Origin of the sequence: Streptomyces sp. NPDC003720, assembly GCF_042875075.1 — a bacterium.
Lineage (GTDB): Bacteria > Actinomycetota > Actinomycetes > Streptomycetales > Streptomycetaceae > Streptomyces.
In genome coordinates this window covers 109,700-164,596 of record NZ_JBIANZ010000007.1, presented here as the reverse complement: position 1 = coordinate 164,596, position 54,897 = coordinate 109,700, and the positions used below count along the sequence as shown (strand labels likewise).

The following is a 54,897-nucleotide window of genomic DNA, read 5'->3' as shown; positions in this document are numbered from 1 at the left end:
GTCTCGGCGAGACGGGCGTCGTAGGCCTCCTGCTTCCACTGCGAGAAGCGGAAGATGACCGGGAAGTCCGGGGAGACGGCGGCGCGGACGGCCGCCACGATCTGCGCGGCGAAGGTGGTGCGGGCGACCGGGTCGCCGCCGTAGGCGTCGGTGCGGCGGTTGGTGCCCTCCCACAGGAACTGGTCGAGCAGGTAGCCGTGGGCGCCGTGGATCTCCACACCGTCGAAGCCGATGCGCTCGGCGTCGGCCGCTGCCTGGGCGAAGGCGTCGATGACGGCGTCGATGTCGTCCTGGGTCATGGGCGTGGCGTCGTCGGTGCCGTCCACGCGCAGCCCGGAGGGGCCGTGGGAGGGGGCCTCCGGGTTGGGCTTCTGGCCCTGCTTGCGCACCGTGCCGATGTGCCAGAGCTGCGGCACGATGGTGCCGCCGGCCTCGTGCACCGCCTCGGCGACCTTCGCCCAGCCCGCGAGCGCCTCCTCGCCGTGGAACCGGGGCACACGGCTGCTGCCGCCGGCCGACTCGTGGCCGACGTAGGTGCCCTCGGTGACGATCAGGCCGACACCGGCGGCGGCGCGCCGGGCGTAGTACGAGACCACGTCCTCGCCGGGGACGCCGCCCGGGGAGAACATCCGGGTCATCGGCGCCATCACGATGCGGTTCGGGACGGTGAGGCCGCCCAGGGTGATCGGGCGGGAGAGGATCTGGGCCGCGCGGGACGCGGGGGGCGGCGTGACGGTCACGGTGGGGGCTCCTCGGTGACGACTCGGTAGACCGATTGGTATGTGCGCACGCATTGTTGCAGCTCCTTAAGCAACCACCCAGAGGCTCCCGCACATTCCTTTCGCGGCCGTTCAGGAGTGTGATCCCGGACACGCCCGAGGGCGGCACCCCCTGCCTGAGACAGGGAGTGCCGCCCTCGGAAAGGACAGGCCGATCCGCGCGGGATCAGAAGTCCATGTCACCGCCCGGCATGCCGCCCGGAGCGGCCGCGGCGGCCTTCTCCGGCTTGTCGGCGATGACGGCCTCGGTGGTGAGGAACAGCGCGGCGATGGAGGCGGCGTTCTGCAGCGCGGAACGGGTCACCTTCGCCGGGTCGATGATGCCCTCGGCGACCAGGTCGACGTACTCGCCGGTCGCGGCGTTCAGGCCGTGGCCCGGGGTCAGGTTGCGCACCTTCTCCACCACGACACCGCCCTCGAGGCCGGCGTTGACGGCGATCTGCTTCAGCGGGGCCTCGAGCGCGAGCTTCACGGCCTGGGCGCCGGTCGCCTCGTCACCCTCGAGCTCCAGCTTCTCGAAGACCTGGGAGGCCTGCAGCAGGGCCACGCCACCACCGGCGACGATGCCCTCCTCGACGGCGGCCTTCGCGTTGCGGACGGCGTCCTCGATGCGGTGCTTGCGCTCCTTGAGCTCCACCTCGGTGGCGGCGCCGGCCTTGATGACCGCGACACCGCCGGCGAGCTTCGCCAGGCGCTCCTGCAGCTTCTCGCGGTCGTAGTCCGAGTCGCTGTTCTCGATCTCGGCGCGGATCTGGTTCACCCGGCCGTTGACCTGGTCCGAGGAACCGGCGCCGTCGACGATGGTGGTCTCGTCCTTGGTGATGACGACCTTGCGGGCGCGGCCCAGGAGGTCCAGGGTCGCGTTCTCCAGCTTGAGGCCGACCTCCTCGGAGATGACCTCGCCGCCCGTGAGGATGGCGATGTCGCCGAGCATGGCCTTGCGGCGGTCGCCGAAGCCCGGGGCCTTGACGGCGACGGACTTGAAGGTGCCGCGGATCTTGTTGACCACCAGGGTCGACAGGGCCTCGCCCTCGACGTCCTCGGCGATGATCAGCAGCGGCTTGCCCGACTGCATGACCTTCTCCAGCAGCGGGAGCAGGTCCTTGACGGAGCCGATCTTGGAGTTGGCGATGAGGATGTACGGGTCCTCGAGCGACGCCTCCATGCGCTCCATGTCGGTCGCGAAGTAGGCGGAGATGTAGCCCTTGTCGAAGCGCATGCCCTCGGTGAGCTCGAGCTCGAGGCCGAAGGTGTTGCTCTCCTCGACGGTGATGACGCCTTCCTTGCCGACCTTGTCCATCGCCTCGGCGATGAGCTCGCCGATCTGGGTGTCGGCGGCGGAGATGGACGCGGTGGAGGCGATCTGCTCCTTGGTCTCGACGTCCTTCGCCTGCTCCAGCAGGGCGGCGGAGACGGCCTCGACGGCCTTCTCGATACCGCGCTTCAGGGCCATCGGGTTGGCGCCGGCGGCGACGTTGCGCAGGCCTTCCTTGACCAGGGCCTGGGCGAGCACGGTCGCGGTGGTCGTACCGTCACCGGCGACGTCGTCCGTCTTCTTGGCGACTTCCTTGACCAGCTCGGCGCCGATCTTCTCGTACGGGTCCTCGAGCTCGATCTCCTTGGCGATGGAGACACCATCGTTGGTGATCGTGGGGGCGCCCCACTTCTTCTCGAGGACGACGTTGCGGCCCTTGGGGCCGAGCGTCACCTTGACGGCGTCCGCGAGCTGGTTCATGCCGCGCTCGAGGCCGCGCCGCGCCTCCTCGTCGAACGCGATGATCTTGGCCATGTGAAGTGGTCCCTCCAGGACTGGGGGTGATTCCTTCGGACCGCGCCCGCGCCCGCGACGGACGGCTCGCCGGCCTCGCGGTTCCTTGCCCCACTTGGCCTGCGGGCCTCACCGACCCGGTCCTCGTTGTCACTCTCACCTTCAGAGTGCTAACGCAATGATTAGCACTCGGCATGGCCGAGTGCAAGCGCCTCCCGGGGTACGGGGCGCCCAGTCAGCCGCCCGCGAACGCACGGGCCCGCGCCCCCGCGCGGGAGCCGGGCACGGCGAAGGGCCCGCACCCTGTGCGAGGTGCGGGCCCTTCGTGCAAGAAACGTTCAGGCGCTGAGGCGAACCATGTCGGCCTGCGGGCCCTTCTGGCCCTGCGAGATCTCGAACTCCACCCGCTGGCCCTCTTCCAGGGTGCGGTAGCCGTCCATCTGAATGGCGCTGTAGTGGACGAATACGTCCGCACCACCGTCGACCGCGATGAAGCCGTACCCCTTCTCCGCGTTGAACCACTTGACGGTGCCCTGAGCCATGCCTAACTCCCCTATTACTGGCCCTTGCACAGATCCGCACTTCGCGGACCCGGGTCAGACCTCACCCCCCATTGGCCGGGGGCGTGCGCCGGAACGCGTCGACCGCCGCTGAATGTATCTGCCCAACTGCCGTCTGCAACAGGTCAATCGGACGAGAAATATGGACGCGAACGGTCCGGAATGTAGCGTGAATTCGCCCGAATTCAGGGCAAGTCGGGCCCCATAAAATGCGCAAAAGCCGCAGAAAGCACCCGCACTTTGGCTGTTTCTTGTCGGGTGCACCGCGGTGAATCCAAGGCTCCTGACCCACGGTCCGGGAGCGGGTTCCCCAACTCTACCGCGCTCAATCACTCAGAATGGCCCCCTCCGCTTCTCTCGCGGAGGAGGCCATTCAATGAACAATGGGTAACCGGCGTTACCGAAGGTAATGATCGGTCATTCTGTCAGCCGCCGGCGACGGCCGGAATGATGGAGACGCCGGCGCCGTCCGGGGTCGCGGTCTCCAGCCCCTGCTCGAAGCGGACGTCGTCGTCGTTGACGTACACGTTGACGAAACGGCGCAGCTTGCCCTGGTCGTCCAGCACCCGCGCGGCGATCCCGGTGTGGTTCTTCTCCAGGTTCTCGATGACCTCGGCGAGGTTCGCGCCCTCGGCGGGGACCTCGGCCTGCCCGCCGGTGTAGGTGCGCAGGATGGTGGGGATGCGAACGGTCACGCTCATGCGAGGCCAGCCTCTCGGAAGGAGTCCAGGTTCGGGCGGATGGTGGCGGTGAGGCCGGTACCGGCCACCGCGTCGAGGGTCTTGAGGCCGTCGCCGGTGTTGAGGACGACCGTGGTCTTCGCCGGGTCCAGCACGCCCTCCTTGAGCAGCTTGCGGGTGACGCCGACGGTCACGCCGCCCGCCGTCTCCGCGAAGATGCCCTCGGTCCGGGCCAGCAGCTTGATCGCGTCCACGACCTCCTCGTCCGTCACGTCCTCGACCGCGCCGCCGGTGCGGCGGGCGATGTCCAGGACGTACGGCCCGTCGGCCGGGTTGCCGATGGCGAGGGACTTGGCGATGGTGTTCGGCTTCTGCGGCCGTACGACGTCGTGGCCCGCCTTGTACGCGGTCGACACCGGCGAGCAGCCCTCGGCCTGGGCGCCGAAGATCTTGTACGGCCGGTCCTCGACCAGACCCAGCTTGATCAGCTCCTGCAGGCCCTTGTCGATCTTCGTGAGCTGGGAGCCGGAGGCGATCGGGACCACGATCTGGTCCGGCAGCCGCCAGCCGAGCTGCTCGCAGATCTCGTACGCCAGCGTCTTGGAGCCCTCGGCGTAGTACGGCCGCAGGTTGACGTTGACGAAGCCCCAGCCCTCGCCGGCCGGGTCGCCGATCAGCTCGGAGCAGAACCGGTTCACGTCGTCGTAGTTGCCCTCGATGCCGACGAGTTCGCCGCCGTAGACCGCGGCCATGACGACCTTGCCCTGCTCCAGGTCGTGCGGGATGAACACGCAGGAGCGGAAGCCGGCCCGGGCGGCGGCGGCGCCGACGGCGCCGGCGAGGTTCCCGGTGGAGGAGCACGACAGGGTGGTGAAGCCGAAGGCGCGCGCGGCCTCCAGGGCCTGGGCGACGACGCGGTCCTTGAAGGAGTGCGTCGGGTTGCCGGAGTCGTCCTTCACGTACAGCCCGCCGGTGACGCCCAGCTCGGCGGCCAGGTTGTCGGCCTTGACGAGCTTGGTCCAGCCGGGGTTGATGTTCGGCTTGTCGGCCACGTCGGCGGGGACGGGCAGCAGGGGCGCGTAGCGCCAGATGTTCGCGGGGCCCGCCTCGATGCGCCGGCGCAGTTCCTCGGTGTCGTAGGCCGAGAAGTCGTAGGCGATCTCCAGCGGGCCGAAACACTCCTCGCACGCGAAGACCGGTCCGAGGGGTACCCGGTGGCCGCATTCGCGACAGCTCAGGGCAGCGGCGGGGCCGAGATCGACGGCGGGATTGCTGGTGCTTGCAACTGTCTGCACAGCCATGGAGGCGAGGCCCTTTCTCCTCATCTTCCTCACGACGCATCTCGCCGCGAGACGGATTTGGCACCTTCCCTGGCCGGGAGCCTCGCGCGAAACGAGTGCGGCTCAGGGGGGTTGCCGGGGCTTCATCGGGCCGTGTCCCTCTGCCCCTCTGGATGAGCGGTATTCGGTTGTGAACGCCGGGCGACCCCGACATGCGATGGTCATCGGCGTTGTTCAAGACTGTAACCGACGGCCGGGACAGTTGAGATAGTCGTCCGAACCGCGAGATGCATCACCCCCCTCAACAGGCGTGATCACGACAGTGAGGAGCCGCAGACCGTGCTGGAAGAAGTCGAGCGCTGGCTGGCCACCCGCTCCTGGTCCGTGGCCGACCGCCCGCTGCACGGAGTCCTGGCCGCCAAACAGCGCTCCGGCCAGTCCGTCTCCGTCGTCCTGCCCGCGCTGAACGAGGAGGAGACGGTCGGCGACATCGTCGCCGTCATCCGCCGCGACCTCGTGCGGCAGGCTCCGCTGGTCGACGAGATAGTCGTGGTCGACTCCGGGTCCACCGACCGCACCGCCGAGGTCGCCGCCGCGGCCGGCGCCCGGGTGGTGCACCGCGACAGCGTCCTGCCGCGCATACCGGCCCTCCCCGGCAAGGGTGAGGTGCTGTGGCGCTCGCTGCTGGCGACGAGCGGGGACATCGTCTGCTTCGTCGACGCCGACCTGCGGGAGTTCTCCTCCGACTTCGTCCTCGGCATCGTCGGCCCGCTGCTCACCGACCCGGACGTCGACCTGGTCAAGGCGATGTACGACCGTCCGCTGGGCGGCGCCGCCGGACAGGGCGGCCGGGTCACCGAGCTGATGGCCCGCCCCCTGCTGAACATGCACTGGCCGCAGCTCGCCGGCTTCGTGCAGCCGCTGGGCGGGGAGTACGCGGCCCGCCGCTCGCTGCTGGAGCAGCTCCCGTTCCCGGTGGGCTACGGCGTGGAGCTCGGCATGCTGGTGGACGCCCTGCACCTGGTGGGCCTGGACGCGCTGGCCCAGGTGGACGTGGGGGTGCGCAGGCACCGGCACCAGGACGGGCAGGCGCTCGGCCGGATGGCCGCGGCGATCTACCGCACCGCGCAGCTCCGGCTGGCCCGCGGCCACCTCGTACGGCCCGCGCTCACCCAGTTCGAGCGCGGCGAGGACGGGTTCGAGCCGCGCACCTACCCGGTGGACACCGAGGAGCGGCCGCCGATGGTGGAGATCGCGGAGTACGCGCACCGCAGGGTGGCCTGAGCGGCGCGGTGAACGCGGAAGAACGGCCGTATACAGCCGCCTTCCGGGGCGGAGCGCACGTTTGAGCGTTTCCGGGCCGGGCTAGGTTGAGAATCATGGCTTCCACGCAGGGTGCTGAGGTACTGGTCGCGTCCAACCGCGGCCCGGTTTCGTACGAGGCGCTCGAGGACGGTTCGCTGCGCGCCAGACGGGGCGGCGGCGGACTGGTCTCGGGTCTTTCGGCCATCGGGCCGGACGCCAACGCGGTGTGGGTCTGCGCCGCGCTCGGCGACGGCGACCGGGAGGCGGCACGGCGGGCGGGCGGCGGCCTGCTGCCGTCCGAGGACACCGGCGGGCAGCACGTGCGGATGCTGGACATCGACGCGGCCGTGCACCACGACGCCTACAACGGCATCGCCAACTCGGTGCTCTGGTTCGTCCACCACATGCTGTACCAGACCCCGCTGGAGCCGGTCCTCGACGCGGAGTTCCGCCGCCAGTGGGCCTCGTACCAGGCGTACAACCGGGCGTTCGCCGAGGCGCTGGCGCAGGAGGCGGCCGAGGGTGCCGCGGTGCTCATCCAGGACTACCACCTGGCCCTCGCCCCCCGGATGCTCCGGCAGCTCCGTCCGGACCTGCGCATCGGCCACTTCTCGCACACCCCGTGGGCCCCGCCGGACTACTTCCGGCTGCTGCCCGACGACATCGCCGCCGAGCTGCTGACCGGCATCCTCGGCGCGGACCGGGCCGCGTTCCTGACCGAGCGCTGGGCGGACGCGTTCAAGGACTGCTGCCACGCGGTGCTCGGCCCCGGCATCCCGTCCGGGACCCGGATCGGGGTGCACGGGCTCGGCGCGGACGCCGACTTCCTGCGCGAGCGGGCGCACCGGCCGGACGTGGACGAGCGGATGGCGGCCCTGCGCGAGGAGATCGGCGAGGGGCGCCGCACCATCGTCCGGGTGGACCGCACCGAGCTGTCCAAGAACATCGTGCGCGGACTGCTGGCGTACCGGCAGCTGCTGGACGCCCGTCCGGAGTGGCGCGAGCGGGTCGTGCACATCGCGTTCGCCTACCCCTCGCGCCAGGACCTCGCGGTCTACCGCGACTACACGGCCGAGGTGCGGCGGGTCGCGGACGAGATCAACTCCGACTACGGGACGCCCGGCTGGACGCCGGTGGTGCTGCACGTCAAGGACGACTTCGCCCGCTCCCTGGCCGCGTACCGGCTCGCGGACGTGGCCCTGGTGAACCCGATCCGGGACGGCATGAACCTGGTCGCCAAAGAGGTGCCCGTCGTCTCCGACGAGGGGTGCGCGCTGGTGCTGTCGCGGGAGGCGGGCGCGTACGAGGAGCTGGGCGACGACGCGATCGTGGTCAACCCGTACGACGTCGTCGGGACGGCGGACGCGCTGCACGCCGCGCTGAGCCTGCCCCAGGGCGAGCGGGCCGAGCGCTCCAAGCGGCTGGCCGCCGCGGCCACCGCGCTGCCGCCGGCGCAGTGGTTCCTGGACCAGCTCGGCGCGCTGACCGGCTGAGGGCCGGCGGACCGGCGGGCCGGGTCAACCGAGCCGCTCCGCCAGCGCGCGCAGCAGCGCGACGACGCCCTCCGGGCCGTCGACCACCAGGTCCGCCCGTTCGGCGAGTTCGGTGACCTCGGCGCTGCCGCTGCAGACCAGCAGGCCGGGGACGCCCTCGGCGCGGAGCTCCTCGACGGCCGCGAAGGCGGGCAGGTCGCCGAGGTCGTCGCCCGCGTAGAGGACGGATCCGGCGGCGGTGCGGCGGACGTGGTCGAGGAGGGCGACGCCCTTGTCCATGCCGGGCGGCCGCAGTTCCAGGACCAGCCGGCCCGGTTCGACGATCAGGCCGTGCCGGGCGGCGAGCTCGGCGAGGGGTGCGCGCAGGGCCTCGAAGGCGGCCTGGGGGTCGTCGGCGCGGCGGGTGTGCACGGCGACGGCCCGGCCCTTGTCCTCGGTCCAGGTGCCGTGCCCGGCGCCGGAGCGCTCCAGCAGCCCGGGCAGTTCGGCGCGGACCGCGGCCACACCGGGGTGCGGCGGGGGCGCGGTGACCTCGCCGGTCGCGGCGTCCCAGCGTTCAGCGCCGTAGTGGCCGAGGACGGTGAGGTGTTCCAGGCCGGGCACGTCCGCGAAGCCGCCGTAGCGCACCGCGACCTCGGCGGGCCGGCCGGTGACCACGGCGACGGAGGCCACCTCGGGGGCGAGCGCGGCGAGCGCCGGGACGGCTTCGGGGTGGGCGCGGGCCTGCTCGGGGTCGGCGACGATCGGTGCGAGGGTGCCGTCGAAGTCGAGCCCGATCACCGCCGCGCGGGGCTTGGCCAGCAGCGTGTGCAGCCCGTCGCGGCCCGCCTGGGTCGCCGGGGTCGGCAGGAGGTCCATACAGGGACAGTATCCGGCGCGGGCCCGGGTCACTCCTGGAGTGTTTCCCCCGCACGCGCCGCGGCTTCAGCGCTCCGCGCGGCGGGCCTCCCGCACCCGGCGCAGGCGGTTGACCGTGACCGGGTCCGCGGCGAGCGCCCGGGCGTCGTCCAGGAGGGCGTTGAGGAGCTGGTAGTAGCGCACCGGGGCGAGGCCCAGCTCCTCGCGGATGGCCCGTTCCTTCGCGCCGGGGCCGGCGAAGCCCCGGCGCTCCAGCGCGAGGATGGCCTGTTCGCGGCTGCCCAGTTCCTCCATGGGGCAACCGTAGCGCCGGGCGCCGACAGCCGGTCTCAGTTCACGTCGGCGCTGTCCGCCGCCGACGCCGTGGACTGCAGCCGGGCCAGCACGTCGGTGGGGTTGCCGCCGGGAGCGACCGCCTGGCCGATGTTCTTCTTCACGGCCGCGCTGACCGAGGCCCACGAGGTCTTGCCGACCGGGTAGAGCTGGGAGACCGGGAGCTGGTCGAGGAAGGGGCGCAGGGCCTTGTCGCCGGGCGCTTCCGAGTCGGCCATGGCGCTGGACGCCGAGTCGGTGACCGGCAGCAGCCCGTACTCGCGGGAGAAGGCGAGGACGTTCTTCTTCTCGTAGACGAAGTCGAGGAACGCGCCGATCTCGCGGGCGTGCCCGTTCTGCCTGAAGCCCATCATCCAGTCGGCGACGCCCATGGAGGCCTTGGCCCGGCCGGTGCGGCCCGGCATCGGCACGGTGCCGAACTTCACGCCCTTCTTCTCGGCCTGCTGGATCAGCGTGGGGTGGCCGTTGAGCATGCCGACCTGGCCGTCGGCGAAGGCGGCGAAGGCGTCCGCGCGGTTGAGCCTGCCGGGGGCGACCGGGCCGGTCAGGCCCTTGCCGACCAGGTCGTCCTTGAGCCAGTTGAAGGTCTCCACGTTCTTCGCGGAGTCGATGCTGTAGGCGCCGATGTCGTCGGTGTAGGCGTCGCCGCCGCCCAGCAGCCACTGCATGGTCTCGGCCTGGGCCTCCTCGGGGCCGAGCGGCAGCGCGTAGGGGTACTTCACGCCCTTGTCCTTGAGCGCGCGGGCGTCGGCCGCCAGCTCGTCCCAGGTGGTGGGCGGGGTGATGCCGGCCTGGTCGAACAGGGTCTTGTTGTAGAAGAGCACCCGGGTGGAGGCCGCGAACGGGATGCCGTACTGCACGTGCTTCCACTGGCCGGCGTCGGAGAGCGCGGCGAGGAGGTCGGCCTGGGTGCGGATGGAGAGCAGGTCGGAGGCCTGGTAGAGCTTGCCCGCGGCCGCGTAGTCGGCGTAGGCGCCGATCTGGGCCAGGTCGGGGGCGTTCCCGGCGTCGACCATCTCCTTGACCTTGCGGTCGACGTCGTTCCAGGAGTAGACGCTGACCTCGACCTTCACCCCGTGCTCGGCCTCGTACTCCTTGGCCAGCGCGTCCCAGTACTTCTTGGAGCCGTTCGCCGCCGAGTCGCCGTAGTCGGCGGCGACGAGTCTGAGGGTCACGTCGGAGTCCGTGCTCCCGCAGCCGCCGAGAACCGCCGTCATGCCCAGTGCGGACACCACCGCGATCGTTCCTGCCGTACGCCGACGCACCCTCAAAGCCCCAACCCTGCTGTCTGACCGTTCAATATGTGGACACATAAGGTCTACACCACGTGAGTGGACTAGACCTCTTGTGGGTCAGGGGGCCACACTGTCCCCCGTGAGACATGTCATCGCCCTGGACGTGGGCGGTACCGGGATGAAGGCCGCCCTCGTCGGAGACGACGGCGAGCTGCTGCACCGCGCCCGCCGGGCGACCGGTCGCGAGCGCGGACCGGACGCGGTGGTCGGGACGATCCTCGGCTTCGCCGCCGAACTGCGCGCGTACGGCCTCGAGACCTACGGCGAGCCGGCCGCCGCGGCCGGCATCGCGGTCCCCGGCATCGTCGACGACGAGCGCGGGATCGCCGTGTACGCCGCCAACCTCGGCTGGCGGGACGTCCCGCTGCGCGCGCTGCTCGCCGAGCGGCTCGGCGTCCCGGTGGCGCTCGGCCACGACGTGCGCACCGGCGGCCTCGCCGAGGGGCGGATCGGCGCGGGCAAGGGCGCCGACCGGTTCCTGTTCGTGCCGCTGGGCACCGGGATCGCCGGCGCGATCGGCGTGGACGGCCGGGTGGAGGCGGGCGCGCACGGGTTCGCCGGCGAGATCGGGCACATCGTCGTACGGCCCGGCGGCGCCGCGTGCCCCTGCGGGCAGCACGGCTGCCTGGAGCGGTACGCCTCCGCGTCCGCCGTCAGCGAGGCGTGGGCCGCGGCCTGCGGCGACCCGGAGGCGGACGCCGCCGACTGCGCCAAGGCCGTCGCGTCCGGTGACCCGAACGCCGTCCGGGTGTGGCAGGAGGCGGTGGACGCGCTCGCCGACGGGCTGGTCACCGCGCTCACCCTGCTGGACCCGCGCACGCTGATCATCGGTGGCGGCCTGGCCGAGGCGGGGGAAGTGTTGTTCCAGCCGCTGCGGGACGCCGTCCGGCGCCGGGTCACCTTCCAGAAACTGCCGTCCATCGTCCCCGCCGCCCTCGGCGACACCGCCGGCTGCCTGGGCGCGGGGCTTCTCGCCCGGGATCTCCTCGACTCCACCGACCCCACGACCGACCCCTCGGAGGTAACCGCCTGATGGCTCCCAGCTTGGTTCTCGCAGGTGCTCGGGTGGTGCTGCCCACCGGGGTGGTGGACGACGGGCGCGTGACCGTGGAGGGCACGAGGATCACCGCGGCCGGCGCGCCGGACCCCGGAGGCGCCGCGGCCCCGGCCGGCGCCGAGGTGATCGACGTGAGCGGTCACTGGCTGGTCCCGGGCTTCGTGGACCTCCACAACCACGGCGGCGGCGGGGCGTCCTTCTCCGGCACGGCCGAGGAGATCCTCACCGCCGTCCGCACCCACCGGCTGCACGGCACCACCACGCTGGTCGCCTCCACCGTCACCGACGAGATGGACCTGCTGGTCAGGCAGGCCGGGCTGCTGAGCGAGCTGGCCGAGCAGGGCGACATCGCGGGCATCCACTTCGAGGGGCCGTTCATCTCGCCGTGCCGCAAGGGCGCGCACTCCGAGGAGCTGCTGCGCGACCCGGAGCCGGCCGAGGTGCGCAAGCTGATCGACGCCGGGCGCGGCCGGGCGAGGATGGTCACGCTCGCCACCGAACTGCCGGGCGGTATCGACTCGGTGCGGCTGCTCGCCGAGCACGGGGTGATCGCGGCGGTCGGGCACACGGACGCCACCTACGAGCAGACCGTCGCGGCCGTCGACGCGGGCGCCACCGTCGCCACCCACCTCTTCAACGCCATGCCCGCCCTGGGCCACCGCGCCCCCGGCCCGATCGCCGCCCTGCTGCAGGACGAGCGGGTCACGGTCGAGCTGATCAACGACGGCACCCATCTGCACCCCGCCGCGCTGGAGCTGGCCTTCCGTCACGCGGGCGCCGACCGGGTCGCGTTCATCACCGACGCCATGGACGCGGCCGGCACCGGCGACGGCCGCTACATGCTCGGCCCGCTGGAGGTCGAGGTCAGCGACGGCGTGGCCCGGCTGGTGCACGGCGGTTCGATCGCCGGCTCCACGCTGACCCTGGACCGCGCGTTCAAGCGGGCGGTCACGGTCGACGGGCTGGCGGTGACGGACGCCGTCACCGCGCTGTCCGTCAACCCGGCCCGTCTGCTCGGCCTGTCCGACCGCATCGGCTCCCTGGAGCCCGGCAAGGACGCCGACCTGGTGCTGCTGGACGCGGGCTTCGACCTCAAGGGCGTGCTGCGCCAGGGGGAATGGGTCGTCGCGCCCCGACTGCCCTGATCCGTCCCGGCGCCGAGAGACGGTGACCGGCCCGCGCACTGGGCCGGCCGCCGTCTCTTTGGCATGATCAGGTCCCCGCAGACCGATGACGCGACGGACTTCGAGGGAGGTCGGACCTGGTGATCCTCACGGTCACGCTCAACACCGCTCTCGACATCACCTATTACGTACGGTCGTTGCGGCCGCACGCCTCGCACCGGGTCTCCCAGGTCCTCGAACGGCCGGGCGGCAAGGGCGTGAACGTGGCCAGGGTGCTGGCCGCCCTCGGCCACGAGGTGACGGCCACCGGCTTCGCGGGCGGCGCCACCGGCCGGGTACTGCGCGAACACCTCGCGGCCGCGCCCGGGGTGACGGACGCGCTGGTGCCCGTCGCCGGGGCCACCCGGCGCACGGTCGCCGTCGTGGACGAGCGGACCGGCGACACCACCCAGCTCAACGAACCGGGCCCGCAGATAGCGCCGGCCGAGTGGGGCGCCTTCCAGGACCGGTACGCGGAACTGCTCGGCCGGGCCTCGGCGGTGGCGCTGTCCGGCAGCCTCCCGCCCGGCGTGCCCGTCGGCGCGTACGCGGGACTGATACGCGCGGCCCGCGCCCACGGTGTGCCCGTGCTGCTGGACGCCGGCGGGGAGCCGCTGCGCCGCGGGGTGGCGGCCCGCCCCGACATCATCAAGCCGAACTCCGAGGAACTGGCCGAACTCACCGGCTCCCACGAGCCGCTGCGCGCCACCCAGAACGCCCGCCGCCGCGGCGCCCACGCGGTGGTCGCCTCCCTGGGCCCGGACGGCCTGCTCGCGGCCACCCCCGAGGGCCGCTGGCGCGCCACCCCGCCCGCGCGCATCCACGGCAACCCGACGGGCGCGGGCGACTCGGCGGTGGCGGCCCTGCTGTCGGGGCTCGTGGAACGACTCCCCTGGCCGGACCGCCTGGCCCGAGCGGCGGCCCTGTCGGCGGCGACGGTACGAGCGCCCGGCGCGGGCGAGTTCGACCCCGGGACCTACGAGGAACTGCTCGCACGGGTCGCGGTGTCCGGGGTGGTCAGCGCGGCGTGACGTGACGCGAAGCCATCCGGCGCGCCTCAGTTCCGTCCCACCTTGCCCTTCTTCAGCCGAAGCTGGTCCAGGAGGACGTTGCACTTGTCGCCGGGCGCGCAGGAGAGCGAGAGGGTGTTGGACCCCTTGTTCAGGTTCGGGTAGGCGAAGCTCTCCGTCCAGGCGAGCTTCGGATCGGTCTGGTGCGTGAAGTTGGCGAAGTTGAATCCGCTGCCGTACTTCTGACCGTTGACGGTGAGGGTCATCGACTGGTCCTCACCGGCGTTGTTGTACCGCGCGAGGAGGGTGTACGCGCCCTCCTCGGGAATGTCCACGGTCCAGGTCACCGAGGCGCCCACTGTGCTCAGGCCGCCCACGTAGGTGCCACCGGCCGCCTGCGCGCCCGGTACGTCCGTCGCCTTGGTCGCACCGCCGGCCAGCTGGAGGGCGCTCGCGTCCGACTTCGGCAGCTCGCCGGCCGGGGCCGAGGCGCTGTTCGACGGGCTCGGCTCGCCGGTCTGGGACTGGGTCGGGGAGGCGTCCGCCTGGTTGCCGGACTTGTCGTCGTCCGTGTTGCCGTTGATCATCGCCACACCGATGCCGATGACGACCGCCGCGACCACCGCGATCGCGCCGATCAGCAGACCCTTGGTGTTGGGGCCGCGGCGCCCGCCGCCGGCGGGCGGCATGGACTGCCTGCTCGTCGGCGCGCCGCCGGGCAGCGTCTCCGGGGCCTGGTAGTGCGTGTTCGGCTGGCCGTAGGCGCCCTGCTGCGGGACCGTGGGCTGCTGCTGGCCGTAGGCGGCCTGCGGCTGGCCGTACTGGCGCTCGCCGACCGCGCGCACTCTGCTGACCGAGTTCGGATAGCCGTAGCCACCCGACGGCGGCTGGGCGCCTCGGGCCTGACCGTCGGCGTACAGGTAGCCGAACGGGTCGTCGTCCTCGGGCGTGCTCGCGCCGTTGTCGCCGGGCGTCATCCCTTGGTACTCCTCAACAGGTGCGGGTGGATGCGATACGGGTGTGGAATGGCGAGCCTACCCGCTCCGACTGGGCCAAACGGGTGACCCGGATCGCATCAGCTCACTGACCTGCGATTCATCCGGCGCGCCGGTGCTGTTTGGGACGAGATCTTTTCTCGACGTACATCCGTTCGTCAGCGGACTTCAACACTTCGTCCGCCGTCATGCCGCAGTGTGCCCAGCCGATGCCGAAGCTGGCGCCCACCCGGACGGCCCGGCCCTCGGCGCGGATGGGCTGGATGATCTCGTTGCGCAGGCGTACCGCGAGGTCCTGGGCGTCGGCCTTGCCGAGGCCGTCGGCGAGGATCACGAACTCGTCGCCGCCGAGCCGGGCGACGGTGTCGCCGTCGCGCACCCCGCGGGTCAGCCGCCGGGCGACCTCGATCAGCACCGCGTCGCCCGCGTTGTGGCCGAACCTGTCGTTGATCGACTTGAAGCCGTCCAGGTCGCAGAAGAGGACGGCGAGGCCCTTGGCGCCGTCGTCGTGGCCGTCCTCGGGGGCGACGGTGTGGACGTGGTGGTCGTAGCCGTCGAAGGCCTCGGCGCCCTGCGCGAAGTCGAAGCCGTGCCCGGGCTGGGCGTCGAAGGCGGGGTGGCCGTAGGCCGCGTCCAGCGACTCCAGGGCGCCGGCGTGGGACGGACGGTGGCACAGGCGGGCGGACAGCCGGGAGCGCAGCTCGGCGGAGTTCGGCAGGCCGGTGAGGGAGTCGTGGGAGGCGCGGTGGGCGAGCTGCAGCTCGCGGCGCTTGCGCTCCTCGATGTCCTCGACGTGGGTCAGCAGGAAGCGGGGCCCGTCGGCGGCGTCGGCGACGACGCTGTTGCGCAGGCTCACCCAGACGTAGCTGCCGTCGCGGCGGCCCAGGCGGAGTTCGGCCCGGCCGCCCTCGGCGGAGGTCCTCAGCAGCGTGCCGATGTCCTCGGGGTGGACCAGGTCGGAGAAGGAGTAGCGGCGCATCGCGGAGGCGGGGCGGCCGAGCAGCCGGCACAGGGCGTCGTTGGTGCGCAGGATGCGGCCGTGCTGGTCGCCGCCCATCTCGGCGATCGCCATGCCGGAGGGCGCGTACTCGAAGGCCTGCCGGAAGCTCTCCTCGCTGGCCCGGAGCGCCTGCTGCTCGCGCTCGAGCCGGACCAGGGCGCGCTGCATGTTGGACCGCAGACGCGCGTTGCTGATCGCGATGGCGGCCTGGAAGGCGTACATCTGCAGGGCCTCGCGACCCCAGGCGCCGGGGTGGCGGCCGTTGCGCGGCCGGTCGACGGATATGACGCCGAGCAGCTCGCCGGAGGAGCCGCCGCCCTGCGCCCCGGGCGTGTACATCGGGGCGAAGAGGCGGTCGGAGGGATGCCACTCGTCCTCGAAGCGCGGGGCGGGGCCGTCGGTGTACCACTGCGGGACGTCGTCGTCGTCCAGCACCCAGCCCTCGGTGTGGGGTATGAACACGAGGTCGCCCCACTGCTCGCCCATGCTCAGCCGCCGGTCCCAGGCGTCGCGGGAGCCGACCCGGCCGGTGATCAGGGCCTCGGCGGCGGCGTTGCCCGAGAAGGCGGCGATGACGAGGTCGCCGTCGGGGCGCACGAGGTTGACGCACGCCAGCTCGTACCCGAGGGCGCTGACCGCGCCGTCGGCGACCGTCTGCAGTGTGTCCGCCAGGCTGCGTGCCGTGTTCATGTCGGCCATGACCTGGTGCAGCTGCCGCAGGGACGCAAGGCGGACATACGGTTCCGACTCGGTCTCCATGCTCGCCCTCCCCCCAGACCTCGCAGCGAATCAAGGGCTGTGTCCGGCGCTTCCTTACAGTGCTTCCCGTCGTCTCTCAGTGGTCTTCAGCCACTGAATCACAGCGCGCTGCCCACTCGGTACACAGGGTCAACAATATCTGTCCCTTGTGACTCAAGTCACAGGGGAACGTGAACAATTGAGTGGAGTTTCTGCGTTTTCCCTGTGCGTTTACTGAACGCAAGCTTTGTCGTTGTGCGCACATGATGCACGAACCGTCACCTCGTGGTCCCCCGGTCCTAGGACCCGGCTAGGGCCAGGGCCCGATGCGGCCCGTCCGGGGCGGAGATTAGCGTTCATGGCGTGCTGAACACCTCCTCCTCCACCGCCGCAGCAGTCAACGGGCATGCTGAGGGGGTGAGCAACGACGAGTTCCGGGCCGCCATGTCCCGGCTGGCCGCGGGCGTGGTCCTGGTGACCGCGCAGGAACCGCCGCTGGACCCCGACGACCCGGCCGCGCCCGGCGGCGAGGACGTCGGCATGACCGCCACCGCCTTCATGTCCGTCTCGCTGGACCCGCCGCTGGTGATGGTCAGTCTGCGCGAGGGCTCGCGCATGGACGAACTGCTCGCCGAACAGCCGCTGTGGGGGGTGTCGGTGCTCGCCGACGGCCAGCGCCACATCGCCGGGCGGTTCGCCATGAAGGGCCGCATCAGCGACCGGCTGCTCTTCCAGGACCTGCCGCGCGAGCGCGGGGAGGTCTCCGGCGCCCCGCTGGTCGACGGCGCGCTGGCCACCCTGGAGTGCCGCACCGAGCAGCGGGTGCCGGCCGGCGACCACACCCTCGTCATCGGCCGGGTGCTGACCGCACGGGCGCCGGACGCGCAGGGCGGCCCGCTGATGTACTTCCGCGGCCGCTACCGCCATCTGGGCTGACGGCCGACCCGGCCGGGGGGTGTCAGCCCCAGTCCCGCCCGGAGCGGCCGCGCTTGCGTTCCGAGCGCTGCTTCTTCTCGCGCAGCCGGCGCTCGTTGATGCCCCTCGGGATGCGGGTGGGGCGGCGGGGTTTCGGCGGGGGCGCGGTGGCCTCGGCGAGGAGGGCGGCGAGGCGCACGGCGGCGGCCTCGCGGTTGCGCCACTGGGAGCGGTGCTCGGAGGACCGCACGACGACCACGCCGTCCACCAGCCGCCCGGCCAGCCGGGCGAGCGCCCGCTCCTTCCACACCGGCGGCAGCGCCTCGGTGCGCGCCAGGTCGAAGCGCAGCTCGACCTGCGAGTCACTGGTGTTGACGTGCTGCCCGCCCGGCCCGGAGGACCTCGAGAAACGCCACATCAGCTCGGCCTCGGGCAGCGAGACCGAACCGCGGATGACATGGGGACCGGACATGCCTCCCATGTTCCCGGCACCGCCCGTCCCACGTCACGCGGTTTTCACCGGGAGACGGCCACATGGGTAAAAAAGGTAAAGGGATCCGGAACCACCGGGACCCCCCTCGACGTTGTCCCCGGTGACGGTAGCTTCGTCGGCACAGATGCGCACGAATAACTAGGGAAGGGACTCCCAATCATGGCTGTAAGCCTGTCCAAGGGTGGCAACGTCTCGCTCACCAAGGAGGCTCCGGGCCTGACCGCCGTCACCGTGGGCCTCGGCTGGGACGTCCGCACCACCACCGGCACGGACTTCGACCTGGACGCCTCCGCCATCGCGGTCAACGGGCAGGGCAAGGTCTACTCCGACGCCCACTTCGTCTTCTTCAACAACAAGCAGACGCCGGACAACTCCATCGTCCACACCGGTGACAACCGCACCGGCGAGGGCGCCGGCGACGACGAGGCGATCAACGTCAACCTGGCCGCGCTCCCGGCCGACATCGACAAGATCGTCTTCCCGGTCTCCATCTACGACGCCGACAACCGCGGCCAGAACTTCGGCCAGGTCCGCAACGCCTACATCCGCATCGTCAACCAGGCCGGCGGCGCCGAGATCGCCCGCTACGACCTCTCCGAGGACGCCGCCACCGAGACCGCCATGGTCTTCGGCGAGCTGTACCGCAACGGCGCGGAGTGGAAGTTCCGCGCGGTGGGCCAGGGCTACGCCTCGGGCCTGGTGGGCATCGCCCAGGACTTCGGCGTGAACGTCTGACGCACGCCCCGTCGGGCGGACAGGCCCGGCCCGCGGGCCGGGGCCTGTCCGCCCCGGCCCGCGCCCGCGCCCGCCCGTGATTTCCGGCGGAGCCGCCAGGGCCCCGCGATACGTTGCCCGGGTGATCCTCGAACCCCTCGCCCGCACCGCCGGTCATGACCTCCCGGGCCCGCTGCTCACCGAGCTGACCGCGCTCTACGCCTCCAACCGCGCCTTCCACGCGCTCAGCGGCGACTTCCCCGACCCGGACGACGTCCGCAGCGAACAGGTGGCGGCGGCGCTGGCCGACGAACTGGCCCAGCCGGACGCCGAGGTCCTGCTGGCCCGGTCCGAGGGGCGTCTGGTCGCGGTCGTGATCACCCTCGCCCGCCACCCCGACCCGGCCGACCCCGATCCGTGGATCGGGCTGCTGATGGTGGACGCGACCGAACAGGGCAAGGGGTACGGCCGCCGGGTCGCCGCGGCGGTCGAGGAGCGCTTCCGGGCCGCCGGCCGCCGGGCCGTGCGCCTGGCCGTCCTGGAGAACAACCCCGGGGCGCTGGCCTTCTGGACGGCCCTCGGCTACGAGGTCGTGGACCACCGCCGCGACCACGCCCTCGGCCGCCCCTGCGCCGTGCTGCGCAAGGTGCTGCGGACACCCCGTCAGGCCGCCCGGGTCGCCGTCGTGGATCCCGACGGCGCGGTACTGCTCTTCCGCTACGACAACGTCGAGGTCGGCGTCCACTGGGCGCTGCCCGGCGGCTGGCTTGAGCCGGGCGAGACCCCGCGCGAGGGCGCCCTGCGGGAACTGGCCGAGGAGACCGGCTGGACCGACCTGCAGCCGGGCCCGCTGCTGTGCACCTGGGAACACGACTTCACGCACACGGGCGTCCCCGTCCACCAGCACGAGCACGTCTACGTCACCCACGGCCCGCACCGCGAACCGGCCGGCCCCCATCTGGCCGCCGCGCACGCCGCCGACGGCATCCTCACCTGGCGCTGGTGGAGCAGGGAGGAACTGGCCCGGGAGCCGGAGCCGGTCTGGCCGCCCGGCCTCGCCCGGCTGCTGGACGAATGGGAGGGCTGAAAACCCGTCACACCGGCCGGCCCGCGAGGTGTGACGCCGGAGCCCTCAATTGCACTTACAGAATGCTGAGTTGAACTCTCCGCGCACGTCCGGATAACGGTTTTCGAGGCACGGCATTCGGAAACGAACACGTGAAATCTTGTCGGCGCTCTGTCAAACAGTGGCTGCCCAGTGTCACTCTCTCCGCGCCCGCCGCAGTTGTACGTCCCCTGTGCCCCAACTGTGTCTCCGGCCCCACCGGAGGCCAGCCATAAGGAGATCGAGTGACTCAGCACCCCAGCGCCTCCCGCAGGACCGCCATGCGCACCGCCGCGCTGGCCGGCTCGGCGGCGATGGTCGTCCTCGCCCTGCAGAACGGTTCCGCCACCGCCGCCCCCACGCACACCCCCGGCGCCACGGCAGCCCCGCTCAGCGCCCCGGCCCGCGCCGCCGCCATCGAGACGGCCCAGCGGCACGCCGGCGCCACGGCCCGCGAACTCGGTCTCGGCGCCAAGGAGAAGCTGGTCGTCCGGGACGTGATCAAGGACGCCGACGGCACCGTGCACACCCGTTACGAGCGGACGTACGCGGGTCTTCCCGTGCTCGGCGGCGACCTGGTCACCCACGTGACGAAGAGCGGCTCCCTCGAGGGCGTCAGCAAGGCGGCCAAGGCCCGCATATCCGTGCCGACCACCACGGCCGCCGTCTCCGCCGCGAGCGCGAAGAAGACCGCCCTCAAGGCCGCGGACACCGCGAAGGCCGCCGCTTCGACCTCCCGCAAGGTGGTCTGGGCCGCCGGCGCCAAGCCGGTCCTCGCCTACGAGTCGGTCGTCAAGGGCGTCCAGCACGACGGCACCCCGAGCGAGCTGCACGTCGTCACCGACGCGCGGACCGGCAAGAAGATCTACTCCTACGAGGCGATCGAGACGGGCACGGGCACCAGCCAGTACAGCGGCACCGTCACCATCGGCACCACCGCCTCCGCCTCCGGCGGCTACGACCTGATCGACGGCGGCCGCGGCGGCCACAAGACGTACGACCTGAACGGCGGCACCACCGGCACCGGCGCCCTCTTCCACGACGCCGACGACGTCTGGGGCAACGGCACGGTCTCCAACCGCCAGACCGCCGCCGTGGACGCCGCCTACGGCGCCGCCGCCACCTGGGACTTCTACAAGTCCGCCTTCAACCGCAACGGCATCGCGGGCGACGGCAAGGCCGCCTACTCCCGCGTCCACTACGGCAACGCCTACGTCAACGCCTTCTGGGACGACAGCTGCTTCTGCATGACGTACGGCGACGGCTCCGGCAACGCCGACCCGCTGACCTCGCTCGACGTGGCGGGCCACGAGATGAGCCACGGTCTGACCGCGGCCACGGCGAAGCTCAACTACCGGGGCGAGTCCGGCGGCCTGAACGAGGCCACCAGCGACATCTTCGGCACCGCGGTGGAGTTCTCCGCGAACAACTCCTCCGACCCCGGTGACTACCTCATCGGCGAGAAGATCGACATCAACGGCAACGGCACCCCGCTGCGCTACATGGACAAGCCCAGCAAGGACGGCGGCTCCGCCGACTACTGGTCGAAGTCCGTCGGCCGCCTGGACGTGCACTACTCGTCCGGTGTCGCCAACCACTTCTTCTACCTGCTGTCCGAGGGCAGCGGCGCGAAGACGGTCAACGGGGTGTCCTACAACTCCCCGACGTACGACGGCTCCACGGTCACCGGCATCGGCCGGGACAAGGCGATCCAGATCTGGTACAAGGCCCTGAGCACGTACTTCACCTCGACCACCAACTACGCGGGCGCCCGCACCGGCACCCTGCAGGCGGCGGCCGCCCTGTACGGCTCGGGCAGCGCGGAGTACAACGCGGTGGCGGCGGCCTGGAAGGCGGTCAACGTCAACTAGCACCGCGCAGCGGGGCAAGGGCAGCCGGGCCGTCCGTCACGGGCGGTCCGGCCTGCCGTCTCCGTAGAGCCAGTCCCTCCAGATCCCGCCGAAGTCCTTGCCCGGGGCCCGCTTCTCCACGAACGCGGTGAACTGGGCTGTGTCGGCGGTGCCGTGGCGGTGGGCTGCGGCCCAGCCACTGAGGAGGTCGCGGAACGCGCCGTCGCCGACCTTCTGGCGGATCTTCTGCAGCACCATCGCGCCGCGCTCGTAGACCGGGGTGTCGGAGATGTGCGCGGCGCCGGCCGGCCTGGCCGGCGGGAAGTCCCAGACGGCGTCGTCGTCGCCGTCGTACAGGTCGGTGAAGGTCTGCTGGGCGCTCTTGCCGCCGTGGTCCTCCTGGTACAGCCACTCCGCGTATGTCGCGAAGCCCTCGTTGAGCCACATGTCCTGCCAGCTCAGCGGGGTGGCCGAGTCGCCGTACCACTGGTGGGCGAGTTCGTGGACGAGCGTGCCGGTGTCGGGGGCGCCGGGGAAGACGGGGCGGGTCTGCGTCTCCAGGGCGTACTCGGCGTCCCCCGGGCGGTCGACGATCACGCCGGCGGAGGAGAAGGGGTAGGGACCGAAGGCGCGCTCCTCCCAGCCGAGGATCTCCGGGATCTTCGCCAGGACGTCCTTGCTCGCCTTCGCCTGCCGGGGATCGACGGCGTTGAGGACGGGCAGGCCGTGCGGCCCGGTGCCGCGGCCGATGTCGTAGTGCCCGACGGCGACGGTGGCCAGGTAGCTCGCCATCGGCTCGGCGGCGTGCCAGGAGTACGTCGTCCGGCCGCCCTTTCCGGTCCGTCCGGTCAGCTCACCGTTGGAGACGACCTGCAGGCCCTCGGGGACGGTCACCGTGATGTCGTACGTCGCCTTGTCCGAGGGATGGTGGTTGCCCGGGAACCACGCCATCGAGCCGACCGGCTCGCCGAGCCCGAGCGCGCCGTCGGCCGTGGGCAGCCAGCCCTCCTCGGAGCCGTCCGGGTCGGTGAGGGTCCGCGGGGTTCCGGAGTAGCGGACGGCGGCGGTGAAGGTCTCGCCCTCGCGGAGGTCGTCGTGGGGGCGGACGGTGAGTTCCTGGCCGGCCCGGTTCCAGCGGGCGTCCTCGCCCCCGACGGTGACCGCGGCGACGTCCAGTCCGTCGAGGTCGAGGTCGAAGGCGGTCAGGTCCTGGGTGGCGCGGGCGGTGATCACGGCCCGGCCGGTGAGCCGGCGGGTGTCCGGGGTGTAGTCGAGGGTCAGGGCGTAGTGGGTGACGTCGTAGCCGCCGTTGCCCGCCTTCGGGAAGTAGGGGTCGTGCACGCCCGAGCCGCCCGGGGTGCCGCGGACGCCGGCGTCGCACGCGGTGCCGGTGAGCGCGAGCGCGAGGAGGGCGGCGGCGGCCGGGACAAGGCGTGCGGCTCCGGACATGTCACCGATGCTACGGCGCGGCGCGGCACCGGATCGGGGCGCCGTGGCGGGGCGTGACACCATCTCCTGCGTGCTCGACATCGGCTACGCCCTCTCCAACCGCTTCCCGGACCCGCCGCAGACCGACTACCGCCGTGCGGACGTCCACGCGCTGCGGCACGACCTGTTCTGCGGGGACGTCTATCTCGCGGACACGAAATCGGACCGGGAGCTGTCCACGGCCTGGGGATGGGTGCCGGTGCTGGACTTCGCGTGGGCGCTGTGCGACATCGTGGAGCGGCTGGACCGGGACCCGATGGGCTCGCGTGCCTCCCGGCCGCAGCAGGCGGAACTGGACTTCACCGAGTCCACCGACCGGATGCTCTTCGAGCGCCGCTTCGGCTGGGTGGACATCGAGGCCGACTGGATGCCGGCCGAGGAGGCCCCGCTGTCCTTCTCCCACTCGGAACTGCGCCGGGAGGCCCGCGACTTCCTGCACGACCTGATCGCCGACCTGAGCGACCTCCACGAGGACCTGTCGGAGAACCCGGCGATCTGGACCCTGCAGGCCCGCTTCCCCCGCGTGGCCTGAGCCCTCAGTCCTCCACCCTGATCCCCAGCTCGCCCGCCAGCACCGGAGCCAGGTCCAGCAGCTGCCCGGTGCTGATCACCGCCCCCGCCAGCCGGTCCAGGCCCCGGACGATCTCCAGCGGGGCGGCCCCGCGCAGATCGACGTCCCTGAGGGTCGCGCCGCCGAAGTCGGCCTCCTTCAGGGCGCAGCCGGTGAACTCCACCCGCTCCAGACGGGCGCCGGCGAAGTCCGGCTCGACCAGGACGCAGGAGTCGAAGACCACGTCCCTGAGCCGGGCCTCGCGCAGGTTGAGGAAGTCGATCTTGCCGCCGCGGATGACGACCCGCTCCAGCACGGCGCCGTGCAACTGGGTGCCGCCCAGCCGCGGGTCCAGCAGCTCCACGTCCCGGAACGTGGCCTCGGCGAGGTCGGTGCCGACGCCCCGCAGGCCGCGCAGGACCGAGTCCAGCACGCGCGCGCGGCGCAGCACCGCCTCGTCCACCGCGCACTCCGTCAGCGCGCAGTCCATGAAGCGGGCGCCGGCGCCGTCCTGCCCGGCCAGGTCCGCCGCGCGGAACTCGAGACCGTCGTAGTCGCCGTCCGGCTCCAGGCCGCCGCCGGTCCAGGGCTCCAGGGGCGGCAGCCGCACCTCCGGCCGCCGCGCGCCCTTCACCCGTGTCCCGTCCGCGCCCGCCGCTCTCCTCGCCATGCCCCCATGCTGCACTGGACCACTGACAGTCGGGCCGGCCTGCGGGAACCGGCCCGCGTGCGCGAGAGCTCCGGCGCACGCGGATGCGACAAGCACCGATTCGTGGTGTTCTGACCAGATGGATAGCGGCCGAAAGGGTGAGGCCCCGCGTTCGTCCGCCGACGCCGGACGAACCGACCCCCACCGCTGGTGGGGCCTGGTCGTCATCGCCCTCGCCCAGCTGATGGTGGTCCTGGACGCGACGATCGTGAACATCGCGCTGCCCTCCGCCCAGCACGACCTGCACATGTCCGACGCCAACCGGCAGTGGGTGATCACCGCCTACACGCTGGCCTTCGGCGGGCTCCTGCTGCTGGGCGGCCGGGTCTCCGACCTCGTGGGCCGAAAACGCACCTTCGTCGTCGGCCTCATCGGCTTCGCGGCCGCCTCCGCGCTCGGCGGCGCCGCCACCAGCTCCGGGATGCTGTTCGGCGCCCGCGCCCTCCAGGGCGTCTTCGCCGCCCTGCTCGCGCCCTCCGCGCTGAGCCTGCTGACCACGACGTTCACCGACCCGCGCGAGCGCGGCAGGGCCTTCGGCATCTACGGCGCGCTGGCCGGCAGCGGCTCGGCCATCGGGTTCATCGTCGGCGGCCTGCTCACCGAGTACCTGAACTGGCGCTGGTGCCTGTACGTCAACGTGCCCATCGCCGTCGTCGCGGTGCTCGGCGCGCTCGCCCTGCTGCGCGACCACCCGGGCCACCGCGAGTCCCGGCTCGACGTGCCCGGCGTGCTGCTCGGCTGCGGCGGGCTCGTCGCGATCGTCTACGGCTTCGCCGAGGCCGAGCCGCGCGGCTGGAGCGACCCGCTGGTGATCGCCCTGTTCGCGTTCGGCGCGGTGCTGCTCGTGGCGTTCGTGCGGTGGCAGACCCGGGCGCCGAGCCCGCTGCTCCCGCTGCACATCGTCCGGGACCGCAACCGCGCGGGCTGCTTCCTGACCATGATGCTCGCGGTGATCGGCATGTTCGGGCTGTTCCTGTTCATGACCTACTACCTGCAGGTCATCCTCGGCTACTCGCCGGTCCGGGCCGGCCTCGCCTTCCTGCCGCTGACCGCGGCGATCATCATCGGCTCCACCCAGATATCGGCCCGGCTGCTGCAGCGGGTCGCCCCGCGCCTGCTCATGGTCCCCGGCATGCTGCTGGCCGCGTCCGGGCTGCTGCTCCTGACCCGGATGACCGTCGGCTCCTCCTACACGGGCGAAATCCTGCCCGCGCTGATCCTGATGGGCCTCGGCATGGGCCTGACCTTCATGCCGGTGTTCGCCACCGCCACCGCCGGCGTGGCCCCGCGCGACGCCGGCGTCACCTCGGCGACCGTCAACACCTCCCAGCAGGTGGGCGGCTCGATCGGCACGGCCCTGCTCAACACCGTCGCCACCACCAGCAGCGCCGCCTACATCAGCGCCCACCTGCGCGGTCCGGCCTCGAAGGCCGCGGTCGTCCCGGCGGGCGTGGTGCACGGCTACACGGTCGCGATCGCGTGGGCGGCGGGCGTGATGCTGCTGGCCGGCCTGGTGGCGGGCCTGATGGTGACCGCCCGGGCCCCGGGACGCGGGGCCCCGGCCGAGACGGCGGTGCCGGAGTCAGTCGGCTGAGCGGCCCAGCCCGGCCAGCGCCCCGTCGGTGAGCCGGTACACCGTCCACTCGTCCTGCGGGCGCGCGCCGAGGGCCTCGTAGAAGCCGATCGCGGGCCGGTTCCAGTTCAGCACCGACCACTCCAGGCGCTCGTAACCGCGCCGCACGCAGATGCGCGCCAGCTCGGTCAGCAGCGCCCGGCCGTGCCCGCCGCCCCGGGCGGAGGGGCGGACGTAGAGGTCCTCCAGGTAGATGCCGTGCACACCGCGCCAGGTGGAGAAGTTCAGGAACCACAGCGCGAATCCGACGCTCTCCCCGGTCTCCTCGTCCACGGCCATGTGCGCGTACGCCGCCGGCCGCTCCCCGAACAGCGCCTCGCGCAACTGCTCCTCGGTCGCCCGCGCCTCCTGCGGGGCCTTCTCGTACTCGGCCAGCTCGCGGATCAGGGCGTGGATGACGGGGACGTCGGCGGGGGTAGCGGAGCGAATCATGAGGGTGAGGCTAACCGGGCGCGTCCGGCCCGGTCACCCCGGTCAGCTCCGGCCCGCCACCCGGTCGGCCACCCTGGCCAGCCGGGAGGACCCGGCGCCCGGGCGGAGCAGCTCCCGGCGGTCGGCGGCCCGGTAGGTGGCGTACATGCCGTGCACACCGAGCCAGCGGAAGGGTTCCGGCTCCCACTTGCGGACCTTGTGGTTCACCCAGGGCAGGTCGGTCAGTTCGGTCCGGCCGGCCTGGCCCGAGTCCTGCTGCACGAGGTCGCGCAGGGTGCGGGCGGCCAGGTTGGCGGTGGCGATGCCCGAGCCGACGTAGCCGCCCGCCCAGCCGAGTCCGGTGGCCCGGTCGAGGGTGACCGTGGCGCACCAGTCGCGCGGGACGCCGAGCACCCCGGACCAGGCGTGCTCGACCCGCACCCCCGCGAGGGCCGGGAAGAAGCGGGTCAGGATCTCCCGCAGGGCCTCTACCGTCTCGCTCTGGGTGCGGCCGTCGTTGTCGGTGCGCGAGCCGAAGCGGTAGGGCACCCCGCGCCCGCCCAGCGCGATCCGGCCGTCGGCGGTGCGTTGCGCGTACATGTAGGCGTGCGCCATGTCGCCCAGCGTCTCCCGGCCGTCCCAGCCGATCGCCGCCCACTGCTCGTCGCCGAGCGGCTCGGTGGCGATCATCGAGGAGTTCATCGGCAGCCAGGTCCGCCGCTGGCCCCGGAGCGAGGCGGTGAAGCCCTCCGTGCAGCGCAGCACGTAGGGCGCGCGGACCGTGCCGTACGGGGTGACGGCGTGCTTGGGCCGGATCTCGGTGACCGGCGTCGACTCGTGGATGACCACGCCCAGCGCCTCCGCGGCCGCCGCGAGCCCCTTGACCAGCTTCACCGGGTGCAGCCGGGCGCCGTGCGGGGTCCAGCTGGAGCCCACCGCGCCGGCCACCCTGATCCGCTCGGCGGTCTGCCGGGCCCCGTACAGCTCGCGGTCCTTCTCGCCGTACGACAGCTCGTGCTCGTGGAACGCCCGCAGCCGGGCCAACTGGGCCGGTGTGGTCGCCACTTCCAGCACCCCGCCCTTGTGCACACCGGCGTCGATGCCCTCCGCCTCGGTGACGGCGACCACCTCGGCCACGGTGTCGTTCATCGCCCGCTGCAGGCGTACGGCGGCCTCGTGGCCGTGCAGCTTCGCGTACCGGTCGCGGCCCGCGATCCCGTTGTAGAGCCAGCCGCCGTTGCGGCCGGAGGCGCCGTATCCGCAGAACTTCTGCTCCAGGACGGTGATCCGCAGGAAGGGGGCGGCCTTCTTCAGGTAGTACGCGGTCCACAGCCCCGTGTAGCCGCCGCCGACGATGACGACGTCCGCCGAGGCGTCCCCGGACAGCGGCTCGCGCGCGGCCGGGAGGCCGTCGTCCGCGTACCAGAAGGAGATCCCACCGTTGACGACACTGGTTGCCGAGCTGCTCATGGCCGGGACGTTAACCCCTGGGAGCGGCCAGTGTCTCCTTCGGATTCCATGCTTTTCCGCGGCCTCTGACCAGCGGACGGCAGGCGAGACCGACCAGGACGGCCAGGAAGTGCCCGAAGTCGGTGAAGGTACGGCCGGCGGCCAGCGGCACTGCGTAGAAGGCGAGCAGACAGGCGAGGTACAGGTACCGCCAGGGCTTCGCGATCCGGTAGGTGAGCACGGCCATCACCCCGGCCAGCGCGTAACTCACGCCGATGTCGAGCGAGTTGACGGCGGACGGCGGGGCATGGCCGGCGTGGATCGCCTGGAGCAGGGCCAGCTCGCTGATCAGCGTGGCGAGCACGTGCGCGGCGACGCACACCGCGAGCCAGCGCAGGGTGCCGAGCCAGCGCTCGGCCTGGGCGTGGAAGACGGTGTACAGCACGGCGTACGGCAGCCAGCGCCCGCTGTCGATCCACATCGCGCTGGTGATGAGCACCCGCACCGGGTTCCGCGACAGCTCGTGGATGTTGGTCGAGCGCTGCCGCAGGAAGTCCTGCTCGAACGCCGGTGACATGTGGTGCAGGGCGACGGTGGTGAAGAACAGGATCGTCAGCCAGACGTAGGTGCCCGGGGCGCTGAGCACGTAGGCCGCGGCCGCCCGGAGCCCTCGCCGTGCGCGGATGACCCGGTTCACAACCGACAGTATGGTCGCCGCGGGGTCCGGGGCGCCCGGCGACTCCGGCCCGGGGCCGTCCCCGCCGCTTCGCGCGCTGCGCCGTCCGGGTGAAGCCGGGGCGGTGCCCGGCGGGGCCGAACGGGTCACCGCCGGCCCCGGCACACCGGTCGGCGCGCCCGCTTCCGGCCCGCCGTCCGCGCCGCCCCTGACACGCCGCCGGATGGCCCATACGGCCATAGCAGGATAAAACAGCCATACCGTACGCGATATGAAGAGATGTCACATCGCATATCTCGCGTGCACCGCCGCCCTCGTCGGCACCGCCCTCGGCGCCGCTCCCGCGGTGGCCGCCCACTCGACGCTGGTGGTCCGCCCCGGCGAGTCGATCCAGAAGGCGGTCGACGCCGCCAAGGCCGGCGACACCGTCCTCGTGCTCGCCGGCACCTACCACGAGAGCGTGACGATCCGCACCCCCTACGTGACCCTGCGGGGCGTGGGTTCCGGGACGGTCATCGAGCCCGCCGCCAAGAAGGCCAAGAAGAAGCCCGCCGGGGCGAGCGCCGGAAAGGCCGCCGAGAAGGTCTCGAAGAAGGCCTCCAAGAAGCCCAAGAAGGTCGCGAAGAGCTGCGCCGAGGGCGGCAACGGCATCTGTGTGCTCGGCACCAAGACCAAGGACGTCAAGGGCGTCACCGTCGCCGACCTCAAGGTGACCAAGTTCAGCCGCACCGGGGTCTTCGGCATGGCGACCGACGGCCTGACCGTGCGCGGGGTGAACGCCGCGAACAACGGCGTGTGGGGCATCGCCGAGGAGCGGTCGGTGCGCAGCCTGCTGCGGGACAACTACGCGCACGGCAACGGCGACGCCGGCGTGTTCCTCGCCAACACCATCCAGGAGGAGGCGGGCGCCTACGACGCCAAGCAGACCCTGGTGGCGCACAACCGGCTGGAGGGCAACCGGATCGGCGTCACCGTGCGCCGGCTGCGGAACCTGAGCGTCGCCCGGAACTACGTCTCCGGCAACTGCGCCGGGGTGTTCGTGGTCGGTGACGAGAACAAGCCCAAGGCCGGACACCTGGACGTCACCGCCAACCAGGTGGTCGCGAACAACAAGTCCTGCGCGAAGACCGAGCGGCTGCCCGCCCTGAAGGGCTCCGGCATCGTCCTGACCGGCACCGAGCAGACCCGGGTGTCGCGCAACTGGGTCGCCGGCAACTCCGGCAAGTCCCCGCTGTCCGGCGGCATCGTGCTGTTCAAGAGCTTCGTGGGCGTGGCCGGCACGAACAACCGCGTCGACGGCAACGTCCTCTCGGAGAACTCCCCCGCCGACCTGGTGAGCACCGAGACCGGCAAAACCAACTCCTTCGAGCGCAACTCCTGCCGGGCTTCGAAGCCCGCGGGCCTGTGCTGACCGCACGGGCGCTGCCACTGCTGGACCGACGAAGGCCAAGGAAAGAGAGAGGGCGGCAGATGACGTCCGCTGAAACAGCACCACCGCCTCCCATGCGGCTGCGCGAACTCGTGTTCGGCGCGGCCTGTGCCGCCGCCGTCCGGGCCGCCGCCCGGCTGGGCGTCGCCGACGCCCTCGACGACACCCCGATGACCGCGGAGGACCTCGCCGCCGCGGTCAAGACCGAACCGAAGCCCCTGCGCCGGCTGCTGCGGGCGCTGTCCTGCTACGACGTCTTCGAGGAGCGGCAGGACGGCACGTTCGCGCACACCGGGATGTCCCGGCTGCTGCGCGACGACGACCCCAACAGCCTGCGCGCCATCGCCCTGTGGTGCACCGAGCCGTGGACCTGGGACGCCTGGCCCAGGCTCGACGAGGCGGTGCGCACCGGCGACAACGTCGTGGAGGGCCTGTACGGCAAGGAGTTCTTCACCTACCTCAACGAGGACGCCCCGGAGTCAGCGGACGTCTTCAACCGCGCCATGACCCGCTCCAGCGAGCAGTCCGCGCGCGAGGTCGCCGCCCTGCTCGACCTGTCCGGGGCCAAGTCGGTCGCGGACATCGGCGGCGGCCAGGGCCACGTGGTGGCCTGCCTGCTGGACAAGTACCCGTCTATGCGCGGCAGCCTGCTCGACCTGCCCCGGGTGGTGGAGAACGCCCTGCCACGGCTGCGCGAGGGCGGCGACCTCGCCGACCGCGCGCGGATCGTGCCCGGTGACGTCCGGGACGCGATCCCGGTCCAGGCCGACGTCTACATCATCAAGAACATCCTGGAGTGGGACGACGAGAGCACGTCCCGCACGCTGCGCAACGTCGTCGAGGCGGGCGGCCCGGGCACCCGCGTCGTCGTCATCGAGAACCTGGTCGACGACACCCCCTCGATGCGCTTCAGCACCGCCATGGACCTGCTGCTCCTCCTCAACGTCGGCGGGGCCAAGCACACCACCGACTCCATGGTGGGCCGGCTGACCGCGGCGGGCCTGAAGGTGGGCGACATCCGTCCGGTCAACCCCTACCTGCACGCGTTCGACTGCCACGTGCCCGCGTGACGCGGACACGACGGCACAGGCCACCGGCCGCCGGGCCCGCGACGCTGCGGGCCCGGCGGCCGGTGGCCGTCCGGGGGTGCCGTACGGCTCAGTCGCGCTCCCAGACGTAGAAGCGCTGTGCCATCGCGTCCTTCGGGGACCGCCAGGTCTCCGGGTCGTACGCGCTGACGTACGCCGTCAGGCGCTCGCTGATGTCACGGAACTCGGGGTGGCCGGTCACCTTGGCGATGGCGGGCCCGGGGTCCCGCTCGGACTCGACGAGGTGCATGTACACGTCGCCGAACTGGAAGAGGCTGCGCCGCACCACACCGACGAGGTGGGGCAGCTCCCCCCGGTCGGACTCCTCGAACACCTTGGCGATGTCCGGGGCGGAGCCCGGGGCCATGCGCGCGACGATCAGTGCCTGGTGCATGGGCTCGGTCCTTCCTCCGGCTAGTCGGCGAGGGCCGGCGCGGGACGCCGTCCGGCGGCCGCCTTCTCGATCTTCTCCCGGATGAGGGCCATCTGGACCTTGGAGTTCTTGTTGATGTTGTCGGTCATCCAGTCGTCGTCGACCGGGGCGTCCGGCTTCATCGCGAAGTCCTGCGTCCAGACCATCCGGGTGCCCGCCGGGACCTCCTCGTACTGCCAGAGGATGTCCATGTGGGCGAACGGGCCGGTCTCGACCCGGCGGGCCTTCACCGTGCGGGCCTTGCGGTCCGGCTCGCGCTCGGAGACCCAGCTCCAGACGGTGCCGTTGTCGTCCGGGTGCATGGTCAGCCGGAACGTCGTCCTGCGCCCCTCCTGGGAGAGGATCTCGACGGACGCGTACTCGCTGAAGAGCTGCGGCCACTTCTCCAGGTCGTTGGTCATGTCCCAGACCAGGTCGAACGGCGCGGCGATGGTGATCTCGTTCTGCGTGTGTCCTGCCATCTCAGGCTCCTGCCATCAGGGTGCTGTTGACGAGGTTGAGGAACTGCTGGGGTGTCTTGCAGCGCTCCGCGTCGACCGGCATCGGGGTGCCGTGCGTGTTCTCCAGCTCGCCGACGATGCCGAGCAGGCCGAGCGAGTCGATGCCGAGGACGTCGAAGCCCGTGTCCGGCGTGTCCTGGAGCTGCTGCGGGCTGACGGTGACCCCGGCAGCCTTCTTCATCAGCGCGGCGAGTTCTTCCACGGTGATCTGAGGCATTGCTCTCCTCCTTTGCTGTCCTCACTGCGCGGCGCCGTGCCGGAGCACGAGCGCCGAGTTCGACCCCATGAGTCCGCGGCTGAGCACCAGCGCCGTGCGCACTTCGGCGACGCGGGCGCGGCCGGTCACGAGGTCGAGGTCGTGGCAGACGTCGGCGACGTTGGGGGTGGGTGGGATCAGGCCGTGCTCCATCGCGAGCACCGCGGCCGCGGTGTCCAGCACCGGGGCCGCGCAGTAGCCCCGGCCGATGCCGGCCTTCGGCGCGGTGACCGGTACCCGGGTGCCGTGCGCGCCGAGGGCGTCGGCGAGCGCGAGGGCCTCCGCCCGGTCCGCCTCCGGCACCCCGAGGGCGTCGGCGAAGACGACGTCGACCTCCTCGGGAGCGCAGCCGGCCTCGTCCAGCGCCTGCCTGACGGCCTGCGCCAGACCGTCCCGGGACCGGTCCCAGCGGGAGGCGCCGGTGAAGGTCGCCGCGTGGCCCGCGACGTAGGCCCGCACGTCCGCGCCGCGCTCGCGGGCCGACGTCTCCGCCTCCACCACGAGCATGGCGCCGCCCTCGGCCGGCACGAAGCCGCACGCGGCGTCCGTGAACGGGCGGTAGGCGCGGGACGGGTCGGTCTCGGTGCTCAGCTCCTCGTAACCGAGCTGGCAGACCACCGAGTACGGCGCCAGCGGCGCCTCGGTGGAACCGGCCACGATCACGTCGGTGCCGCGCCGCACCGCCCGGGCGGCGTGCGCCAGGGCGTCCAGACCGCCCGCCTCGTCGGAGGCGACGACCGAGCAGGGGCCCTTGAACTTCCGGCGGATGGAGATCTGGCCGGTGCTCGCGGCGTAGAACCAGGCGATGGACTGGTACGGGCCGACGAACCGGCTGCCCTTGCCCCAGAGCTGCTGGAGCTCGCGCTGGCCGAACTCGCCGCCGCCGGACCCGGCCGCGGTGACCACCCCGATGGAGTACGGCTCCTGGGAGGTGTCGGCCTGCCCCAGCCGGGCGTCCTCCAGCGCGAAGTCGGCCGCGGCCAGGGCGAAGTGGGTGAACCGGTCGGTCTGGACGAGGAACCGCTCGTCGATGGTCGCGGCCGGTTCGAAGCCGCGGACCTCGCCGGCCACCTTCAGCGGAAGGTGCTCACAGCCCTCGCGGGTGACCCGGTCGAGGACGCTGAGGCCTTCCTGGGTGGCCTTCCAGAACGTGTCGGTGCTGGTTCCGTTGGGCGCGACCACCCCGATGCCGGTGACGGCCGCGCGCCGTTCATGCGGAGCACTCATCCTGTCCTCACTCCCTGGAACGGGTCAGGACCACCGCGGACTGGAAGCCGCCGAACCCGCTGCCCACGGACAGGACGCTGTTCAGCTTCCGGTCGCGGGCGACGCGTGGGACGTAGTCCAGGTCGCACTCGGGGTCGGGGATCTCGTAGTTCGCGGTCGGGGGGACGACCTGCTTGGCGAGGGCCAGCACGCACGCGACCACCTCGATCGCCCCGATCGCCCCGAGGGAGTGCCCCACCATCGACTTGATGGAGCTCATGGGGGTGTCGTAGGCGTGGTGGCCGAGCGCCCGCTTCACGGCCGCCGTCTCGTGGCGGTCGTTCTGCCGGGTGCCGGAGCCGTGGGCGTTGACGTAGTCGATCGCCGTGGGGTCCAGCCGGGCGTGGCCGAGGGCCATGTCGATCGCCCGGGCCATCTCCAGGCCCTCGCTGGTCAGGCCGGTCATGTGGTAGGCGTTGCCGAAGGTGGCGTAGCCGCCGAGCTCGCAGTAGACGTGCGCGCCGCGGGCCCGGGCGTGCTCCAGCTCCTCCAGGACGAGCACCGCGCCGCCCTCGCCCATGACGAACCCGTCACGGTTGTTGTCGAAGGGCCGGGAGGCGTGCGCGGGGTCGTCGTTGTTCGGGGAGGTGGCCTTGATCGCGTCGAAGCAGGCCATGGTGATCGGGGAGATCGGCGAGTCCGACGCCCCGGCTATGCAGATGTCGGCCCGGCCCTCCTCGACCGTGTGGAAGGCGTATCCGACGGCGTCCAGACCCGAGGTGCAGCCGGTGGAGACGGTCTGCACCGGACCCTGGGCGCCGAACCGTTCCGCCACCGCCGAGGCGACCGTGCTCGGCGAGAACGCCCGGTGCAGGTGCGGCTCCGCCTCCCGGTGGTCCACGTCCCAGCGCTCACCGCGGTGGCTGACCAGGACGTAGTCGTGCTCCAGCCGGGTCGTGCCGCCGACCGCGGTGCCCACCGAGACGCCCACCCGCCACGGGTCCTCGGCGGACAGGTCGAGACCGGAGTCCCGGACCGCCTCCTGCCCGGCGACCAGGGCGAACTGGATGTACCGGTCCGCACGCGCGGCCTCGTCCTCGCCCAGGCCGTGCGCCGCCGGGTCGAAGTCGCACTCGGCCGCTATCCGTGACCGCAGCCCCGAGGGATCGAAGAAGGTGATGCCCCGCGTCGCGGTCCGGCCGTTGGCAAGCAGATCCCAGAAAGCAGGTACGCCGATACCACCCGGAGCCACGATGCCTATGCCAGTGACCGCCACGCGCCGGGTCATGACCGGACCTGACCCCGGTCGTGGCCGGCACCCGCCGCGGCCGGCTCCGTGATCACCGCGGCGGCCCCGATGATCTCCGTCTCCTCGGTGTCGACATGGCCGAGCTGCGGACGCGGCGCCAGCGGACCCAGGTGGAAGACGATCCGCGCCTCGACCTTCCCGACGTTGCGGAACCGGTGCCGCATGTGCGCCGGGATCATCAGGCCCTGCTCGGGCCGCAGCGTGTGCGGCTCGTCGTCCAGGTCCACCTCGAGCTGACCGCAGACGACGTAGACGAACTCCTCGGAGTACGGGTGGTAGTGCTCACCGATGCGGTCACCGGGCTGCACGATGGCCACGCCCATGAAGCCGCTGGTGGAGCCGACCGTGGCAGGGGTGAGCATGGCGCGCAGGTCGCCACCTCGCCGGACGTTGGGCTCGACCTCGCTGAGGTCCACGATTTTCGGACGGGGTTTGATGGACAACGTTTCCTCCGGTGTCTGGGCCGCGTACGGCGCTGGGTGCTGGTGGGAGCCGCCGCAGGATCAGGCTTCGGGCGAACGGCGGTCGGTGATCAGGTCCATGCGCGCGGCGTCGGCGTCCAGCAGCGCACGCGCCTCGGCCGCCACCCGCGCCGGCAGCGGCACCGCATCGGCGCCCTGGTCGGGACGGACGTCGACCAGCCGCACCACGACGTCGTCCCGCTGGAACACCGTGCTGCGCAGCACCGGGCTCGACGGGTCGTCGGCGGACTCCGAGTCGGCCTTGGCGAGCAGCTCCGCCAGGTGCATCCCCCGGCCCGGCCGGGCCGCGTAGTACAGGGCCTGGCGCAGCCCCTCCTGCTGGTCACCCGCGCTCACGTGGTGCACGGCGGGCAGCGCCGCACGGGTGAAGAACATCCGGGCCGACTCTTGGTCGTCGAGGTCCCGGTCCTGCTCCAGATACGGGTTGATCGCCTCCTCCACGGCCCGCACCTCGGGCTGCCGGGCCACGTGCCGCAGCGCCGCGAGCAGGTCGCCCCGCACCTCGATGGCCCGCACCACCCGGTTGCCGTGCATGAACAGCGAGGTCCGGCACAGCCGCGTGGTGTCGTCCACCCGGGCCTCGGGCGAGGCGTAGTCCGAGAGGATCTCCGCGACCTTCTTCTCGCTGCCGGGCTTCACGGTGAAGGTCAGCGCGTGGCGGATCACACCGTCGCCGATGCGCGGGTGGGCCTGCAGCCGGCGCTGCCCCTGCTCGGCCTGCGACGCGGCGCCGCCGGTCTCGCGCACCACGTGGAACCGCAGCGACCGGGTGTCGCGGACGCAGCTGTGCAGCGGCTCCACCATCCGCACGTGCTCCTCGCTGTTCACCCAGGTGAGGAACGGCGGCGCACTCTCCCACTCGCTCGTGATGAGCCACTGGGACGGGTTCTCGATCGACTGGCAGAGCTGGTCGCTCACATGGCCCGGCACCGAGGCGACCTGGTTGCACAGCTGCTCGTAGGCCTCCAGGAACTGCTGCTGCGCTCCGTCGTGGACATCGACCAGCAGCACCACCCGGAGCCGCGAGCCGTCGAAGACGGACTGCGAGACACGCTTCGACACCTCACGGGCCGGCGTTGCTGAAGGACGTTCAGACGTCGTGGTCATCCTGTACACATCTCCTTCGCGGGGCAGAGTCGACGCCGCGCGACTGACGCGACGGCAGCGTTCCTTGATCCTGTGCCGGACCCCTCACGCCCGCGACTCGTATGAACCACGTGGGTGATTGGGCACGCGGAGCCACCGCCACCGGGCAAGAACACACACAGGCCCCCCATCTCGCGCCCCCCTTGCCTCTGGAGGCTTCGATGCATCAGAAAGCCGACCACCGGGTCCCCGTCCTCATCGTGGGCGGCTCCCTGGTGGGCCTGTCCACGTCCGTCTTCCTGGGCCGTCTCGGTGTCCGGCACATGCTCGTCGAGCGGCACTCCGGCACCTCCATCCACCCGCGCGGACGCGGCAACAACGTCCGCACCATGGAGCTCTTCCGGGTGGCCGGCATCGAACCGGACATCAAGGCGGCGGCCTCACTCCTCGCCGACAACCACGGCATCCTGCAGACGCCCACCCTCGTGGGCGACGCGGGCGAATGGCTCTTCAAGCACATCGACCCCGGCGGCGGACTCGCCAGGTTCAGCCCCACCGGCTGGTGCCTGTGCAGCCAGAACGACCTCGAACCCGTCCTCGTCGACAGTGCCCGCGAACTCGGCGGCGACCTGCGCTACTTCCACCAGATGGAGTCCTTCGAACAGGACGCCGACGGGGTGACGGCCGTGGTCCTCGACCGCGGCACCGGGGAGCGCTACACCGTCCGGGCCGACTACCTGGTCGCCGCCGACGGCCCCCGCAGCCCCGTCCGCGGCGCCCTCGGCATCGGCCAGAGCGGCCCCGGCGACCTCTTCGCCAACGTCAGCGCCACCTTCCGCTCCACCCGGCTGGCCGACACCGTCGGCGACCGCCGCTTCATCTGCTGCTACCTCACCGACCCCGAGGCCGACGGCGCCCTGCTCCCCGTCGACAACAAGGAGCACTGGGTCTTCCACGCCCCCTGGCACCCCGAGCGCGGCGAGACCCTGGAGGAGTTCACCGAGGAACGGCTCCAGCACCACATCCGGCGGGCCGTCGGCGTCCCCGACCTCGACGTCCAGATCACCGGAAAGGCGTCCTGGCGCGCCGCCGAACGGGTGGCCGACCGCTACTCCAGCGGCCGCGTCTTCCTCGCCGGCGACTCCGCCCACGAGATGTCGCCCACCGGCGCCTTCGGCTCCAACACCGGCATCCAGGACGCCCACAACCTCGCCTGGAAGCTCGCCGCCGTCCTCGACGGCTGGGCGGGCCCCGCCCTCCTCGCCACCTACGACACCGAGCGCCGCCCGGTCGCGACCGCCACCAGCGCCCGCGCCTCCGCCCGCTCCGTCGAGCACAGCCACCCGGGCTTCGCCCCCGCCCCCGGCGTCGGCGGCGGCAAGCGCGGCGGCATCCTCAACGTCGTCCTCGGCTACCACTACCCGGACGGCGCCGTCCTCGGCGCCGACCCCGGCCGGCCGGTCGTCTCCGACGCCCTCGACCTCACCGGCCGGCCCGGCACCCGCGCCCCGCACCTCTGGCTGCGCCAGGCCAACCGCCGGCTGTCCACCCTGGACCTCTACGAGCGCTCCCTGGTCCTCCTCAGCGACGCTCCCGACGACGCGGGCTGGCACACGGCCGCGCGCGCGATCGCCGCGGCGGACGGCGTACGCCTGGACGCCTACCGCATCGGCCCGGGCGCGGACGCGGACCTGACCTACGAGGACGACGCCGCCGACTGGGCCGAGCTGCACGGCGTCACCGCCGACGGCGCGGTCCTCGTCCGCCCGGACGGCTTCGTGGCGTGGCGCGCGACGGGCGCCGTACCGGACCCGGAGGGCGTGCTGCGCGAGGTCCTCGCAGCGGTGCTGCGCACCGGCTGACCCGGGACGACGACAGGGCCACCCGCACCGGTGCGGGTGGCCCTGTCTCGCGGAGCCCCCTGTCGGATTCGAACCGACGACCTTCGCTTTACAAGAGCGGCGCTCTGACCAGCTGAGCTAAGGAGGCCTGCACGCGCGCGCGTGGCGCGGGCGTGCCAGCAGTGTACCCACGTCCGGGCCGGGCCCCGGAGGGAAAATCCGCGAAGTTCACAGGGGCGGGGTACTGACAGACCGCGTGCCGCCGGGTAGCGTCCTGAGCCGGTTCACTTCGGTGGACTACACCAACCACCTTCCTACAACGGATCGTCCGGCACGTTCCTGCCGGTAGAAGGGGGCCCATTCACCATGGCCACTGTCACATTCGACAAGGCGACCCGGATCTACCCGGGTTCCACCAAGCCCGCCGTCGACGGTCTCGACATCGCGATCGAGGACGGCGAGTTCCTCGTCCTGGTCGGCCCGTCGGGCTGCGGCAAGTCCACCTCCCTGCGCATGCTCGCGGGCCTGGAGGACGTCAACGGCGGCGCGATCCGCATCGGTGACCGCGACGTCACGCACCTGCCGCCCAAGGACCGGGACATCGCCATGGTGTTCCAGAACTACGCCCTCTACCCGCACATGACGGTCGCCGACAACATGGGCTTCGCGCTCAAGATCGCCGGCGTCAACAAGGCGGAGATCCGGCAGAAGGTCGAGGAGGCCGCGAAGATCCTCGACCTCACGGAGTACCTGGACCGCAAGCCGAAGGCGCTCTCCGGCGGCCAGCGCCAGCGTGTCGCCATGGGCCGCGCCATCGTGCGCGAGCCCCAGGTCTTCCTCATGGACGAGCCGCTGTCCAACCTGGACGCCAAGCTCCGCGTGTCCACCCGTACGCAGATCGCCTCGCTGCAGCGCCGCCTCGGCATCACCACCGTCTACGTCACCCACGACCAGGTCGAGGCCATGACGATGGGCGACCGGGTGGCCGTGCTCAAGGACGGTCTGCTCCAGCAGGTCGACTCGCCGCGCAACATGTACGACAAGCCCGCGAACCTGTTCGTCGCCGGCTTCATCGGCTCCCCGGCCATGAACCTGGTCGAGGTGCCGATCACCGACGGCGGTGTGAAGTTCGGCAACAGCGTGGTGCCGGTGAACCGGGACGCGCTGAAGGCCGCCGCCGACAAGGGCGACCGCACGGTCACCGTCGGCGTCCGGCCCGAGCACTTCGACGTGGTCGAGCTGGGCGGCGGCGCCGCCGCCACCTCGCTGTCCAAGGACACCGAGGACGCCCCGGCCGGTCTCGCCGTCTCCGTGAACGTCGTCGAGGAGCTGGGCGCCGACGGCTACGTCTACGGCACCGCCGAGGTCAGCGGCGAGGTCAAGGACCTGGTGGTCCGGGTCAACGGCCGCCAGGTCCCGGAGAAGGGCGCCACGCTGCACGTCGTGCCGCGTCCGGGCGAGACCCACGTGTTCTCGACCTCCACGGGCGAGCGTCTCTCCGACTGAGCCCCGACGGACCGAGGAACCCCGGGTGAATCCGGGATGAACCGGTCACGTTGACGCCAGAGGCCCCGCGAACCGCCGCGGGGCCTCTCCGTTTGTGTCGACATACCCCGGCAGAGCGATCATTTCGGGCGATGGGCGTCAACCCCTTACCCAGAAAGTAGCGGCACTTCATCCCCCATAGGGGTGACTAAATGTCGCCAAATCATTACCGGGCGCTACCCTCACACGCGTGAAGCACTCCACCATCCCTCAGACGCGACGCGGCCACCGGGGCGGCCCTGCCCGCCGTATCGGCCGCACTCTCGCCCTCGTCCTGCCCGTCGTCCTGGTGCTCTCCGGAACCCTCGCGGTCACCCGGGTCAACTGGACGGGGAGCTCCTCCAGCTCGGTGCTCATGGCCTCGGACGTCTCCTCGGCGTCCGTCTCCTCCAAGGCCGTCTCCCGCGCCCCGCAGGACCTGCTCCGTGACCGGCTGATGACCGAGCTGCAGGACAAGAACCCGGGCGTGGTCCTGACCCACCTCCAGCAGGCGGTGAACGGGCACCCGTCACTGGCCAGGCACTGCGGCTCCATCGCCCGCGCCCTCGGCAAGGCCGCCGTGCGCATCTACGGCCCCACGCGCGCCCAGTCGTACGCCCGCCCGGTCTGCGACACGTCCTTCGCCTCCGGGGTGCTGACCGCGCGAGGCTGAGCCGCCGGGGCGCCACGTACAGTTCGGGCATGACCCATCCGAACGCGGCGTCGCGCCCCACTCAAGCCGTCGTCCTGGCCGGTGGCCAGGGCTCACGGCTGCGTCCCTACACCGACGACCGGCCCAAGCCGATGGTCGAGATCCCGGGCACGGGAACTCCGATCATCGGCCATCAGCTTGCCTGGCTCGCCGAGGAGGGCGTGACGGACGTGGTGGTCTCCTGCGGCCACCTCGCCGAGGTCCTGCAGAAGTGGCTGGACTCGGCCGATCTGCCGGTGTCCGTCACCACCGTCGTCGAGACGGAGCCACTCGGCCGCGGCGGCGGCCTGAAGTACGCCGCCGCGCGTCTGCCCCACCCCGACCGGCCCTGGTACGCCACCAACGGCGACATCTGGACCCGCTTCTCCCTGCGGGACATGGCCGACTTCCACACCGAGCGGGACGCCGTCGCCACGCTCGCTCTGGCCCGGCCGCGGCTGCCCTGGGGCGCGGTGCGGACCGACGGCTTCGGGCACATCACCGACTTCATCGAGGCCCCGCCGTCGACGTTCGAGATCAACGCGGGTGTCTACGTGTTCTCGCCCGAGTTCGCCGGCCTGCTGCCCGAGCGGGGCGACCACGAGCGGACGACGTTCCCCCGGCTGGCCCGGGAACGCCGACTGGCGGGCTTCACGATCCCGCAGGGCGCCTACTGGCGGGCCATCGACACCGCCAAGGACCTCGCCGAGGCGGCCAAGGAACTGGCGGCTCTGGGGCGGTAGACCCGGCCCGAGCCGAGCGAAGGGCCCGTACCGCGCCGGTACGGGCCCTTCGGTGTTCGTCGCGACGGGCGCGCTAGCCCAGCAGGCCGCCCACCAGGCCCGGCTGGCCGGAGGAGGTGCTGCCGCCCGAACCGGTGCCGCCGGTCGAGCCGCCGCCGCCCGTCGAGCCGCCGCCGGTGCTGGTCGGGCCCGCCGTGGTGCTCGGGGCTCCGCCGCCGGTCGGGGAGGTCGGGCGGGGCGGGATCCGGCCGGTGGTGCCCTGGGTCTGGCTGGGCGTCGTCGTGGTGGTGCCGGCGCTGCTGCGGCTCGCGCCGGGCGTGCTCGCCGCACCGGACGGGCCGGTGGTGGCGCCCCCGCTGGGCGCCCTGGAGGCCGGCGGGGACGACCGCCGGTCCTGGCCGGGCTTGTGCGGGAGCGGGGAGCCGGGCACGTTGTTGCGCGGGGCCTCGCCGGGGCCCGGGACGACCACCCGGCTGGAGTCGCGCACCGCACCGCCCAGCAGGGAGCCGACGAGCAGGGTGAGACCGACGGTGACGGCGGTGACGAGGGCGCCGCGGCGCAGGACGTAGCGGCGCAGCTCCCAGATGTCGGAGCGGGGCCCGAGCCTGCGCCAGGCGCTGCCGGCCAGCCGGCCGTCGACCGAGTACACCGGGGCGCCGGCGATGACCAGCGGGGACCAGGCGGCGAGGTAGATGATGTCGGGCGCGTCGTAGGCCGGGACCGTCTTCCAGCTCACGGTGACGATCAGCGCGGCGGAGAGCAGGGCGCCCACGACGGCCGCGACCCGCTGCCAGCAGCCGGCGATGGTCAGGACGCCGACGACCACCTGCAGGAAGGCGATGACCAGCCCGGAGCCGATGGGGTGGTGCAGGGCGAACTGGCGCAGCGGCTCGGCGACTTCCCACGGGTGCAGGGTGTTGAGCCAGGTGACCATGGAGCCGCGCTTGCCGCCGTCGAAGTAGACGGGGTCGCACAGCTTGCCCATGCCGGCGTAGATGGAGATGAAGCCGAGGAAGATGCGCAGCGGGAGCAGGACGACGCCGAGGTTCATCCGGCGGCCCGGGTAGTAGGCGTGCCGGGCCGGGTCGTCGCTGTGCCGCCTGCCGCGGCGGGGGCGGTCGCCGGCCGTCTCCGCCGAGTCCTCGTAGTCTTCGAACTCGTCGTCGCAGTCCGGCTGTTCGTAGCCGGAGTCGCCGTACGCCGACTCGGCGTAGCCCGGTTCGTCGTAGACGCTGCCGCCGCCGCGCAGGGGCGGCAGCAGCCGGGTGCCGTCGTCGGAGGAGGTGCGCTGGTGGCCGACGACGGGGGTCTCCACGGTCCCGTCGAGGTCGCCGTAGCCGTCCGGGTACCCGCCGCCGACACGCGGGATGACCTGGGTGGCGCCGGCCAGGCCGGGCTCCTCGGTGTGGCGGACGCTGCTGCCCCGCACGGCCTGGAGCAGCCGGTGGGCGCCGGTGTCGTCGGGGGCGGACCTGCCGCTCCACACGACGGGCCGGCGGCGCCCGGCCGCCCCGGCCCGGCCCGCCGCGCCCACGGACGGCATGCGGGCGGTGTCCTGGGCGGCACTCAGGTGGCGGGCGATCCGCGGGGACTGGCTGCGCCTCGACGACGCGCCCAGCTGCACGCGGAAACTGGCGTGGGTGACGATGACCTGCGCCGGATCGCTCGGCACCTTCACCATGCTCAGCGCGGGAGCGTCGTCGTACCCCGACGAGCGGTCCCCCGTGGGTGTGCGGGGTGTTCTGGTGTCCACACTCATCTAACCGAGTGACGTGGAGTTAGGACACTGCCACGACGGGGCGGATGTGTCCGGACTCCGTCAAAGGTGTCCCGAACACCCCATGGACACCTGAATTCCCCCGTGCGAGTGAAGCCGCGGACGGGTGTTCAGGCCCGTCCGCGTGACGTCGCGTCAGCTACGGCGGCTCGCCGCCTCGTACAGCACGATGCCCGCCGCCACACCGGCGTTCAGCGACTCCGCGCCACCCGGCATCGGGATGCGGACCCGGTAGTCGCAGGTCTCGCCGACCAGGCGGGACAGGCCCTTGCCCTCGGAGCCGACCACGATGACCACCGGACCGCCCAGCGCCTCCAGGTCGCCGAGCTCCACCTCGCCGTCGGCCGCGAGGCCGACGACCGTGATGCCGGCCTTCTTGCAGGCCTCCAGGGTGCGGGTGAGGTTGGTGGCGCGGGCGACCGGGGTGCGGGCCGCCGTGCCGGCCGAGGTCTTCCAGGCGCCGGCGGTCATGCCGGCCGAGCGGCGCTCGGGGACGACCACGCCGTGCCCGCCGAAGGCGGAGACGGAGCGGACCACGGCGCCGAGGTTGCGCGGGTCGGTGACGCCGTCGAGGGCGACGATCAGCGGGTCCTCGCCCGCGTCGTAGGCCGCCGCCGTGAGGTCCTCGGGGTGCGCGTACTCGTACGGCGGGACCTGCAGGACCAGGCCCTGGTGGTTCAGGCCGTTGGTCATCCGGTCCAGCTCCGGGCGCGGGGCCTCCATGAGGTTGATCCCGCCGCGCTCGCCGGCGAGCTGGAGGGCCTCGCGCACCCGCTCGTCGTTGTCGATGAACTGCTGCACGTAGAGCGTGGACGCGGGCACGCCCTCGCGCAGCGCCTCGACGACCGGGTTGCGGCCGACGACCAGCTCGGAGGCGGACTTGCCGCCGCGGCCCCGGGCCACGGGGCGGCGCACGGCCTGCTTCGCCTTCGCGTTGGCGACGCGGTTCTTCTTGTGGCCCTTGCGCATCTCGGCGGGCGGGGTCGGGCCCCGGCCTTCGAGGCCCTTGCGCCGCTGGCCGCCACTGCCGACCTGCGCGCCCTTCTTGCCGGACATGCGGCGGTTGTTCGCGGCCATGACCTACCTGTTCTCTGACGGAAGTGTTCGTACGTCTATGCAGTGTGCCGCCCGGAGGGCCGGACGGCACAATCGATCACCGGATCGCCCGCCGCTTCAGCGCGGGCCGAGGCTCCAGCGCGGACCCTGCGGGCTGTCCTCGATGACCAGTCCGGCCTGCCCCAGCTGGTCGCGGATGGCGTCGGCGGTGGCCCAGTCCTTGCGCGCGCGGGCGGACTCGCGCTGCCCGAGGACGAGCCGGACGAGGCTGTCGACGACGCCGTGCAGGTCGTCGCCCCGGTCGCCCTCGCCGGCCCACCGGGGGTCCAGCGGGTCGAGGCCGAGGACGCCGAGCATGGCCCGCACCTCGGCGAGCCGGGCGACGGCGGCCTCCTTGTCGTCGGCGGCCAGCGCGCTGTTGCCCTGCCGGACGGTGGTGTGCACCACGGCGAGGGCCTGCGGGACGCCGAGGTCGTCGTCCATGGCGTCGGCGAACGCGGGCGGGACCTCGGCGGCGGGCTCGACCACTCCCCCGGCCAGTTCCACCACGCGCTGCACGAAGCCCTCGATGCGCGCGTACGCCGACTCGGCCTCGCGCAGCGCCTCCTCGCTGTACTCGATCATCGACCGGTAGTGCGGGGTGCCGAGGTAGTAGCGCAGGACGACCGGGCGCCACTGCTTGACCATCTCGGAGACCAGGACGCTGTTGCCGAGCGACTTGGACATCTTGTCGCCGGCCATGGTGACCCAGGCGTTGTGCACCCAGTACCGGGCGAAGTCGTCGCCGTAGGCCTTGGCCTGGGCGATCTCGTTCTCGTGGTGCGGGAAGATCAGGTCCAGGCCGCCGCCGTGGATGTCGAAGGCGCTGCCCAGGTACTTGTGGGCCATGGCGGAGCACTCCAGGTGCCAGCCGGGCCGGCCCGGGCCCCACGGGGTGGGCCAGGTGGGCTCGCCCGGCTTGGCCGCCTTCCACATGGCGAAGTCACGCGGGTCCCGCTTACCGGTCTCGCCCTCGCCGGACGGCTGGAGCAGGTTGTCCAGCTCCTGCCGGGACAGCTCCAGGTAGCGCGGGAAGGACCGCACGTCGAAGTAGACGTTGCCGTCGGCCGCGTAGGCGTGCCCGCGCTCGATGAGGCCCTGCATCATCTCGACCATCTCGGTGACGTGGCCGGTGGCGCGGGGCTCGTAGGTGGGCGGGAGGCAGCCGAGGGCGGTGTAGCCGTCGTTGAACGCGCGCTCGTTCTCGTAGCCGATCGACCACCAGGGCCGGTTCTGCTCCGCTGCCTTGGCGATGATCTTGTCGTCGATGTCGGTGACGTTGCGGATGAACGTCACCTCGTAGCCGCGGTACTCGAACCAGCGGCGCATGATGTCGAAGTTCAGGCCCGAGCGGATGTGCCCGATGTGCGGAGCCGCCTGCACGGTCGCGCCACAGAGGTAGATCGAGACACAACCCGGCTTGAGCGGGGTGAAGTCGCGGATCTGCCGGGCGTTGGTGTCGTACAGGCGAATAGTCACCACTCCAGGGTAGTGGGCCCGGAGCGGTGCCTCGTGCCGGTTGGCTAGAACATGCCCACGACCTTTTCGGGGGTGATCCGGACGACCACCCGGTCGGCGTCGTCGACGGACGCCGGGTTGAACTCGGCGTACCTCTTTCCGGTGTACTTCACCGACAGTTCGTCGATGAGGTCGTCGGCGCCGTCGGTGGTGAACTCCGCGGTGCCCCGGATCTCCCCGTAGACGTAGGGCATCTCGGGGTCCTGGACGACGACGCTCACCCGGGCGTCGCGGTCCATGTTCTTCTTCTTGCGGCGGTCGACGGTGGTGGAGAACAGGATCTGGTCGCCGTCCCGCTTCACCCACACCGGGGACAGCTGCGGGCTGCCGTCGGGCTGGATCGTGCCGACCACGATGAAGACGGGTCCGTCGAGCAGGGACTTGAGCCGGTCGGACAGGGCGGCGGGCATGGGTACCTCCACAATTTCGGGTCTGCGGTGACTTGGCAGGTACCCTCGCACGCCCTCAGCGCACCCGCACCACGAGCGCGGTGGCGACCGCCATCAGTCCCTCGTCGCGTCCGGGGAAACCGAGCCCGTCCGTCGTCGCGCCGGACACCGACACCGGCGCCCCGGCCGCCTCGGAGAGGATCTTCTGCGCCTCGTCGCGCCGCCTGCCGATCTTCGGGCGGGGCCCGACGACCTGGACGGCGACGTTGCCGATGGTGAACCCCGCCTCGCGGACGATCCGGGCGGCCTCGGTGAGCAGGGTGACGCCGGAGGCGCCGGACCACTCGGGACGGCCGGTGCCGAAGTGCTGTCCGAGGTCGCCGAGGCCGGCCGCGGAGAAGAGCGCGTTGCAGGCGGCGTGGGCGACGACGTCGGCGTCGGAGTGCCCGGCCAGGCCCGGCCCCTCCCCCTCCCACTTCAGTCCGGCGCACCACAGCTCGCGGCCGTCCTCGAAGGCGTGGATGTCGGTGCCGATGCCGACCTGGGGCAGCACGGGGGCGTCAGAAGCCATCGTTGAGCCTCCTGCGGGCCAGGACCGCCTCGGCGAGCACGAGGTCGAGCGGGCGGGTGACCTTGAAGGCCTCCTCATGGCCGGGGACGGTGACGACCCGCCGGCCGAGCTGCTCGACCATGCTCGCGTCGTCCGTGACGTCCTCGGTGACCGTCTCGTGGGCGTGGACCAGGGTCTGCCGGTCGAAGCCCTGGGGCGTCTGCACGGCGCGCAGCCGGGACCGCTCGGGCGTGGCCACCACCGGCTCGGGGTCGCCGGGGACGGCCGCGGGCTCGACCTCCTTGACGGTGTCGGCCAGCGGCAGCGCGGGGACGACGGCGGGCGCGCCGTCGCGCACGGCCTCGATGACCGCGTCCACGGTGTCGACCGGCACCAGTGGGCGGGCCGCGTCGTGCACGAGGACGACGCCGTACTCGGGCGGCAGGGCGTCGAGGCCGAGCCGGACCGACTCCTGGCGGCTGTCCCCGCCGGGCACGACGAGGAAGTCGGTGCGGTCGGGCAGGGCGTGCGCGTCGAGCAGCGACTTGGCCTCGGCGGCGCCGTCGGGCGGCGCGACGACGATCACCAGGGAGACGTGGCGGGACGCGGCGAGGGCGCGCACCGCGTGGATCAGCATGGGCGTGCCGTTCAGCGTGCGCAGCGCCTTGGGGGCGCCCGGGCCGAGGCGTACGCCGCGGCCGGCGGCGGGAATCACGGCGGCGACGGGGATCTGCGCGGGTGCGGGGCGCGAATCGTCAGACATCGGTTCCTGTCAGGTTTGTGTGCTCGACCTACGTGGGTATGGCCTGGGGAGTGCCGGGCACGACCGCTCGACCGGACCCTTCCGTGACCCTGGTCGAGCCGTCTGCCCGGGCCCGGCACACCAAGTATCGGGGGACCTCACCCGAGATGAACGGCAGGCGCTCGCGGCGGACGGTATGTCCGGGTACGAACATGCCGCAGCGCCCGGCGACATGGTGAGTGTCATCGGGCACCGCGGCATCTTCACTGTGCTGAGCGAGTCGACGGCGGCGGGTGCCGTCCGTCGCGCGTCAGGAGGCGAGCACCTCGTCGAGCAGGGCCTCGGCCTTGTCCTCGTTGGTGTTCTCCGCGAGGGCGAGCTCGCTCACCAGGATCTGGCGGGCCTTGGCGAGCATGCGCTTCTCGCCGGCGGAGAGTCCGCGCTCGCGCTCGCGACGCCACAGGTCACGCACGACTTCCGCGACCTTGATGACATCGCCGGAGGCGAGCTTCTCCAGGTTTGCCTTGTAGCGACGGGACCAGTTCGTGGGCTCCTCTGCGTACGGCGCGCGCAGTACCTCGAAGACCCGGTCCAGCCCGTCCTGACCGACCACATCACGCACGCCGACGAACTCCGCATTGTCCGCTGGCACACGCACCGTGAGGTCACCCTGGGCGACCTTCAGCACCAAGTAGGTCTTGTCCACGCCTTTGATCTGACGAGTTTCGATGGCCTCGATCAGCGCGGCCCCGTGATGGGGATAGACCACGGTGTCGCCAACCTTGAACGTCATGTGACAGGTACCCCTTCCGTGGCTATCCAGGGTAACACGGATACGGCGTGTTCTGAATGGCGTTTTCGCAGGTCAGGGCATATCTCGGGGCTTGACAACAGCAACAGGAACGTGCTGCGAGGGTGGCGTCCGAGCCGGAAGGCGGCGGGAATTCGCAGGTCGGAGGGGCTCTTCGGGCGAGGCGAAACACGTACGCCACACACGCGCCGAGCCGCCTCCAGAAGGCTGAACGTCCCGATATGTCCGCTCCCAAGCGTACGACTTCCGCTACTCCGTTCGGCGGCGGGGGTCGGGTCCGGGACGATTCCGGAATTGATCACAACGGCCGGGAAGGGCGGTCGGTGATCAATATCCGGGGTGGTCGCGCATTCCTTCACGGAAATTTCGCGCAGCGTGTTGCCGGGATGCGGACCCCGGCGTCACGGGCGCGTTATACGAATGCGGACGGCCCGCTCCGGCAATGTGACCGGCGGGTCGCTTCCGGCCGCGGGGTACCCCCAGCCGGAGGGAAGCGGGGCGCTTGGGGGAGGGTCGGGTGCGATCGCGTGGGAACGGCTCGGTAACCTGAGGCCGCTGACAGACACTTAGGGCGGCTTTATACGGGAGCCGCCCCTGCGTTCAAGGAGATGCCGCCGCCGTGAGCAGCAGCCTTCGACGCGGCGCCCTCGGCGCCGCCGCCATCGCCTTCTCGGTCGCCTCGCTCGCCGCGTGCGGCTCCGGCAACGACGCCCAGACTCTGCAGATCAAGCCGGACAACGCGGCGACCAGCGTCGGGAACATCAAGGTCCAGAACGCCACGGTCATCACGCAGCCCGACCTGACGTCCACCGGTCCCGCCGTCGTGTCCGCGACCATCTTCAACACCGGCAAGACCGCCGAGACGCTGCAGTCGATCGCCGTCCCGGGCACCGGCAAGACCGCCACGCTGCACCCCGCCAAGGGCCAGAGCCTGACCATCCCGCCGCAGGGCTCGCTGATCCTCGGCGGCAAGGACAACGCCTCCGCGGTGCTGGAGAGCAGCCGCGAGGCGGTCCGGGACGGCAACGCCCAGAAGGTCACCTTCACCTTCGACAAGGCCGGTGACGTGAGCCTGCGCGCCTTCGTGGTGCCGGCCACCAGCTACTTCAGCGGCTGGGGCCCGAGCGAGGTCCCGTCGGCCTCCGCCTCCGCGGCTCCGGGCGCGAACGCCTCCGGCAAGGGCAAGGGCAAGAACGACAAGGCGAGCGCCTCGGCGAGCGCCTCGGACGCCGCGTCCGTCTCGGGCGGTGACGCCGCCGGCGGCGACGCCACCGGCGCCACCCCGAGCGACTCCGCGTCGCAGTCGGCCGCCGGCAACTGAGCAGCCGCGACACGAAGGGCGGCACCCCGTACGGGGTGCCGCCCTTCGTCGTGTCCGCGTGTCCGCCCGCCGGCAGCCTCACCGGTCGTCGGGCCTGCCGGTCTACGGCTCGAACTTGTAGCCCAGGCCCCGCACCGTCACCAGGTACCGGGGCGCCCCGGGGTCCGGCTCGATCTTCGCCCGCAGACGCTTGACGTGGACGTCGAGCGTCTTGGTGTCGCCCACGTAGTCGGCGCCCCAGACCCGGTCGATGAGCTGCATGCGGGTCAGGACGCGGCCCGCGTTGCGCAGCAGCATCTCCAGCAGGTCGAACTCCTTCAGCGGGAGGTCGACCTTGGAGCCGGAGACCGTCACCACGTGCCGGTCGACGTCCATGCGGACCGGACCGGCCTCCAGGGCGGCCGGGGTGACCTCCTCCGGCTCGCCGCGGCGGCGCAGCACCGCGCGGATGCGGGCGACCAGCTCGCGGGAGGAGAAGGGCTTGGTGACGTAGTCGTCGGCTCCTATCTCGAGCCCCACGACCTTGTCGATCTCGCTGTCCTTCGCGGTCACCATGATCACGGGGACGTTGGAGCGGCCGCGCAGCTGACGGCACACCTCGGTACCGGGCAGACCCGGCAGCATCAGGTCGAGGAGAACGAGGTCGGCGCCGTTGCGCTCGAACTCGTCGAGTCCGTCGGGGCCGGTGGCCGCGACTGCGACCTCGAAGCCCTCCTTGCGGAGCATGTACGACAGGGCGTCGGAGAAGGACTCCTCGTCCTCGACGACGAGCACTCGGGTCACGGAAGGACCTCCGGGGCGGGAAGCGGTTCGTAAGGAGATGAGTCGGGCGCGCCGCCGGCCTCGTCATCGAGGTCGGGGTGCTGCTGTGCGCGGTCGCGGGCCACGCCCGCCTCCGGCAGCCTGAGGGTGAACGTGGAGCCCTGGTTCTCGGCGCTCCACACCGTGACCTCCCCGCCGTGCGAGGCAACCACGTGCTTGACGATCGCGAGACCCAGACCGGTGCCTCCGGTGGCCCGGGAGCGGGCCGGGTCGACGCGGTAGAAGCGCTCGAAGATGCGCTCCTTGTCCCGGTCGGAGATGCCGATGCCCTGGTCGGTGACGGCCAGTTCGATCAGGTCGCCGCCGGGGGCGCTGACCCGGCGGGCGGCGATGCCGACGCGGGTGCGGGCCGGGGAGTAGTTGACGGCGTTCTCGACCAGGTTGCCGAGCGCGGCGGCGAGCTGGCCGCGGTTGCCCCAGACGTGCAGGTCGGCGCCGTCCTCGCGCCGTCCGCCGCCGGTCTGGTCGGGCCCTTCGGGGGACCACACGTTCGAGGCCATGGTGATCTGCTTGGCGCCTGCCTGGTGGCGGCAGCGGTCGACGGCCTCGGCGACCAGCTCGTCCACCCGGACCGGCTCGGCGTCCTCGAGGGGATCGTCGTTCTGCACCCGGGACAGGTCGATGAGCTCCTGGACCAGGTTGGTCAGCCGGGTCGCCTCGATCTGCATGCGGCCGGCGAAGCGCTGGACGGCCTCGGGGTCGTCGGAGGCGTCCATGACGGCCTCGGAGAGCAGGGAGAGCGCGCCGACGGGCGTCTTCAGCTCATGGCTCACGTTGGCCACGAAGTCGCGCCGCACGGCCTCGATCCTGCGGGCCTCGGTCAGGTCCTCGACCAGCAGCAGGACCAGCCGGGAGCCGAGCGGGGCCACGCGCGCGGAGACGGCGAGCGCCTCGCCGCGTCCGGTGCCGCGCCGGGGCAGGTCCAGTTCGACCTGGCGTATCTCGCCGTCGCGTCTGGTGTCCCGCGCCATCTGCAGCATCGGCTCGACGGAGAGCCTGCCGCCGCGGACCAGCCCGAGGGCGTACGCGGCGGAGCTGGCCTTGACGACGGCGTCGGCCTCGTCGAGGACGACGGCCGAGGAGCGGAGCACGGACAGCACGGTGTCCACGCCGGGCGGGAGTACGGCATCGGTGTGCAAGGAAGTCCTGGTGGGTCGCTTCTGGTCGCGTTCGCTCCAGCGGAACGCCAGCATGGCGATGACACCGGTGAGCACCCCGGCGATCGCTGCCGCTGCGGCGACCGCCGCGTTCACGTCCATGCCACAAGGTTAGGCATGGCGTGCGACGTGACCACAGCCGTCGAGGTGCGACCTCGAACACTCGTCGCCCAGAGTTCACCTTGGAGCCAGGACCGGTTCATTTGGGGTGGCGGAAACGGACGCGTACGGGGCAGAACGTGGGAGCGTGGGGTTCATACCGCCGGTCACGCCACGGGGCGCCTGGTGTCACGGCCCCCGGGAACCCCGAAGGAAGAACGTACGAGAGGGAATCTCTGATGCGGGACGCGTACCACGAGGAACTTGACTCGATCGGCGACAGCCTGGTGGAGATGGCCCGGCTGGTCGGGTCGGCGATCGGGCGCGCCACGACCGCCATCCTCGACACCGACCTGAAGCTGGCCGAGAACGTCATCGAGGCCGACAAGAAGGTCGACGAGCTCCAGCACGACCTGGAGGCCCGGGCGATAGCCCTGCTCGCCCGCCAGCAGCCGGTCGCGACGGATCTGCGGATCGTCGTCACCTCGCTGCGCATGTCGGCCGACCTGGAGCGCTCCGGCGACCTCGCCCAGCACGTGGCGAAGCTGGCCCGGCTGCGCTTCCCCGAGCGCGCGGTGCCGTACGACCTGCACGCCACGATCCTGGAGATGGGCCAGCTCGCCCAGCGCCTGATGGCGAAGGCGGCCGAGGTGCTCATCACCAAGGACGTCGACCTCGCGATGCAGCTCGAGCAGGACGACGACGAGATGGACCTGCTGCACCGCACCCTCTTCCAGCACCTGATCGACGACCGCTGGAAGCACGGCATCGAGACCGCCGTCGACGTCACCCTGCTGGGCCGGTACTACGAGCGCTACGCCGACCACGCGGTGGCCGTCGCCAAGCGGGTCGTCTACCTGGTGACGGGCGAGCACGCGGACGACCTGCAGCAGGACATCCAGCCGGTGACCAAGGTCGAGGGGGCGTAGCGCCTCCCGCCGGATCGAGCCGGTCTCCCGGCCGGATCGCGACCGGCTCGCGGGGAGGCCGGGCGGGGCGGCCGGACGCCTCGATGCGCCGTTGATGCGCCCGGCGGAACGGGCATGGAATGGGCGAAGGCATTTTGCCGAGCCTCTGAGGAGGGGACCCATGGCCGAATCCCCCGGCACCACGCCCGATCCCACGCAAGCGCGTGAGTCGGACCAGCCCACCGAGAGCAGGCACCTCCCGCTCGTCGCCGCGTGCGGCTGCGGATCGGGCTGTGGCTGCGGGTGCCAGTCGGGCGCTCCCTGCCAGTGCGGCTGACCCGGACGAACGCCGAGGGGCCGGTGTGAACCCGTTTCACACCGGCCCCTCGGCGTTCCCGCCGCTCACGCGTCGGCGTTCAGGGCGCCTGCGCGCTGCGGTGCAGGTCCTCCAGCGCGTCCAGCACCGTGGACGTCCGGTACCAGTCGAGCCAGGCCCCCGCCTCCCGGGCGACCAGGTCAAGGGCGTCCAGTTCGGCGCCGGTGAAGTCGTGGCCCGGCTGGGCGTGGTGGGTGGAGAACATGCCCTGCGCGCGGCCGGCGGGGCCGGGGATGGGCGTGCACTGCACCGAGCGGCTGTGCGCGGCGAGCGCCGCGGCGCGTGAGGGCTCGTCGAAGTCCGGGGCGCTGGCCACGTCGTCCACGACGACCCGCTCGCTCTTACGGGCCGCCTGGCCGCAGGGGGTCGTGGTGCCGTCGACCACCGCGAAGAAGTGCACGAAGTCGGCGGGGAAACCGCAGTGGGACTCCAGGCGCAGCGTGTTGTCGCAGGGGTCCAGGAGCTGGACGTTCGCCATGTCGGTGTGGGTGATCGCGCAGGCGGTGTCGCGGAGCGCGTCCAGGAACACGTGCAGCGGCAGCGCCTGGCCGACGGGCAGGGGCAGGAAACCGACGGCCGGCTCGGCGGGGTGCGCGCGCCCGGGGAACCAGGGCTCGCCGGAGCGCGGCGGCTCGGCCTGCACCAGTGCACCGGCCAGCCGGACCGCCCGCATCCCGTGCCGCCGGGCCACCGTGCGCAGCAGCGTGCCGGCGGTGTCCGGGCCGGGCAGGCCGTAGCGCTCCACGAGCACGCCCTGCGCGCGGGCGACCACGGCGTGCGTGAGCAGGCGGTGCCGCAGTTCCACGGCGTCGGTGCGCGCGAACGGCGGTGCCGGCGACGGCTCCGGGGCCGCCGCGGCCGCGGCGATGACCCCGGCGAGCGCTTCGGACACCGACGCGTACAGCTCGGGCCCGGCCCGGCCGGCCCGCTCGAGGGCCGCCCCGGTCCGGGCGAGCACGGCGGCCGCCTGGGCGGTGCAGCCGGTCAGGCGCAGCGGGCGGCCCAGGTCGGCCGACTCCTCGGCGAACCGGTACAGGACTTCGGCGCCCGCGGGCTCCAGCCGGTACAGCCCGGTCAGGTCGACGACGAGCTGGGCGGGGCCGGGCGCGGCGAGGGCGGCGGCGAGACCGGCACTGGTCGTGGCGTCGGCGACGCCGTGCAGGGCGAGCACCGTGAGTCTGCCGGTGGCCAGTCCGGGGACCGCCAGGTCGGCCACGGTCTCGCAGGAGAACTGTTGCATGGCCGCTCCCTGCGCTGGGGGGCGACGGGACCTGCGGGCCTCGCTGCCGGGCGCTTCCCGGCACTTCTCAGCGTAGTCGCGCCCGGACGGGACGGCAGATCCTCGGTGGGTCAGGGGGCGGGGCGGGACTGGTCCCGGGGTGTGAGGTCCGCTCCCCCAGCACCCGCCGCCCCTCTCCAACGGACCCGCCCCCCGAAAGCCCTCGGCTGCGCCCCTGCGCACGAGAGCGACACCCGCGGCGAACCGGGGTGCGGGCGTCAGCTCCGGGGCGTGATCACGGCGTCCGGGGCGAGGGTGCGGCGGATCAGGGCGTGCGCGGTGTCGACGAGGCGCTGGTGCCGGTCCCGGGAGTACGCGCGCAGCAGGCCGTGGGCCTCGGTCAGGGAGACGCCCGCCGTCTCGGCGATCATCCCGGTGGCCATGCTGACCGCCGCGCGGCCGGCCAGCGCGGCCTGGACGCTGCTGGCGACGTCCGTGGCCCGCAGCGGGTCCGGGGTCCAGTTGACCAGCGCGACGGCCGACACGTCCGCGAGCGCCTGGGCCAGGTCCAGCTCCAGCGGGGCGAGCCCGCCCGGCCTGCGCAGCAGCAGGTTGACCGCGCCCACGGTCTGCCCGTGGACGCGCAACGGCAGCGCGTGCGCCGCGCGGAAGCCGCTGTTCAGGGCGAACGGGACGACCAGGGGCCAGCGGTCGGTGTCGGCGGCGAGGTCCCGGGCGTCGACGCGGTGCCCCCCGCGGAAGCAGTCCAGACAGGGCCCCTCGTCCGTCTGCAGCTCGAACAGCTCCAGGAAGCCGGCCTGGTCGTCGGTGACCGCGAGCGTGCGCAGATCGCCGCGGGCGGTGACGGCCATGATCCCGACCGCGTCCGCCCCGGTGATCTCGACGCAGTGCTGGGCCAGCCGGTCGACGAGCACGACCGGGTCGACGTCGTCGGCGAAGGAGTCGGCCAGCCCGACGAGCGCCTCGGCGAGCTGCTGTTCCCGGCTCATGACCGGTCACCGTCCCTTCCCTGCTCGTCGTCGGGGTCGTCCGGTTCCGGCTGGAAGCGGAGCTTGCGGGCCAGGACGTCCCGGGCCACCTGGCTGACCGTACGGCCCTCGGCGAAGGCGCGGGCGCGCATGCGGTCCAGGGCCTGCTCGGGGTCCACTTCGATCTGCACCATCACCATGCCGACCGCCTGGTAGACCTCGGTGTGGT

The 54,897-nt window shown here is 72.1% G+C and carries 54 protein-coding genes, 1 tRNA gene and 1 riboswitch (2 of these 56 only partly in view); of the genes, 19 read left to right on the top strand and 36 right to left on the bottom strand.

Annotated features, from left to right (window positions below):
* From ACFYU0_RS20660 to thrC, 5 genes are all read right to left on the bottom strand, one after another.
* Positions 1–740, bottom strand: partial view of an NADH:flavin oxidoreductase gene (locus tag ACFYU0_RS20660; RefSeq protein WP_351665959.1) — the 5' portion only. It extends 385 nt beyond the left edge of the window; only the first 740 of its 1,125 coding nucleotides appear in the window; its start codon is at positions 738–740; its stop codon lies beyond the left edge, outside the window.
* A 205-nt stretch (positions 741–945) separates the two neighbouring features.
* The gene (gene groL / locus ACFYU0_RS20655; RefSeq protein ID WP_351665962.1) at positions 946–2,568 is read right to left on the bottom strand and encodes a chaperonin GroEL; all 1,623 of its coding nucleotides are present in this window, start codon (positions 2,566–2,568) and stop codon (positions 946–948) included.
* A gap of 317 nt (positions 2,569–2,885) precedes the next feature.
* Positions 2,886–3,089: a cold-shock protein gene (locus ACFYU0_RS20650; protein WP_004929928.1), complete on the bottom strand. Its 204-nt coding sequence runs from the start codon at positions 3,087–3,089 to the stop codon at positions 2,886–2,888.
* Between the two features lie 443 nt (positions 3,090–3,532).
* Positions 3,533–3,808 carry a MoaD/ThiS family protein gene (locus ACFYU0_RS20645; RefSeq protein ID WP_351665964.1) on the bottom strand — a complete coding sequence of 92 codons (276 nt, stop codon included), beginning with the start codon at positions 3,806–3,808 and terminating at the stop codon, positions 3,533–3,535.
* Positions 3,805–5,088 carry a threonine synthase gene (gene thrC, locus ACFYU0_RS20640; protein ID WP_351665966.1) on the bottom strand — a complete coding sequence of 428 codons (1,284 nt, stop codon included), beginning with the start codon at positions 5,086–5,088 and terminating at the stop codon, positions 3,805–3,807. The genes ACFYU0_RS20645 and thrC overlap by 4 nt, the downstream gene beginning before the upstream one ends.
* 17 nt (positions 5,089–5,105) lie before the next feature.
* Positions 5,106–5,247, bottom strand: a riboswitch (SAM riboswitch).
* A 159-nt stretch (positions 5,248–5,406) separates the two neighbouring features.
* Here thrC and ACFYU0_RS20635 point away from each other — a divergent pair.
* Both ACFYU0_RS20635 and ACFYU0_RS20630 read left to right on the top strand, forming a co-directional pair.
* Positions 5,407–6,351, top strand: coding sequence for a glucosyl-3-phosphoglycerate synthase (locus ACFYU0_RS20635; RefSeq protein ID WP_389303078.1), 945 nt, complete (start codon positions 5,407–5,409; stop codon positions 6,349–6,351).
* A gap of 95 nt (positions 6,352–6,446) precedes the next feature.
* Entirely contained in the window at positions 6,447–7,865 is a 1,419-nt protein-coding gene (locus ACFYU0_RS20630) for a trehalose-6-phosphate synthase (RefSeq protein WP_389303075.1), read from the top strand.
* A 24-nt stretch (positions 7,866–7,889) separates the two neighbouring features.
* Here ACFYU0_RS20630 and otsB read toward each other — a convergent pair whose 3' ends face one another.
* The 3 genes from otsB to ACFYU0_RS20615 all read right to left on the bottom strand — a co-directional run bounded on the left by otsB (position 7,890) and on the right by ACFYU0_RS20615 (position 10,291).
* Complete coding sequence (otsB, locus tag ACFYU0_RS20625) at positions 7,890–8,723, bottom strand: trehalose-phosphatase (RefSeq protein WP_351665972.1); 834 nt, start codon at positions 8,721–8,723, stop codon at positions 7,890–7,892.
* A 66-nt stretch (positions 8,724–8,789) separates the two neighbouring features.
* Positions 8,790–9,017, bottom strand: a complete 228-nt coding sequence (locus ACFYU0_RS20620) for a DUF3263 domain-containing protein (protein WP_351665974.1) — start codon at positions 9,015–9,017, stop codon at positions 8,790–8,792.
* A 35-nt stretch (positions 9,018–9,052) separates the two neighbouring features.
* Positions 9,053–10,291: an extracellular solute-binding protein gene (locus ACFYU0_RS20615; protein ID WP_351665976.1), complete on the bottom strand. Its 1,239-nt coding sequence runs from the start codon at positions 10,289–10,291 to the stop codon at positions 9,053–9,055.
* Between the two features lie 139 nt (positions 10,292–10,430).
* Here ACFYU0_RS20615 and ACFYU0_RS20610 point away from each other — a divergent pair, with 139 nt between their 5' ends.
* The 3 genes from ACFYU0_RS20610 to ACFYU0_RS20600 all read left to right on the top strand — a co-directional run bounded on the left by ACFYU0_RS20610 (position 10,431) and on the right by ACFYU0_RS20600 (position 13,602).
* On the top strand, positions 10,431–11,384 hold the full coding sequence (locus ACFYU0_RS20610) for an ROK family protein (RefSeq protein WP_351665978.1): 954 nt from the start codon (positions 10,431–10,433) through the stop codon (positions 11,382–11,384).
* Entirely contained in the window at positions 11,384–12,553 is a 1,170-nt protein-coding gene (gene nagA, locus ACFYU0_RS20605) for an N-acetylglucosamine-6-phosphate deacetylase (protein ID WP_389303069.1), read from the top strand. The genes ACFYU0_RS20610 and nagA overlap by 1 nt, the downstream gene beginning before the upstream one ends.
* Before the next feature lie 119 nt (positions 12,554–12,672).
* Positions 12,673–13,602 (top strand): 1-phosphofructokinase family hexose kinase, encoded by a 930-nt coding sequence (locus tag ACFYU0_RS20600; RefSeq protein ID WP_389303066.1) that lies wholly within the window; start codon positions 12,673–12,675, stop codon positions 13,600–13,602.
* A 26-nt stretch (positions 13,603–13,628) separates the two neighbouring features.
* On the opposite strand, the gene ACFYU0_RS20595 is transcribed toward ACFYU0_RS20600, so the two are convergent.
* Both ACFYU0_RS20595 and cdgB read right to left on the bottom strand, forming a co-directional pair.
* A complete protein-coding gene (locus tag ACFYU0_RS20595) occupies positions 13,629–14,558 on the bottom strand; it encodes a carbohydrate-binding protein (protein WP_351665984.1) in 930 nt (309 codons plus the stop codon).
* Positions 14,559–14,676: 118 nt separating this feature from the next.
* Positions 14,677–16,335 (bottom strand): diguanylate cyclase CdgB, encoded by a 1,659-nt coding sequence (cdgB, locus tag ACFYU0_RS20590; protein WP_351665986.1) that lies wholly within the window; start codon positions 16,333–16,335, stop codon positions 14,677–14,679.
* Positions 16,336–16,758: 423 nt separating this feature from the next.
* Here cdgB and ACFYU0_RS20585 point away from each other — a divergent pair, with 423 nt between their 5' ends.
* Positions 16,759–17,250: a flavin reductase family protein gene (locus ACFYU0_RS20585; RefSeq protein ID WP_389303627.1), complete on the top strand. Its 492-nt coding sequence runs from the start codon at positions 16,759–16,761 to the stop codon at positions 17,248–17,250.
* Between the two features lie 22 nt (positions 17,251–17,272).
* Here the strand turns inward: ACFYU0_RS20585 and arfB are convergent, their stop codons facing one another.
* On the bottom strand, positions 17,273–17,710 hold the full coding sequence (gene arfB / locus ACFYU0_RS20580) for an alternative ribosome rescue aminoacyl-tRNA hydrolase ArfB (protein ID WP_351665990.1): 438 nt from the start codon (positions 17,708–17,710) through the stop codon (positions 17,273–17,275).
* A 171-nt stretch (positions 17,711–17,881) separates the two neighbouring features.
* Here arfB and ACFYU0_RS20575 point away from each other — a divergent pair, with 171 nt between their 5' ends.
* From ACFYU0_RS20575 to ACFYU0_RS20565, 3 genes are all read left to right on the top strand, one after another.
* Entirely contained in the window at positions 17,882–18,457 is a 576-nt protein-coding gene (locus ACFYU0_RS20575) for a TerD family protein (protein ID WP_389303061.1), read from the top strand.
* Between the two features lie 121 nt (positions 18,458–18,578).
* On the top strand, positions 18,579–19,523 hold the full coding sequence (locus ACFYU0_RS20570; RefSeq protein WP_389303059.1) for a GNAT family N-acetyltransferase: 945 nt from the start codon (positions 18,579–18,581) through the stop codon (positions 19,521–19,523).
* A 299-nt stretch (positions 19,524–19,822) separates the two neighbouring features.
* On the top strand, positions 19,823–21,412 hold the full coding sequence (locus ACFYU0_RS20565; RefSeq protein WP_351666205.1) for a M4 family metallopeptidase: 1,590 nt from the start codon (positions 19,823–19,825) through the stop codon (positions 21,410–21,412).
* 36 nt (positions 21,413–21,448) lie between these two features.
* Here the strand turns inward: ACFYU0_RS20565 and ACFYU0_RS20560 are convergent, their stop codons facing one another.
* Positions 21,449–22,840: a M1 family metallopeptidase gene (locus tag ACFYU0_RS20560; protein ID WP_389303056.1), complete on the bottom strand. Its 1,392-nt coding sequence runs from the start codon at positions 22,838–22,840 to the stop codon at positions 21,449–21,451.
* 70 nt (positions 22,841–22,910) lie between these two features.
* Here ACFYU0_RS20560 and ACFYU0_RS20555 point away from each other — a divergent pair, with 70 nt between their 5' ends.
* Positions 22,911–23,411 (top strand): hypothetical protein, encoded by a 501-nt coding sequence (locus tag ACFYU0_RS20555; RefSeq protein WP_351666207.1) that lies wholly within the window; start codon positions 22,911–22,913, stop codon positions 23,409–23,411.
* Positions 23,412–23,415: 4 nt separating this feature from the next.
* Here ACFYU0_RS20555 and ACFYU0_RS20550 read toward each other — a convergent pair whose 3' ends face one another.
* Positions 23,416–24,099, bottom strand: coding sequence for a pentapeptide repeat-containing protein (locus ACFYU0_RS20550; RefSeq protein ID WP_351665997.1), 684 nt, complete (start codon positions 24,097–24,099; stop codon positions 23,416–23,418).
* 118 nt (positions 24,100–24,217) lie between these two features.
* On the opposite strand from ACFYU0_RS20550, the gene ACFYU0_RS20545 reads away from it, so the two are divergent.
* A complete protein-coding gene (locus ACFYU0_RS20545; protein ID WP_389303052.1) occupies positions 24,218–25,732 on the top strand; it encodes a DHA2 family efflux MFS transporter permease subunit in 1,515 nt (504 codons plus the stop codon).
* Here ACFYU0_RS20545 and ACFYU0_RS20540 read toward each other — a convergent pair.
* From ACFYU0_RS20540 to ACFYU0_RS20530, 3 genes are read right to left on the bottom strand one after another with little or no spacing between them, the layout of a single operon-like run.
* Complete coding sequence (locus ACFYU0_RS20540) at positions 25,721–26,203, bottom strand: GNAT family N-acetyltransferase (protein ID WP_351666001.1); 483 nt, start codon at positions 26,201–26,203, stop codon at positions 25,721–25,723. The two genes, ACFYU0_RS20545 and ACFYU0_RS20540, sit on opposite strands and share 12 nt — an antisense overlap.
* A gap of 42 nt (positions 26,204–26,245) precedes the next feature.
* Entirely contained in the window at positions 26,246–27,652 is a 1,407-nt protein-coding gene (locus ACFYU0_RS20535; protein WP_389303049.1) for an NAD(P)/FAD-dependent oxidoreductase, read from the bottom strand.
* A 10-nt stretch (positions 27,653–27,662) separates the two neighbouring features.
* Positions 27,663–28,328 carry a rhomboid-like protein gene (locus ACFYU0_RS20530; protein WP_351666005.1) on the bottom strand — a complete coding sequence of 222 codons (666 nt, stop codon included), beginning with the start codon at positions 28,326–28,328 and terminating at the stop codon, positions 27,663–27,665.
* 250 nt (positions 28,329–28,578) lie between these two features.
* Between ACFYU0_RS20530 and ACFYU0_RS20525 the strand changes: the two genes are divergently transcribed.
* Both ACFYU0_RS20525 and ACFYU0_RS20520 read left to right on the top strand, forming a co-directional pair.
* Complete coding sequence (locus tag ACFYU0_RS20525; RefSeq protein WP_389303046.1) at positions 28,579–29,718, top strand: nitrous oxide reductase family maturation protein NosD; 1,140 nt, start codon at positions 28,579–28,581, stop codon at positions 29,716–29,718.
* A 59-nt stretch (positions 29,719–29,777) separates the two neighbouring features.
* Entirely contained in the window at positions 29,778–30,806 is a 1,029-nt protein-coding gene (locus ACFYU0_RS20520; RefSeq protein ID WP_389303044.1) for a methyltransferase, read from the top strand.
* Positions 30,807–30,894: 88 nt separating this feature from the next.
* Here ACFYU0_RS20520 and ACFYU0_RS20515 read toward each other — a convergent pair whose 3' ends face one another.
* The 7 genes from ACFYU0_RS20515 to ACFYU0_RS20485 all read right to left on the bottom strand — a co-directional run bounded on the left by ACFYU0_RS20515 (position 30,895) and on the right by ACFYU0_RS20485 (position 36,117).
* Entirely contained in the window at positions 30,895–31,218 is a 324-nt protein-coding gene (locus ACFYU0_RS20515) for a TcmI family type II polyketide cyclase (RefSeq protein WP_199211023.1), read from the bottom strand.
* Positions 31,219–31,238: 20 nt separating this feature from the next.
* Positions 31,239–31,718 (bottom strand): SRPBCC family protein, encoded by a 480-nt coding sequence (locus ACFYU0_RS20510; RefSeq protein WP_351666009.1) that lies wholly within the window; start codon positions 31,716–31,718, stop codon positions 31,239–31,241.
* A 1-nt stretch (position 31,719) separates the two neighbouring features.
* Positions 31,720–31,974, bottom strand: coding sequence for an acyl carrier protein (locus ACFYU0_RS20505; RefSeq protein WP_143630953.1), 255 nt, complete (start codon positions 31,972–31,974; stop codon positions 31,720–31,722).
* 21 nt (positions 31,975–31,995) lie between these two features.
* Positions 31,996–33,240 carry a ketosynthase chain-length factor gene (locus ACFYU0_RS20500; RefSeq protein WP_351666011.1) on the bottom strand — a complete coding sequence of 415 codons (1,245 nt, stop codon included), beginning with the start codon at positions 33,238–33,240 and terminating at the stop codon, positions 31,996–31,998.
* Positions 33,241–33,247: 7 nt separating this feature from the next.
* Positions 33,248–34,507: a beta-ketoacyl-[acyl-carrier-protein] synthase family protein gene (locus tag ACFYU0_RS20495; protein ID WP_351666013.1), complete on the bottom strand. Its 1,260-nt coding sequence runs from the start codon at positions 34,505–34,507 to the stop codon at positions 33,248–33,250.
* Complete coding sequence (locus ACFYU0_RS20490; protein ID WP_389303624.1) at positions 34,504–34,944, bottom strand: cupin domain-containing protein; 441 nt, start codon at positions 34,942–34,944, stop codon at positions 34,504–34,506. The genes ACFYU0_RS20495 and ACFYU0_RS20490 overlap by 4 nt, the downstream gene beginning before the upstream one ends.
* Before the next feature lie 87 nt (positions 34,945–35,031).
* The gene (locus ACFYU0_RS20485; protein WP_351666017.1) at positions 35,032–36,117 is read right to left on the bottom strand and encodes a SchA/CurD-like domain-containing protein; all 1,086 of its coding nucleotides are present in this window, start codon (positions 36,115–36,117) and stop codon (positions 35,032–35,034) included.
* Between the two features lie 200 nt (positions 36,118–36,317).
* Between ACFYU0_RS20485 and ACFYU0_RS20480 the strand changes: the two genes are divergently transcribed.
* On the top strand, positions 36,318–37,958 hold the full coding sequence (locus tag ACFYU0_RS20480; protein WP_351666019.1) for an FAD-dependent monooxygenase: 1,641 nt from the start codon (positions 36,318–36,320) through the stop codon (positions 37,956–37,958).
* A 53-nt stretch (positions 37,959–38,011) separates the two neighbouring features.
* Here the strand turns inward: ACFYU0_RS20480 and ACFYU0_RS20475 are convergent.
* Positions 38,012–38,085, bottom strand: a tRNA-Thr gene (locus tag ACFYU0_RS20475).
* 218 nt (positions 38,086–38,303) lie between these two features.
* Here ACFYU0_RS20475 and msiK point away from each other — a divergent pair.
* The 3 genes from msiK (at position 38,304) to ACFYU0_RS20460 (ending at position 40,895) form a co-directional block, all read left to right on the top strand.
* Positions 38,304–39,443 (top strand): diacetylchitobiose ABC transporter ATP-binding protein MsiK, encoded by a 1,140-nt coding sequence (msiK, locus tag ACFYU0_RS20470; protein ID WP_351666045.1) that lies wholly within the window; start codon positions 38,304–38,306, stop codon positions 39,441–39,443.
* Positions 39,444–39,672: 229 nt separating this feature from the next.
* Positions 39,673–40,134, top strand: coding sequence for a hypothetical protein (locus tag ACFYU0_RS20465; protein ID WP_351666046.1), 462 nt, complete (start codon positions 39,673–39,675; stop codon positions 40,132–40,134).
* A 29-nt stretch (positions 40,135–40,163) separates the two neighbouring features.
* Positions 40,164–40,895: an NDP-sugar synthase gene (locus ACFYU0_RS20460; protein ID WP_389303039.1), complete on the top strand. Its 732-nt coding sequence runs from the start codon at positions 40,164–40,166 to the stop codon at positions 40,893–40,895.
* A gap of 73 nt (positions 40,896–40,968) precedes the next feature.
* On the opposite strand, the gene ACFYU0_RS20455 is transcribed toward ACFYU0_RS20460, so the two are convergent.
* The 7 genes from ACFYU0_RS20455 to ACFYU0_RS20425 all read right to left on the bottom strand — a co-directional run bounded on the left by ACFYU0_RS20455 (position 40,969) and on the right by ACFYU0_RS20425 (position 47,759).
* Positions 40,969–42,654 carry a DoxX family protein gene (locus ACFYU0_RS20455; protein ID WP_389303036.1) on the bottom strand — a complete coding sequence of 562 codons (1,686 nt, stop codon included), beginning with the start codon at positions 42,652–42,654 and terminating at the stop codon, positions 40,969–40,971.
* A 153-nt stretch (positions 42,655–42,807) separates the two neighbouring features.
* Entirely contained in the window at positions 42,808–43,749 is a 942-nt protein-coding gene (gene rlmB, locus ACFYU0_RS20450) for a 23S rRNA (guanosine(2251)-2'-O)-methyltransferase RlmB (RefSeq protein WP_389303034.1), read from the bottom strand.
* 96 nt (positions 43,750–43,845) lie between these two features.
* On the bottom strand, positions 43,846–45,246 hold the full coding sequence (cysS, locus tag ACFYU0_RS20445; protein WP_351666050.1) for a cysteine--tRNA ligase: 1,401 nt from the start codon (positions 45,244–45,246) through the stop codon (positions 43,846–43,848).
* A 44-nt stretch (positions 45,247–45,290) separates the two neighbouring features.
* Positions 45,291–45,695: a TIGR03618 family F420-dependent PPOX class oxidoreductase gene (locus tag ACFYU0_RS20440; RefSeq protein WP_199211034.1), complete on the bottom strand. Its 405-nt coding sequence runs from the start codon at positions 45,693–45,695 to the stop codon at positions 45,291–45,293.
* A gap of 55 nt (positions 45,696–45,750) precedes the next feature.
* Positions 45,751–46,245, bottom strand: a complete 495-nt coding sequence (gene ispF, locus ACFYU0_RS20435) for a 2-C-methyl-D-erythritol 2,4-cyclodiphosphate synthase (RefSeq protein ID WP_351666051.1) — start codon at positions 46,243–46,245, stop codon at positions 45,751–45,753.
* A complete protein-coding gene (gene ispD / locus ACFYU0_RS20430; RefSeq protein WP_351666052.1) occupies positions 46,235–46,987 on the bottom strand; it encodes a 2-C-methyl-D-erythritol 4-phosphate cytidylyltransferase in 753 nt (250 codons plus the stop codon). Before ispD ends, ispF begins: the two co-directional genes overlap by 11 nt.
* A 289-nt stretch (positions 46,988–47,276) precedes the next feature.
* Positions 47,277–47,759: a CarD family transcriptional regulator gene (locus tag ACFYU0_RS20425; protein ID WP_003953493.1), complete on the bottom strand. Its 483-nt coding sequence runs from the start codon at positions 47,757–47,759 to the stop codon at positions 47,277–47,279.
* A gap of 637 nt (positions 47,760–48,396) precedes the next feature.
* On the opposite strand from ACFYU0_RS20425, the gene ACFYU0_RS20420 reads away from it, so the two are divergent.
* Positions 48,397–49,098: a DUF461 domain-containing protein gene (locus tag ACFYU0_RS20420; protein ID WP_351666053.1), complete on the top strand. Its 702-nt coding sequence runs from the start codon at positions 48,397–48,399 to the stop codon at positions 49,096–49,098.
* A gap of 102 nt (positions 49,099–49,200) precedes the next feature.
* On the opposite strand, the gene ACFYU0_RS20415 is transcribed toward ACFYU0_RS20420, so the two are convergent.
* Entirely contained in the window at positions 49,201–49,881 is a 681-nt protein-coding gene (locus ACFYU0_RS20415) for a response regulator transcription factor (RefSeq protein ID WP_010358452.1), read from the bottom strand.
* Positions 49,878–51,179 (bottom strand): ATP-binding protein, encoded by a 1,302-nt coding sequence (locus ACFYU0_RS20410; protein ID WP_351666054.1) that lies wholly within the window; start codon positions 51,177–51,179, stop codon positions 49,878–49,880. The genes ACFYU0_RS20415 and ACFYU0_RS20410 overlap by 4 nt, the downstream gene beginning before the upstream one ends.
* A 236-nt stretch (positions 51,180–51,415) precedes the next feature.
* Here ACFYU0_RS20410 and phoU point away from each other — a divergent pair, with 236 nt between their 5' ends.
* On the top strand, positions 51,416–52,105 hold the full coding sequence (phoU, locus tag ACFYU0_RS20405; RefSeq protein WP_351666055.1) for a phosphate signaling complex protein PhoU: 690 nt from the start codon (positions 51,416–51,418) through the stop codon (positions 52,103–52,105).
* Between the two features lie 395 nt (positions 52,106–52,500).
* Here phoU and ACFYU0_RS20400 read toward each other — a convergent pair whose 3' ends face one another.
* From ACFYU0_RS20400 to ACFYU0_RS20390, 3 genes are all read right to left on the bottom strand, one after another.
* Entirely contained in the window at positions 52,501–53,700 is a 1,200-nt protein-coding gene (locus ACFYU0_RS20400; protein WP_389303030.1) for an ANTAR domain-containing protein, read from the bottom strand.
* Between the two features lie 257 nt (positions 53,701–53,957).
* On the bottom strand, positions 53,958–54,689 hold the full coding sequence (locus ACFYU0_RS20395; protein WP_389303027.1) for a GAF and ANTAR domain-containing protein: 732 nt from the start codon (positions 54,687–54,689) through the stop codon (positions 53,958–53,960).
* Positions 54,686–54,897, bottom strand: the end of a protein-coding gene (locus ACFYU0_RS20390) for a GAF and ANTAR domain-containing protein (protein ID WP_389303026.1). It continues 613 nt past the right edge of the window; 212 of the gene's 825 nt are visible here — the last part of the coding sequence; its start codon lies off the right edge, out of view — the gene reads right to left on this strand; it ends in the stop codon at positions 54,686–54,688. The genes ACFYU0_RS20395 and ACFYU0_RS20390 overlap by 4 nt, the downstream gene beginning before the upstream one ends.

Bases quoted from the DNA above. Each gene is read 5' to 3' on its own strand.
- groL (WP_351665962.1), bottom strand. From the start codon at position 2,568: ATGGCCAAGATCATCGCGTTCGACGAGGAGGCGCGGCGCGGCCTCGAG.
- ACFYU0_RS20650 (WP_004929928.1), bottom strand. From the start codon at position 3,089: ATGGCTCAGGGCACCGTCAAGTGGTTCAACGCGGAGAAGGGGTACGGC.
- ACFYU0_RS20645 (WP_351665964.1), bottom strand. From the start codon at position 3,808: ATGAGCGTGACCGTTCGCATCCCCACCATCCTGCGCACCTACACCGGC.
- thrC (WP_351665966.1), bottom strand. From the start codon at position 5,088: ATGGCTGTGCAGACAGTTGCAAGCACCAGCAATCCCGCCGTCGATCTC.
- ACFYU0_RS20630 (WP_389303075.1), top strand. From the start codon at position 6,447: ATGGCTTCCACGCAGGGTGCTGAGGTACTGGTCGCGTCCAACCGCGGC.
- otsB (WP_351665972.1), bottom strand. From the start codon at position 8,723: ATGGACCTCCTGCCGACCCCGGCGACCCAGGCGGGCCGCGACGGGCTG.
- ACFYU0_RS20620 (WP_351665974.1), bottom strand. From the start codon at position 9,017: ATGGAGGAACTGGGCAGCCGCGAACAGGCCATCCTCGCGCTGGAGCGC.
- nagA (WP_389303069.1), top strand. From the start codon at position 11,384: ATGGCTCCCAGCTTGGTTCTCGCAGGTGCTCGGGTGGTGCTGCCCACC.
- ACFYU0_RS20595 (WP_351665984.1), bottom strand. From the start codon at position 14,558: ATGACGCCCGGCGACAACGGCGCGAGCACGCCCGAGGACGACGACCCG.
- cdgB (WP_351665986.1), bottom strand. From the start codon at position 16,335: ATGGAGACCGAGTCGGAACCGTATGTCCGCCTTGCGTCCCTGCGGCAG.
- ACFYU0_RS20585 (WP_389303627.1), top strand. From the start codon at position 16,759: ATGTCCCGGCTGGCCGCGGGCGTGGTCCTGGTGACCGCGCAGGAACCG.
- arfB (WP_351665990.1), bottom strand. From the start codon at position 17,710: ATGGGAGGCATGTCCGGTCCCCATGTCATCCGCGGTTCGGTCTCGCTG.
- ACFYU0_RS20575 (WP_389303061.1), top strand. From the start codon at position 17,882: ATGGCTGTAAGCCTGTCCAAGGGTGGCAACGTCTCGCTCACCAAGGAG.
- ACFYU0_RS20565 (WP_351666205.1), top strand. From the start codon at position 19,823: ATGCGCACCGCCGCGCTGGCCGGCTCGGCGGCGATGGTCGTCCTCGCC.
- ACFYU0_RS20560 (WP_389303056.1), bottom strand. From the start codon at position 22,840: ATGTCCGGAGCCGCACGCCTTGTCCCGGCCGCCGCCGCCCTCCTCGCG.
- ACFYU0_RS20550 (WP_351665997.1), bottom strand. From the start codon at position 24,099: ATGGCGAGGAGAGCGGCGGGCGCGGACGGGACACGGGTGAAGGGCGCG.
- ACFYU0_RS20545 (WP_389303052.1), top strand. From the start codon at position 24,218: ATGGATAGCGGCCGAAAGGGTGAGGCCCCGCGTTCGTCCGCCGACGCC.
- ACFYU0_RS20540 (WP_351666001.1), bottom strand. From the start codon at position 26,203: ATGATTCGCTCCGCTACCCCCGCCGACGTCCCCGTCATCCACGCCCTG.
- ACFYU0_RS20535 (WP_389303049.1), bottom strand. From the start codon at position 27,652: ATGAGCAGCTCGGCAACCAGTGTCGTCAACGGTGGGATCTCCTTCTGG.
- ACFYU0_RS20525 (WP_389303046.1), top strand. From the start codon at position 28,579: ATGAAGAGATGTCACATCGCATATCTCGCGTGCACCGCCGCCCTCGTC.
- ACFYU0_RS20520 (WP_389303044.1), top strand. From the start codon at position 29,778: ATGACGTCCGCTGAAACAGCACCACCGCCTCCCATGCGGCTGCGCGAA.
- ACFYU0_RS20515 (WP_199211023.1), bottom strand. From the start codon at position 31,218: ATGCACCAGGCACTGATCGTCGCGCGCATGGCCCCGGGCTCCGCCCCG.
- ACFYU0_RS20510 (WP_351666009.1), bottom strand. From the start codon at position 31,718: ATGGCAGGACACACGCAGAACGAGATCACCATCGCCGCGCCGTTCGAC.
- ACFYU0_RS20505 (WP_143630953.1), bottom strand. From the start codon at position 31,974: ATGCCTCAGATCACCGTGGAAGAACTCGCCGCGCTGATGAAGAAGGCT.
- ACFYU0_RS20500 (WP_351666011.1), bottom strand. From the start codon at position 33,240: ATGAGTGCTCCGCATGAACGGCGCGCGGCCGTCACCGGCATCGGGGTG.
- ACFYU0_RS20495 (WP_351666013.1), bottom strand. From the start codon at position 34,507: ATGACCCGGCGCGTGGCGGTCACTGGCATAGGCATCGTGGCTCCGGGT.
- ACFYU0_RS20485 (WP_351666017.1), bottom strand. From the start codon at position 36,117: ATGACCACGACGTCTGAACGTCCTTCAGCAACGCCGGCCCGTGAGGTG.
- ACFYU0_RS20480 (WP_351666019.1), top strand. From the start codon at position 36,318: ATGCATCAGAAAGCCGACCACCGGGTCCCCGTCCTCATCGTGGGCGGC.
- msiK (WP_351666045.1), top strand. From the start codon at position 38,304: ATGGCCACTGTCACATTCGACAAGGCGACCCGGATCTACCCGGGTTCC.
- ACFYU0_RS20460 (WP_389303039.1), top strand. From the start codon at position 40,164: ATGACCCATCCGAACGCGGCGTCGCGCCCCACTCAAGCCGTCGTCCTG.
- ACFYU0_RS20455 (WP_389303036.1), bottom strand. From the start codon at position 42,654: ATGAGTGTGGACACCAGAACACCCCGCACACCCACGGGGGACCGCTCG.
- rlmB (WP_389303034.1), bottom strand. From the start codon at position 43,749: ATGGCCGCGAACAACCGCCGCATGTCCGGCAAGAAGGGCGCGCAGGTC.
- ACFYU0_RS20440 (WP_199211034.1), bottom strand. From the start codon at position 45,695: ATGCCCGCCGCCCTGTCCGACCGGCTCAAGTCCCTGCTCGACGGACCC.
- ispF (WP_351666051.1), bottom strand. From the start codon at position 46,245: ATGGCTTCTGACGCCCCCGTGCTGCCCCAGGTCGGCATCGGCACCGAC.
- ispD (WP_351666052.1), bottom strand. From the start codon at position 46,987: ATGTCTGACGATTCGCGCCCCGCACCCGCGCAGATCCCCGTCGCCGCC.
- ACFYU0_RS20425 (WP_003953493.1), bottom strand. From the start codon at position 47,759: ATGACGTTCAAGGTTGGCGACACCGTGGTCTATCCCCATCACGGGGCC.
- ACFYU0_RS20410 (WP_351666054.1), bottom strand. From the start codon at position 51,179: ATGGACGTGAACGCGGCGGTCGCCGCAGCGGCAGCGATCGCCGGGGTG.
- phoU (WP_351666055.1), top strand. From the start codon at position 51,416: ATGCGGGACGCGTACCACGAGGAACTTGACTCGATCGGCGACAGCCTG.
- ACFYU0_RS20400 (WP_389303030.1), bottom strand. From the start codon at position 53,700: ATGCAACAGTTCTCCTGCGAGACCGTGGCCGACCTGGCGGTCCCCGGA.
- ACFYU0_RS20395 (WP_389303027.1), bottom strand. From the start codon at position 54,689: ATGAGCCGGGAACAGCAGCTCGCCGAGGCGCTCGTCGGGCTGGCCGAC.